Here is a 57,671-nt window from a genome sequence, read left to right as displayed (position 1 = left end):
TAATCAAAAAATGATTGAAGCGGCAAGTAAACATCATCATGTGGTTAGGCTTAAAGGAGGCGACCCTGCTATATTTGGACGTGTCCAAGAAGAAGTAGAAGCTTTAGTTGAATTAAATATCAACTTTGAAATAGTGCCGGGGATAACATCGGCAAGTGCAGCAGCACAATCCATGAACTTAGGTCTAACAATGAGAAGTATAGCTAAAAACGTTACTTTTTCAACAGGTCATTTTAAGGATTCAAAAGATAATGACATTGATATCAGTACATTAATAAATAAAGGAACGCTAGCTGTTTATATGGGGGTTAAACGACTACCTAGAATTATTTCGCAAATCAGACAGTATACATCGTATGATTACCCAATCGCAATTGTTTTCCGTGCCTCACTTTTTGATGAACAAGTATTGACTGGAAATATAAGTAATATCGAACAAAAGTTAAACCAGTATAAAGTAGAAGGATTACCAGGCATTTGTATCATTGGAGATATCATCAGCTATTCACAACCCCAAATTAAGACTAAGCATAAAGAAAAAATATATATTGTAAAAGGCGATAGAAACCAAGCATTAGAAAAATGTGAATTACTATATGAGCAAGGTTATGGATGCATGATTGAAGTAGATGAGACGTATCATTATTCTCAACAAGCATTATACAAAACAGTGTTAAAGCAGTATACACATCAGTTTATTGAATTATAAGCACAAAATGAATATTAATGATAAAGCAGTGTCTATCTAGAATAGGCACTGCTTTTTTGTAGTAGGGAATTTATAAGTGCAATTAGGACATTCCCTAATATATAAATATTGTGAAAAAATGTACAATCTAATTGAAAAGATTGGAACGCATAGATGAAGTAAAGGTCTAGGAGGATATTTATGGGCAAATTTGGATTAAATTTTTTTAAACCAACTGAAAAGTTTAATGGTAATTGGTCAGTACTTGAAAGTAAAAGCAGAGAATGGGAAAAAATGTACCGTGAACGTTGGAGTCACGATAAAGAAGTGAGAACTACCCACGGCGTGAATTGTACTGGGTCTTGTTCATGGAAAGTTTTTGTTAAAAATGGCGTCATAACATGGGAAAATCAACAAACAGATTATCCTAGTTGTGGTCCAGATATGCCAGAATATGAACCGAGAGGATGCCCAAGAGGTGCCTCATTTTCATGGTATGAATATAGTCCATTAAGAGTTAAATATCCCTATATCAGAGGGCAACTTTTAGAATTATGGCAAGAAGCACTTGAAGAAAATCATGGAAACAAAATTGCTGCATGGGCATCTATTGTAGAAGATGAAGAAAAAGCCAAACGTTATAAACAAGCGCGTGGTATGGGTGGTCATGTACGATCAAATTGGAAAGATGTAACTGATATTATCGCTGCTCAATTACTATATACCATAAAAAAAGATGGTCCAGATAGAATAGCAGGATTCACGCCTATTCCAGCGATGTCTATGGTGAGCTATGCAGCTGGTGCACGATTCATTAATTTGTTGGGTGGAGAAATGTTGAGTTTTTATGATTGGTATGCCGATTTGCCACCAGCATCACCTCAAATATGGGGAGAACAGACAGATGTCCCTGAATCAAGTGATTGGTATAACGCTGCTTACATGATTATGTGGGGTTCAAACGTACCATTAACAAGAACTCCAGATGCACATTTCATGACAGAAGTACGATATAAAGGCACTAAAGTCATTTCTATCGCACCAGATTATGCTGAAAATGTAAAGTTTGCAGATAATTGGTTGGCGCCTAACCCAGGCACTGATGCTGCAGTTGCGCAAGCAATGACACATGTTATTTTACAAGAATATTATATCAATAATCCTAATGCACGATTCATTAATTATGCTAAACAATATACAGATATGCCTTTTGTATTAATGTTAGATCAAGATGAAAATGGTTTGAAAGCAGGCCGATTTTTAAGAGCAAGTGATCTTGGACAAGATACAACAAACGGAGAATGGAAGCCTGTGTTATTTGATAACTTATCAAATCAACTAGTTGTTCCAAATGGCACGATGGGGCAACGCTGGGAAGATGGTAAACAATGGAATCTTAAATTAGAAGATGAAGCAGGCAATGATATTCAACCTAGTCTATCCATGGATGAAAGTGATTTTGAATTACAACAAATTCAATTTCCATATTTTGATAGCAATGGCGACGGTGTCTTTGAACGACCTATACCTACTAAGAAGATTAAATTAGCTAATGGTGATGAAAGATATATTACTACTGTATATGATTTGATGATAAGTCAATATGGTATCAAACGTTTTAATCATGAATTAGAAGCAACGGGATATGACGATGCACATTCTAAATATACGCCTGCCTGGCAAGAAAACATTACAGGTATAAAATCTAGCCTAGTCATTCAAGTTGCAAAAGAATTTGCTCAAAATGCTATAGACACAGAAGGACGCTCAATGATTATTATGGGAGCTGGTATCAACCATTGGTTTAATTCCGATACAATTTATCGTTCTATTTTAAATTTAGTTATGTTATGTGGCTGTCAAGGTGTCAATGGTGGTGGTTGGGCACACTATGTTGGACAAGAAAAATGTCGACCTATCGAAGGATGGAATACGATTGCATTTGCTAAAGATTGGCAAGGGCCTCCACGCTTACAAAATGGGACAAGTTGGTTCTATTTCGCAACAGATCAATGGAAGTATGAAGAATCAAATGTTGATAAATTGAAATCACCTTTAGCGAAGCATATAAAACATCAACATCCTGCTGATTACAATGTGACAGCAGCTAAATTAGGCTGGTTGCCTTCGTATCCACAGTTTAATAAGAATAGTTTGTTATTCGCTGAAGAAGCCAAAGAAAATGGTGATGATTCAAATGAAGCCATCTTACAACGTGCGATTAATGAAGTGAAAACGAAGGAAACAAAATTTGCAGTAGAAGATCCTGATTTAAGAAAAAACCATCCTAAAACATTATTCGTATGGCGTTCTAATTTAATTTCTAGTTCTGCTAAAGGACAAGAATATTTTATGAAACATTTATTAGGTACAAAATCAGGATTATTAGCATCACCAAACGAAGATGATAAACCTGATGAAATTCAGTGGAGAGAAGAAACAACAGGTAAATTAGATTTACTCGTATCGCTCGATTTTAGAATGACAGCGACGCCATTATATTCAGATATTGTTTTACCAGCAGCAACTTGGTATGAAAAGCATGACCTTTCTTCTACTGATATGCATCCTTATGTTCATCCATTTAATCCAGCCATAGATCCATTGTGGGAGTCTCGATCCGATTGGGATATTTATAAAACACTCGCTAAAGCAGTGTCAGAAATGGCGAAGGATTATCTACCAGGTACATATAAAGATGTCGTAACAACACCATTAGGTCATGATTCTAAACAAGAAATAGCCACACCATTAGGTATAGTAAAAGATTGGTCTAAAGGTGAGATAGATGCCATACCAGGTAAAACAATGCCTAACTTTACCATCGTAGAACGTGATTACACATTAATTTATGATAAGTATGTTTCTGTTGGACCGAAATTAGAGACAGATAAAGTAGGGGCGCATGGTGTTAGTTTTAGCGTGAAGGAACAATACGAAGAATTAAAAAGTATGCTAGGGACTTGGAATGATAAAGATCCTAAATCTATCAAAAATGATAAACCTAGAATTCACTCTGCTCGAAATGTAGCAGATGCAATGTTAAATCTTTCATCAGCTACTAATGGCAAATTATCACAAAAATCTTATCAAGATTTAGAAAAACAAACAGGTATGACGCTAACTGACATTTCAAGTGAACGTGCGTCTGAAAAAATAACATTTTTAAATATTGGTTCTCAACCTAGAGAAGTTATTCCGACAGCAGTGTTCCCTGGCTCAAATAAAAATGGACGACGTTATTCACCATTTACAACAAATATAGAAAGACTCGTACCATTTAGAACGTTAACTGGTCGTCAAAGTTACTATATTGATCATGAGATTTTCCAACAATTTGGAGAAAGTTTGCCTATTTATAAACCTACATTACCACCGATGGTATTTGGTACTAAGGATAAGCAAATTAAAGGCGGTACTGACACTTTAATATTGCGTTATTTAACACCACATGGCAAATGGAATATTCACTCTATGTACCAAGACAATAAGCATATGTTGACGTTATTTAGAGGTGGACCAACAGTATGGATTTCTGATGAGGATGCAGTTGAACATGACATTCAGGATAACGATTGGTTAGAAGTATATAACCGAAATGGTGTCGTTACAGCGAGAGCTGTCATTTCACACAGAATGCCTAAAGGTACAATGTTTATGTATCATGCACAAGATAAACATATTCAAACACCTGGTTCTGAAATTACTGATACTAGAGGTGGTTCACACAATGCACCAACACGAATTCATTTGAAACCAACACAACTCATAGGTGGCTATGCTCAAATTAGTTATCATTTCAATTATTATGGACCAATTGGAAATCAAAGAGATGTATATGTAGCAGTAAGAAAGATGAAGGAGGTCAATTGGCTTGAAGATTAAAGCGCAAATAGCAATGGTGTTGAATTTAGATAAATGTATAGGTTGTCACACTTGTAGCGTTACCTGCAAAAACACATGGACAAATCGACCTGGTGCAGAATATATGTGGTTTAATAATGTTGAAACAAAGCCTGGTACAGGTTATCCCAAACGTTGGGAGGATCAAGAGCACTATAAAGGCTGCTGGGTATTGAATCGGAAAGGGAAATTACAACTTAAATCTGGTAGTAAGTGGTCTAAAATAGCACTTGGAAAGATTTTCTATAACCCTGATATGCCATTGATTCAAGATTATTATGAACCCTGGAATTATAACTATGAGCATTTAACAACAGCTAAGGCAGGTCAACACTCTCCAGTAGCAAGAGCCTACTCTGTTATTTCTGGTGAAAATATGGATATTGAATGGGGACCTAACTGGGAAGACGATTTAGCTGGTGGTCATGTGACTGGGCCTAAAGACCCTAATATTCAAAAGATAGAAGAAGATATCAAGTTTCAATTTGATGAAACATTTATGATGTATCTACCAAGATTATGTGAACATTGTCTTAATCCAAGCTGTGTTGCGTCTTGTCCATCAGGTGCTATGTATAAAAGAGATGAAGATGGCATCGTTTTGGTTGATCAAGATGCATGTCGTGGATGGCGTTATTGTATGACTGGATGTCCTTATAAAAAAGTCTATTTTAACTGGAAAACGAATAAAGCTGAAAAATGTACATTTTGTTTTCCTAGAATTGAAGCAGGCATGCCTACAGTTTGCTCAGAAACTTGTACAGGTCGAATGAGATATTTAGGCGTATTATTATATGACGCTGACAGAGTAGAAGAAATGGCATCAACTGAAAATGAACAAGAATTATATGAAAAGCAATTGGAACTATTCTTGGACCCATTTGATGAAGCAATCATTGCACAAGCTGAAAAAGATGGTATTAATCATGAATGGATTGAAGCGGCACAACAGTCACCGATTTATAAATTAGCCATTGAATATAAATTAGCATTCCCATTGCATCCAGAGTATAGAACAATGCCAATGGTGTGGTATTGTCCACCATTAAGTCCAATTATGAGTTACTTTGAAGGTAAAAATTCAGAACAAAATCCGGATATGATTTTCCCTGCCATAGAAGAAATGCGCTTACCGATAGAATACTTAGCGAATATGTTTACAGCAGGTGCCACTAAGCCGGTCAAACAAGCACTACAAAAAATGGCTATGATGAGAAGTTATATGAGAGCACAGGTGACTCAAAAAGATTTTGATGTTGAACGTCTAACGCAACTAGGTCTTACTGAACGACAAACGAAAGATATGTATCGATTATTAGGTTTAGCCAAATATGAAGAACGATTTGTGATACCGACAACACATAAAGAAACTTATTTAGATACGTATCACGCTCAAGGTTCGCAAGGTTATGGTGGCGAAAACTTCGGTGTGAATTGTGAAGGATGCGGCGTCGCAGTTGCTACGGACAAGTCAGGTCAAGACATTTATAACGAGCGTTTCTATGGAGGGATTTTCCGTGATTAACTTTGACAATTTATATCGATATCAAGACAGTTTAGGATATATCGCAATGCAATTATGCTTCCCTGAGAAAAAGACATTTAATGAAAATATATTTAACGAAGTTATCGATCCTAGTCATCCGGGGTATCAAGATCTATTAGCATTTAGAGAACAGATGATGCAATATACGTTATCTGAAATTCAACAAATATATACAGATACCTTTGATTTTAGCAAAAAAGCCCCTTTATATATGACATATAATCAATTTGATACGCAAAAAGAGCGAGGGCAAATGTTAGCAAAACTTAAAGTATTGTACGAAATGTTTGGTTTGAAAATGGTAGATAATGAACTGTCAGATTATCTACCGTTGATGCTACAATTTTTACAAACTATAGAATGGCGTGGTGATGAAAGGGCAGAAGAAAATATTCAATTAGTCATTATGATTATTGAAGATGGAACATATGTCATGGCAAATGAACTTGGAAAACTTAACCATCCATATGGTTATGTCATTCAAGCATTAAGAAAGACGTTGAAATTATGTTTACAAGTGCCAGAAGGGGTGGCTCAACATGATTAATCAATTTTTATGGGTCATATATCCATACTTATGTATTGCTATATTTATCATCGGACACATTGCAAGATTTAAGTATGACCAGTTTTCTTGGACAGCAAAGTCTAGCGAATTAATTGAAAAAAAGAGATTGAAATGGGGAAGCTTACTATTTCATTTAGGCGTAATTCCCGTTTTCTTTGGACATGTCGTTGGTCTTGTCATACCGAAATATTGGATGGATTCATTAGGTGTTAGTGAACATATGTATCATTTTGGGGCAGTATATATTGGTAGTATTTTTGGTATAATGACGTTAATAGGTATGTTGTTACTTACCGCTAGAAGAATTACACTCAAAAATGTGAGACGTTTAAGTTCATTTTCAGATATTTTTGTTAATATTCTTTTATTAATCATTATCTTCATGGGATGTTACTCTACAATAGTTACTAATATGATGCATATCGAATTTAATTATCGTGAAACCATTTCAGTTTGGTTTAGACAACTCTTTATGTTTAAACCACATGCAGATTTGATGACCAATGTACCATTGCAATTTAAATTGCATATGTTATTAGGGTTTACCATTTTTGCGTGTTGGCCATTTACGCGTTTAGTTCATGTATGGAGTGTACCCTTATCGTATACAAATAGAAGGTACATTATTTACCGAAAAAATAAACTATAGTAATTCAAGGGTGGAAATAGTATGATGCCAGATTCAATGTTTGAAAGCCAAAATTTTCAAGAAAATATTGATAGAATTAGATTAGAACAAGGTTTTGATTTTGCAGCGTTAGCTTTTTATGAATCAGCGAGCACCTTTTCACCTATAAAATGGCAATATGTGTCAGGCAATAAGAATGATAGATATAAATTGATTATTTTGCGTAAAGGGCGAGGTCTAGCTGGTAATGTGATGAAAACGGGAAAGAGAATGGTAATTGCTAATGTAGACATGGCTTTAACACCTGATGAAAAGGTTAAGTTTCCTATATTACTCAGTGAAAATTTAACCGCGGTCATAGCGATTCCACTTTGGTATCAACAACAAGTGTATGGTGTCATGTTGTTTGGCCAAAGAAATCATAAACCATTACCAATAAATGTGTATGATATAGATATTTATGAACAATTAGGGATATTTAATGAAGAAATTTAGGTGATTAACTTGACGGTTAATAATGAACAACTTGAAGTGTTGTTAAGACGTTATTTTGAAAGTACAAATGAGAAGATTGTTTTTGTAAATAATAACGGAAAAGTCATAGCAATGAATGAAGCGGCTAAAGAGGTCATTTCGGAAGAAGAAAATTATAGTGCGATGACAAATGCGATATGCAGACGATGCGAGGGTTACACGAATGAGTATGACTTACAGTCATGTAAAGATTGCTTTTTAGATGTAGAACAACCTCATCACTCTCAATTCCAAGTATTTATGAAAACAAAAAACAGAAAAATCGCACCATTTACAGCTTCTTATATTACAATTGATCCGGTTAAAGGCATCAACGCATTTACTTTGCAAGATGTTGCACCTCAAATTGAACGACAAGAAAAAATGAATCAACGTCGAATGATGAGAAAAACAATTTCTGCACAAGAAAATGAACGTAAGCGTATATCTAGAGAATTACATGATAGTGTTATTCAAGAAATGTTGAATATTGATGTTCAATTACGTTTGTTAAAATATCAACAAGATAAAGAGAAGATATTAGAAGATGTTAAAAATATTGAAGGATTAATGTCACAACTCGTTGATGATGTCCGACATTTATCAGTTGAATTGCGTCCTGCATCCCTTGATGATTTAGGACTAGAGGCAGCATTTAAATCGTATTTTAAACAATTCGAAGAAAATTATGGTATGCAAATCAATTATGTTTCTAACATTGTCAATCATCGATTTGATAGTGAAGTGGAAACAGTCGTTTATCGAGTTGTTCAAGAGGCTGTATATAACGCTTTAAAATATGCTGGTGTTAGTGAAGTAGAAGTCACTATTCAGCAAAATGAATTGACTTTAATCGCTGAAATTATTGATCGAGGACAAGGATTTGATCCATCTTCCAAGCCAAGAGGATCGGGACTAGGGTTATATGGAATGAAAGAGCGATCAGAACTTGTTGAAGGGAATTTAAACATAGAAACGCATATAGGTAAAGGAACGATTATTACTTTAGAAGTACCACTGTAAATTAATTTTTGGGGGAATAATGTTGAAAATAGTTATTGCCGATGATCATGCAGTTGTTAGAACCGGTTTCTCTATGATATTGAATTATCAAGAGGATATGGAAGTAGTTGCTACCGCTGCTGATGGTGTAGAAGCCTATCAAAAAGTCATGGAGTTTAAACCTGATGTGCTATTAATGGACTTAAGTATGCCACCAGGTGAATCTGGACTTATCGCAACGAGTAAAATTCATGAAAGTTTTCCTGAAACTAAGATTTTAATCTTAACGATGTATGATGATGAAGAGTATTTATTTCATGTATTGAGGAACGGTGCGAAAGGTTATATTTTGAAAAACGCACCTGATGAACAACTATTGCTTGCTATTAGAACGGTTTATAATGGTGAGACATATGTGGATATGAAATTAACAACCTCATTAGTCAATGAATTTGTAAACAGTAGTAATCAGGAATATACAGATACATCAGATCCATTCAAAGTGTTATCCAAAAGGGAATTAGAGATATTGCCATTAATAGCAAAAGGCTACGGTAATAAAGAAATAGCAGAAAAACTATTTGTATCAGTAAAAACCGTAGAAGCACATAAAACACACATTATGAACAAACTAGAATTAAAATCAAAACCAGAACTCGTAGAATACACCATGAAAAAGAAACTATTAGAATTTTAGAGACCCTTATCGCTTTAGCGATAAGGGTCTCTTATGCCTTAGTGAAGCTAAGGCGAACCGAAAGAATGATCGCTTTAGCGATAAGGGGCTCTTATGCATTAGCGCAAGCTAAGGCGAACTGAAGAAGAAAATCGCTTTAGCGATTAGGGGCTCTAATGCATTTAAAGAAGTACTTCCATTTTAATGGTTAGTACTTCTTACGCAGTAGCGAAAGCTACTGTGATCCTTAAAAGTACTTCCATTTTAATGGTTAAGGGCAGTGGATGACTGGTAAGTTACTACGTGATACTTGTAACTCACCTAGTCATCATATGCCGGGGAAGAACGACGAAATATAAAATTTCTGTTCTTCACCCTCATACGCAGTAGTGAAAGCTACTGTGATCCTTAAAAGTACTTCCATTTTAATGGTTAGGGGCAGTGGATGACTGGTAAGTTACTACGTGATACTTGTAACTCACCTAGTCATCATGTGCCGGGGAAGAACGACGAAATATAAAATTTCTGTTCTTCACCCTCATACGCAGTAGTGAAAGCTACTGTGAACCTTTTAATAGGGGAATTACTTATATAAATAAGGGATTATCCTAATGTTCAGTTTTTCACAAAGTAGATAAAATCAAATTAAGATTAGTTCTATGTTCATTAATACTGCTATTAAAAGGCAGGCCCACATAGTACTAATAAATAAATGAATTCGACGAGGGTAAAAATATGGACAAGACAAAAGGTGGATTTCAACTCACATTACAAACACTTAGCTTAGTGGTTGGTTTTATGGCTTGGAGTATTATTTCTCCATTAATGCCGTTTATTTCTCAAGACATTAAAATATCAGCGGGACAACTATCCATTATTTTAGCAATACCCGTAATTTTAGGATCAATATTACGTGTCCCTTTTGGATATTTAACTAATATTGTTGGAGCCAAATGGGTGTTTTTCTGTAGCTTTATAGTGCTTTTATTTCCAATTTACTTTTTAGGACAAGCACAATCACCAAAAATGATGATGATATCTGGATTCTTTCTTGGTGTTGGTGGTGCCATCTTCTCAGTAGGTGTTACATCAATTCCAAAATATTTTCCAAAAGATAAAGTAGGATTAGCAAATGGTATCTATGGTATGGGAAATATAGGGACAGCCATTTCATCCTTTTTAGCACCGCCAATTGCAGGGATTATTGGTTGGCAAACAACGGTTAGAAGTTATTTGATTATTATTGCTATATTTGCAGTATTAATGTTTATATTTGGGGATAATCGTGAGCCTAAAGTAAAAGTGCCACTAATAGCTCAAATGAAAATCTTATTTAAAAATTATAAACTATACTATACAAGTCTTTGGTACTTTATTACATTTGGTGCGTTTGTAGCCTTTGGACTATTTTTGCCAAACTATCTTGTTCAACATTTTGGTATAGATAAAGTAGATGCAGGTATTCGTTCAGGTATATTTATTGCTTTAGCGACTTTCTTGAGACCAGTCGGAGGTATACTAGGTGATAAATTAAATGCAGTTAAAGTTCTGATGGTAGATTTTGTCATTATGATTATAGGTGCATTAATTTTAGGATTTTCTAATCACATCGCATTATTTACCATTGGATGTTTAATGATAAGTGTATGTGCAGGTATTGGTAATGGTCTTATTTTTAAATTAGTACCTTCATATTTTGCGAAAGAAGCTGGATCAGCAAATGGTATTGTATCAATGATGGGGGGACTAGGCGGCTTTTTCCCACCATTAGTAATCACATATGTTACAGGTATGACTGGTTCAAGTCATTTAGCATTTATCTTTTTAGCTGTTTTTGGACTTATCGCATTAATCACAATGGTTCATTTAAATAAAAAAGAAGCATAAATAAATAACACCCTCATCATGGTTATACCGTGACGAGGGTGTTATATTTTGATTTATAATATAGAAATAGTTGTTGCGTCTTCAGATTCTTGTTGTTGTTTAGGTAAGCGAATATTTAAGACGCCATCTTCAAATGTTGCTTTGATTAAATCTTTATCTACATCTTCAAATTCAAATCGACGCACAAGTTCTCCGTTAGAACGTTCATTCAATTGTGCTTGTCCATTATGAGGCTCTAAATACTTATTAGCTTTAATCGTTAATGTATGATGATCAAAAGTTAATGATATATTTTCCTTTTTAACGCCTGCAAGTTCAGCTTCTATTAAATAATGATCGCTTTCATTATATAAATTAGCTGGAAATGCTTGTGTTGAAAACTGATTAAAAACTTGTTTACCTAAGTCTCTAAACATATCAGTAGGGTCATTTTTCAAAAATGAATTATTAAAGAAGTCGTTACTAGGCATACTATTCGCTCCTTTTGATTAACTAAATTTGAATCATATTTAATTGTAAATTCATTATATGTACTGTTTAGGGTGAGGTAAAGTAAAAAGGATTCATGGAGTGATTACTCGTTCTAGAGAATATAGACAAAAGCTTACAATATGAAACATTGGTTCACATAACTTGGATTTACATGAATAAAAGAAAGATATGAATGTTGAGGGAAAGTTTACTTTTGTCTTTTTCTCTATAGAAGTATTACTTTTCCGTGGATTTATCAAAGTTTTTAGAAACAAACATTTGAAGATGGTTGATTAATTCTTTAGCTTCGTTAACGTCGATATCAAATTCGCCAAATACTTTTAATGACACTTCAGATAATGGTTTTTTAATACTTTTACCATGATCTGTCAGTGAAATTTGAAGATTTCTTTCATCTTTTTCTTCACGAGTTCGAACAACGTAATTTTTCTTTTCTAATTTTTTTAGTAATGGTGTTAAAGTGCCTGAATCTAAGAAAACTCTATCACCTAAAGTTTTGATGTTAAGTTTCTCATCTTCTTCAATCGCCATTAGCACTATATAACCAGTGTACGTGAGTTCGTATTCCTTTAAATAACTAGAATACTTTTTGATTATTTCTTTTGATGAAACATAGAATAAAAAGCATAATTGTTTGCTTAAATAACTATTTTCTACATACATTAAATCACTCCTTGTTAAGCTAACAATATTATGAAGTGTATGACTTGTCAAGTGCCGTTTGAAGTGATATAGGCAAATTGCTTTTCATTTAAAAATTACAAAATTATAATAAAAATTAATTGTTTTGAAATATCAAACGACTTATAAAGAAAGAGGAGAACTTAATGGAAAGAATCTCAAAATTTAATGATGTATTAAAAGGAAGAAAATCTGTAAAAGTATTTGATACTGAATATAAAATTAGTCACGAAGAAATGGATGAAATGATTCAAAAAGCAACTAAGGCACCATCATCCGTAAATATGCAGCCGTGGAGAATAATGGTAGTAGATTCGGATGAAGGTAAAGAAAAAATCTTACCCTCATTTGGGATGAACTCAAGACAAGTGAATACATCGTCCGCGATGATTATTGTTTTTGGTGACTTGAAAAATTATGAAAAAGCTGAACAAATTTATAGTGATGCAGTAAGTAAGAAACATATGACCGAAGAAATAAAAGATAAAATGTTAAGTTGGGTCCTTCCTCATTATAAAGGGCTATCTAGAGAGGGTATGAAAGATATCGTCAATATTGATAGTAGTTTAATGGCTATGCAATTCATGCTTGTAGCTAAATCTCATGGCTATGATACGAATCCAATCGGTGGATTTGATAAAGCTAATATTGCAGACGTGTTAGGTTTAGATAGTGAGCGTTTTGTACCTGTGGTAGCTATTGCAGTAGGTAAAGGTGCACAAGAAGCACATGACTCAGTACGTTTACCACTTGAAGATGTTAGACAATATCTATAATAAACTTGAACCAAACTTTTAAGTGCAAAATTCAGATAAGAATATTTTGTTACAAAAGTTTTATAAGACTTTAAAAATGTATGCTTTTCGTTCATACTAATTAAGATAAGGCAAAAGGAGTCTATAAAATGAGTAGGAAACAGAAATTAATTAGAATCGCTATTATATTAATCATTTCATTAGTTTTAGCATTTGCATTTTTCTTCGCACTTAAAACATATCAAGGCCATAAAAATATTGAAATGGTCGATAGTTATCTTAAAGAACATCATTTAAAAGATAAGATAAAAAAAGAAGAAACTTTGTATAGCGCTAAAAAAGGTGTCTATTATAAGGAAGTTATTTATAAAGACGAGCCTAAAGTAACTTATGTCATACAGCCGATAAGTACAAGAAAAGGTATCTTTGCAGAAGGTTTTGATACTGAAACTAAGAAAAGTTTAAAAAGTGCCAAACACAATTACTTTAATAAAAATTATAAACCTTCAAATTAACCCAAATAATTTTAGGTTATCGATTGAAAAAATCGGTAACCTTTTTTCTTATTGTGTAAGTTTGATATTAGGCTAGAATTATGATTATAACAATGAAAGTGGGAAAAATAACCGTAGTAAAATACTCTGGTTTCACAATTATTTAGAAATTTCAACACAATTATTTGTATTTGTTATTTAAAAAATTATAGCTATTTTTAAGTTATCTGATATAATTAAGTGATGTCAGATGAAGGGGAGTTTGCAATATGGCTCTATTCAAGAGAAAAATTAGCCTTCCAGTGCAAGTATTAATTGCGTTGGTTCTAGGTGTTGTCGTTGGACTTATATTATATGGAAATGAAGAAGCGGCTAACTACATAAAGCCATTTGGAGACGTCTTTTTAAATTTAATTAAAATGATCGTTATTCCAGTTGTGTTCTGTTCTTTAGCGTTATCTATTTCGAACGTAGGGGAGTCGAAAACCGTAGGTCGCTATGGATGGAAAACAATACTTTACTTTGAGATTATAACAACAATCGCTATTGGTCTTGGGATTATCTTCGGTAACTTGTTTAAACCAGGTTCTGGACTTGATCCATCAAAACTACCAAAGGGCGATATTTCTAAATATCAATCATCTGCACACGCTGCAGAACAATCTACATATGGTAACCATTTTATTGATACCATTGTAAACATTGTACCTACAAACTTTTTTGAAGCTTTAACTAAAGGAGAATTATTACCAATTATCTTCTTTGCTGTATTCTTCGGTTTAGGCTTAGCTGCCATCGGTGAAAAAGCAGAACCAGTTAAATCTTTCTTAAATGGTACATTAGAAGCAGTTTTCTGGATGATTAACAAAATTTTAAAATTAGCACCATTAGGTGTCTTTGCATTTATTTGTACAACAATTATTACATTTGGTGCATCAGCTTTACTTCCTCTACTTAAACTTGTATTAGTTGTCGTCTTCGCGATGGTATTCTTTGTAGTTGTAGTATTAGGAATTGTAGCAAGAATGTGTGGCATAAGTATTTTCTCAATTATGAAAATACTAAAAAGTGAAATTCTTTTAGCCTTCTCAACATCAAGCTCAGAAGCTGTATTACCAGTAATGATGAAAAAGATGGAAAAATTTGGTTCACCAAAAGAAATTACATCATTTGTTATACCAATTGGATATACATTTAACTTAGACGGTTCAGCATTGTATCAGTCAATCGCTGCTTTATTCGTCGCACAAATGTATGGTATGCATTTAACGTTAACAGAACAAATTGTGTTAATGTTAACATTAATGCTTACATCAAAAGGTATGGCGGCAGTTCCAGGTACTTCAATCGTTGTTTTATTAACAACATTAGGTGCAATGGGATTACCAGCTCAAGGACTTGCATTAATCATAGGAGTTGACCGTTTATTAGACATGGTACGTACAGTCGTTAACGTTATGGGTAACGCTTTATCAACTGTAGTTATCGCAAAATGGGAAAACTTATATGATAAGAAACAAGGCCAAGAGTATTTAAAATCACTATAAAATAACAAATCTGACATTTTTAGAGCCCCTTATCGCTTAGCGATTAGGGGCTCTTATGCATTAGCGCAAGCTAAGGCGAACCGAAGAAGAAAATCGCATTAGCGATTAGGGGCTCTTATGCATTTAAAGAAGTACTTCCATTTTAATGGTTAGAGGCAGTGGATGACTGGTAAGTTACTACGAGATGCTTGTAACTCACCTAGTCATCATGTGCCGGGGAAGAAAGATGAAATGTAAAATTTCTGTTCTTCACCCTCTTACGCAGTAGCGCAAGCTACTGTGATCCTTAAACGTACTTCCATTTTAATGGTTAGAGGCAGTGGATGACTGGTAAGTTACTACGAGATGCTTGTAACTCACCTAGTCATCATATGCCGGGGAAGAAAGACGAAATGTAAAATTTCTGTTCTTCACCCTCTTACGCAGTAGCGCAAGCTACTGTGATCCTTAAACGTACTTCCATTTTAATGGTTAGACTTATGAGAATACGACAAATATATATACAAAGAAAAGGAAGCAAGTCATCAGGACTTGCTTCCTTTTTAACTACATATGCATATGTCCCATATCATGGATTTGAGTCATTAATCCGTGAGGTACATCATCATGATCTACTTTTTTCACTTTTGCAATTTTGCCAGTTTTTTCATTTTTAGTAATCATAACGAAATCTTCTTTTTTAACAGATACTTTTGCATCTGAAGGAAGTTTAACATTCTTTTCAATTTTTTCGTCTTTTTCACTAATCATTTTATCAATTGTTGTTTCATTTTTCATAACACCATAGTATGTTTCTTTTTTGCCACCAGCCATCATTACGACAACTAAAACAATACATACAATTAACATAATTGCGATAAGACCAAAACCAAGTCCTTTTTTACTCTTCATTTTATATATTCTCCTTTAGTATTGTTGTTTTCTATTTCATTTATACAGAAAATTAGAGTAATTTGCAATTAAATTCAAAATATAAGTGTTTATTATTAATTGAAAAATTCATAAAATATACGTATTTGTGGTTCATTAACGTAAAAATATCGACAAATAAGTATTTGAGCTTCCATTGGTGTGCGTATTAAGTCATGTAATTCCTTTTTTACATAAGCACTTCATTAAATGAGTTTAGTGGCATGGATTAAATTACATGTGTAAACCTCATAATAAATATAAAAGAAGCACAAAAATGATTCGAAACTTTAAATCATCTTTGTGCTATTATTTTGGAATTGTGTCCCAAACTCTCATTATAATTATAATTCAATTGTGAAAGGTGTATCTAAATCTTTGTCATTCATAAGTTTGATAGACTTAGGCGTTACTTTTAATACACATAATTCAGGGTCTTTATTAGAATCAAAGAATGATTTATCTTGCGTTTCCCATAACCAATCAATGACTTTTTGATCTTTGACAACTTCAATCGTTGCATCAATTTCAACAAAACTGTGATTAGTTGTTTCATTATAACCTAATAAAATGTACGCATAAGGATTATCTTCAATTTCTTCAACTTTAATTGAGTTGACATTTGTCTTAGTATAAAGCGTTAATTCATCATTATAAAACACCATATATCTACTATTAGGTTTGTTATTATAAGCTGTAGATAGTACACCTACTTTAGAATGATCTAATACTTTTTCAATCGCTTCAGTTGCTTTTTGATTATCCAATATAATCATCTCCTTAATGATAACTATAACCATAAATCATCATTGTTAAACTTTAGCCATAGTTATATTTAAATCATTAATTAGGTTTAATACAGATATACTTCACTTCGTCGTGTTTTAAAATGATCTTGATGTCTTGATTATCAAGTTCTAGGAGTGATAATTCAGTTTTAGGATGATTAGAACGGTCTAATTGTTCAATCATCTCCTTATCAAGAAACAGTTGTTGTCTGTTTTGAGGTAATAAATTATCAATAGTACCATGTTCATTATTTAACGTTTGGACTGTAATTAATGAATTTGCTTTTAAGTTATTTTTTAATATGAATTCTAGATGTGTATCAGATAAATAGCGATCGTTGATTTTATTAAATAAAATAAAATGATAATTGCCATCTTTTCGACTCAAGATGTAATTATTAGAAATTTGAATAGGTTCATCCACAAATGCATGCGCCATTTTATAAATGTGAATGAGGGGTAGTGCATTACCGAATTCATTAAAAAGAGAAATATAAATTGAACCAGTGGCAATCAATTGGTAACTAATGCCACCACCATAGCGTAATAGTGCAATAATATGACAAACTAAGTCAGCGAGTTGTAATGGATTTGCACCATTGTTAGTATATTTAAAACATTTTAAAGATAAATAATCATACACAAAACGTGTAGATTCTATACCTGAATCTATTATAAATTGTTTATAATTATCGAAATGCGAAGTCGTTCGATTATATGTTTTACTTTTGTTAATCAACAAGGATGTCGTTTCTATATTTTCGATATCGAGTAAATAATAATCAAAATGTAGTCGTCTTAAAATATCATATGTTTTATCTAAAGTTTGATGTTGATGCAATAATCCATCTATAGTTACACCATATTTGATATCTCTATTTTTATTTTTAATCTTCAAATGACATAGATGAATATCATGTATAGTCATTGTTGCTGAATCAAAAATTAGCATTAGTTTGACTGTCTTTTTATTGAGTTGATAGTCGGTATGACCTTGTAAAAATGTTAAGATGAATTGATTAACTGCTTTAAAGTCCACTTTGGATTTAATGGTCATTGCTAAGCCAATATGTCGTTCGAATAATTTATCAAAGCATCTATATAATAAATGATAATTGATTTGATTGGTTGTTAAGTCCTTAATGTCGTTGATAAGTATGACCGGTTCAGGTAAAAATGAAAAATCTATATCGAAATAATCATTAAAGGTGAAGTGAAACAATTCATTGAAATTATCGAGTCGAATAAATGCTTTGGAAGCTTTTGAATGATCTTTAGGATCAAAATGTTCAATATCAATTTTCGTAATTTCTGTAGTTAATTGATCATTGAAAGTAAAGTTTTCTATGAGTGGTAAAAAAGCTGCATGATCATATTCACCAATGTTTAATTGTGGCATTGTATCGATTTGATTGATATATGTGCGGTATTGTTTAGGGCTAAATTGTAAATAATTTTTAAATTGATTCGTAAAATTGGTATGACTAGTAAAACCAGATATTTCGGATATAGCGTTAATTGATAAATGAGAGGTCATAAGTAGTTGAATAGAATGACATAATTTTAGACTTGTAAAGTAGTCTTTAAAATTCATATTCAAATATCGATTAAATAAATTAGAACAATAAGACTCAGAAATACTACTGTGAGTAGCGACATCTTTTAAAGAAATAGGTTGACTTAAATGTTCTTCTAAAAATTGAAGACAATTTGCAAATAAAGGATAGTTGACTGCCATATTAGGTATATAATCGTCTTCTAATTTTACTACTGCTTCTTTATATAATGTTTGGATGATTTTAGGGCACACTTGTTGGTCAATATTATTTTTCGAATCTTGTTGTAAAAGTTGAAGTAATAATGTTTTGATGTAGTCACTTGATTGCAATAAATGTCTGTCAAAGTAACATTGAAAAAAAGATGTATCTTCGATGTAGAAATAAAAAATAGGTATGCTTAATTGAACTAAATGTGTCGCATTTTCTATTTCATATATGTCTCCATGGTTAATAATTGCAATATGAGCATCTAAATCTTTACGTTCACCATTTATTTTAATGCTCAATTCATGACTTAATGAAAACAGTATGATGATTTGATTAATATTACGACATGGCTGCGTTTGATGTTGAGTGGATAGGGTTAAATGGCATGACATGTTATGTGAAGGGACTCCTCTTATTTTTTAGTATCACAATATAATAATCACTTATAAATTGTTCGATTTGAATATATATGAGAATATTCATAGTCTAAGTCATTTAATATGCGATTGAATAATAATATTTATTATAATAGATTTTCATTCAAATAGTAATAGTTAAAAATAAAAGTTATTATAGCAATTTTTGTGAAAACGTAGTCAATTTTGTGTTGTTTACAATACAAATGAGAAATTAGAAATGTAGTAGAGAGTATTTGGAAATTTTAAATAGAGTGAGAATGAAATATTTAGTAGATAATAATAATAGATTTCAATCCAACAGAATTTTAAAAAATTTAATTCCTGGATTGTTAATCTGTGATTTTAAATGTACGTTATACACATCTTAGATATAACAACAAAAGAGAGAGACAACACAGAATCACATACGCCATATTTAGTGAAATAAATAATCAACTTAAAATAAGAATAAACATCAAGATTTAACGCATACAATTCTTATTTCTTCATAACACATATAGCATATGTGTTAAGGCATTATGACATTGGTTTGAAATCGATATGATATAGCAACTAGAATGTGCAGCTGATATTAACCAATAAAGAAATAGGGTAGCATCCTGAGAAATCACATCTTCTGAAAATTAAAGTATGATGAAGCATCAATTTTTAAGTAGCGATAATTTATAATCATTAATTTGAAATACTCCCCCCGAAGTGAAAACAAATTATATGAAGCATGACAATAACTTTCACTGGATGTTATAGCATTAAGTCCTATTTATTGTTTATTATTATTTGGTGATACAACTTAGAATTAATCTTTCTTTAGAATTTAAACATAATGTACATTTAATGTGTCTTAAAGTGACGTACCTTTTCGACACAAAATTAAACAAACGTTCCTTAAAAAATGGAACGTTTGTTTTTTTATTCTTTTAATACAGTACTTTGTTGTATGTAATGTACCTCATATTTATTAGCTAATACATTTAAAAATGACATTAAATCATGAATGGACACCTCATGGTTAACAAATTGTTGTTTCAATTTTTGAGACTTTTGCTTTTCTTCGTCAGTAGCCAACTTTTTAAAGTATCCCCACATATGATCATATGCATTTATGACACTACCTTGACTGGGATCAATAGTGATAGCGTGTTCAATCATCATACGAATTTCCTCGTAAGAGGTTTGATTCTTTAGCTTTTCTCGAATAGCGTCATATTGTTTTTGACTATGTAGTAAAACACGATATTTTTCTTCTCGCCATAATTGTTCAATGCGTCCGCGTTCTTTCAATTTGTACCCTCCTATACGTTTAGTATTTCATATATACCCTTAATCATAATTAGTCAACGACATTACAGGCTGGGACATAAATATATATAGTTCAAGTTACATTTATATATAGACAGTAGTTGACTGTAAAGTCATTCTTTTTCTTTAGAAATTAGTATTTCTTATGCATGAGTTTCACTCATGTATTCCTATTTTAAAGTACGCATTAGCTGTGGCTAATGCGTAAGAACCACTACATAATCAATGATTAGTGGTTCTTTATTATTTCTGTCCCACTCCCTTTAAGCAAAAAGTGAAAAGGTAGTGTTGATTTAATAATTGGAACCGGTTACAATTAAAGTAGTTATTTTGGAACCGGTTCTAAAAATGGGAGGGATTAGACAAATGAACTATAAACAATCTGCAGAAGAGATACTAAATGCCATTGGTGGTGAAGAAAATTTAGATTCAATGGCCCACTGTGCAACCAGACTAAGATTAATTTTGAATGATGAGAGTAAAGTTGATGAAGAAGCATTATCTAAAATGGATGTTGTTAAAGGAACATTTTCAACTGGTGGACAATATCAAATTATTATAGGGTCTGGAACTGTCAACAAAGTATTTAACGAAATGGAAAATATCACAGGTAAAGAAGCATCTACAACATCTGAAGTGAAGGACAAATCGACGAAAAATATGAATCCAATACAAAGATTTGTCAAAATGCTATCAGATATTTTTGTACCGATTATTCCAGCTATCGTAGCTGGTGGCTTATTAATGGGATTAAACAATCTATTAACAGCAAAAGATTTATTTTATGCGGGTAAATCGTTAATTGAGGTACACAGCCAATTTGCAGGATTAGCAGATATGATAAATATATTTGCGAATGCGCCATTTACATTGTTACCTATATTAATTGGATTTAGTGCTGCTAAAAGGTTTGGCGGCAATCCATTTTTAGGGGCTGCACTCGGTATGATTTTAGTACACCCAAGTTTAATGAGTGCCTATGATTTTCCAAAGGCAGTAGAAGCAGGTAAGGCGATTCCACATTGGGATGTATTTGGATTACATATTAACCAAGTGGGTTATCAAGGACAAGTATTGCCTATGCTTGTGGCAGCTTATATATTAGCAACAATTGAAAAGTGGTTGCGTAAAGTAGTACCAACTGTATTGGACAATTTATTAACACCATTGTTATCTATCTTTATCACAGCGTTTTTAACATTTTTATTTGTTGGCCCAATTACAAGACAACTAGGTTATTGGTTATCTGATGGATTAACTTGGTTATATGAATTCGGTGGTGCTATTGGAGGATTAATCTTCGGTTTATTATATGCACCTATTGTTATTACAGGTATGCATCACAGCTTTATTGCAGTGGAAACAACGCTGATTGCAGATCAAGCTAAAACGGGTGGTTCATTTATTTTCCCAATTGCTACGATGTCTAATATGGCACAAGGTGGGGCAGCCTTAGCATCATTCTTTATTATAAAAAATAATAAAAAATTAAAAGGTGTTGCTTCAGCAGCAGGTATTTCAGCAGTTTTAGGTATCACAGAGCCAGCAATGTTTGGTGTTAACTTAAAATTAAGATATCCATTTATTGGTGCAATCATTGGTTCTGGACTAGGTGCGGCATATATTTCATTCTTTAAAGTTAAAGCGATTGCATTGGGGACTGCAGGTATACCAGGATTTATTTCAATCAATCCTAATCATGGTGGTTGGTTACATTATCTAATTGGCATGGTCATTGCCTTTGTAGTATCTGTAGTTGTAACGTTTGTCTTATCTAAAAGAAAAAAATATAAAGAAGTTCAATAAACATAAAAAAGATGGACAGTTAGAGTATATTGACCTCTAGTACTGTCCATCTTTTTATATTTAAAACTGGTTATAACTTCTGTTTTCGCCATAAGTATACACTGACAATCGCAACAAGTATCAGTGAGATACCAACAACGATAATCCAAGAAATATAACTATGATCATCTAATGGTAATGGAACGTTCATACCAAAGAAACTAAATACAAGTGTAGGTAGGGTTAGTAAAACCGTAAACATGGTTAAAGTTTTCATAATGGTGTTCATATCATTAGATAATAGTGACGCATAGGATGTTGTAATACTTTCTAAAATACGTTGATGTAACTCAGTAGTTTCGATGGCTTGGTTATTTTCAATGATTAAATCTTCAAGTAACTCTTCGTCATCTTCAAATCGTTTAATAGCAGGCAAACGGAATAATTTTTTAATAATGGTATCGTTTCCTTTTAATGCGGCTAAAAAGTAAACTAAACTTTTTTCGACTTCCATTAATTTGAAAAGTTGTTTATTTGTAATATTATTTTTTAATTCTCTTTCAATACGGATTCTTGATTTATTAAGCAATCTTAAGTTTCTATTATAATGGTTCGCAATAGTAGTTAATATTTCTAGAGCGAAGCGACTATGAAATTTTAGATTAATATTATCTTGTCTTGAAAAGTTCTCTAAGAATTCATTTTCAGCATCACAAATTGTCATAACGATACCATTTCCAATGACGATACCAAGCGGAATGGTAATAAATGATAAAACACTACGATTAGTAGAATTGATTAATGGTAAATCGATAATAATGAGAGAGTAACCAGTATCTTCATCATATTCGATACGTGCACTTTCTTCTGAATCTAATGGATCTCGTATAAAATCTTCAGGTAAATTGTAGTGATCCATTAAATATTCGATTTCTTCTCTATCAGGTTCAACGACATTAATCCATAATGGTTGTTGATCTATAGGTGTTTCAATAATTTCATTATTCATTTGATTTGAATGTTTATATGCAGTGATCATTTGTTAAAGTCCTTTCAAAGCTTTTTTTCAAACGCATCACTATGTTTAACGAGCAATGTGTTTAATTCAAATGGTTATATCTCTGTTCGGCCATAATCCTTAGTGGGCCATAATAAATAATTTTAAAGATGTGTGTAACTAATTCGTCAACAGAGATACGGTTTGTGTCTAATACCCAATACCTAATGATAGATATTGTAGCACCAGATACGTAACTATGAAAATACATTTCAGGAATACCTTCAATTTCATTATCAACACTAATTTGATTTTTCATATTTTCTTGAATCAAATCAATGATCTTTTCTTCTAAGCGACTTTTTCTTTCTAAACTCAAAATAGTATTGTAAAAGTCTAAATTATCATACACATGTTGAATAATGTTACGCAACACTTTATCGATAAATAATGTCGCTATCATTTCAACATTATCGCCTTGAATCTCTGAGAATTGAGTGAATTTAGAAATTTGATCAATACATTCATCTTCCATATCAGTGAGAAGTAGGTATTTATCTTCATAATGTAAATAAAAAGTACCTCGGTTGATGTCAGCTTTATCTGCAATATCTTGAACTGTAATATTTTCAAGGCCTCGTTCTTTCAATAATTGTATAAAAGCGTGCTTAATTGCAGATTTGGTTTTGCGAACGCGTCTATCTTCTTTCAAAAATGTAAAACCTCCCTTAGTTAATAGACAATATTCATCATTGTGTTCAATAACGGACGTTTTTCTATTAATTGATTGTTGTTTATTTATTTAAACTCATTATAATTGGAAAAGTGATAAATATTCAACACAATGTTGAATTGCTTCAAGGGAGGAAAAGTTATGAATATATTTAAAAGCAAATTATTATGGTTGACACCAATCGCAATTATATTACTATTAATGCTTTTTGCAATTGCATTCTATCCAGCGTTTAATCCTAAACCTAAAGATATGCCAATCGCAATTGTGAATCACGATAAAGGCACTTCTATTCAAGGTAAAAAAATGAATATTGGTGACAAACTAGAAGATAAATTATTAGATAGTGATTCTAAAGCAATTAAATGGGTCAAAGTAGATAGTGAAAAAGATGCTAAAAAAGGCATGGAAAATGAAAAATATTATGGCGCTGCTATTTTTGAAAAAGATTTTTCTAAACATGCAATGAGTAAAACTCAAAAAGTAGTCATGGACAGCAAAAAAGCTGAAATGAAAGAAAAAGTTGAATCTGGTGAAGTGCCAGCTCAACAAGCACAAATGATGGCTAAAAAAATGGGCAATCAAAGTGTTGATGTCAAACAAGCACAATTGAAAACTATTGTGAGCCAAGGATCAAGTTTACAAGGTTCTCAAATGGCTACAAATGTATTGTCAGGTATGGGTGACAATATTAATAAACAAATTACAAAACAAAGTCTTCAAACATTAGAAAAACAAAATGTTAAAGTTGATGCGAAAGATATTAATTCTGTAACTAATCCAGTTAAAGTGGATAATGAAAAAATCAATAAAGTGAAAGACCATCAAGGTGGCGGTAACGCACCATTCTTAATGTTTATGCCAATTTGGATGGGATCAATTGTTATCTCAGTACTATTATTCTTCGCATTTAGAACAAGTGGCAATATTAAAATTGCACATCGTCTAATTGCTTCTGTAGGACAAATTGTATTTACAGCTATTGCAGCGTTCGCTGGTAGCTTTGCATACGTGTATTTTATGGGAGGCGCACTTGGATTTGACTTCGATCATCCAAATCGTGTTGCGATCTTTGTAGCGTTAGCGATTATGGGATTTGTTGGTTTAATACTAGGAACAATGACTTGGTTAGGTATGAAATCAGTACCAATCTTCTTCCTTGCAATGTTCTTTAGTATGCAAATGGTAATGTTACCAAAACAAATGTTACCTAAGTTCTATCAACATTACATTGTAGATTGGAATCCATTCGTACATTATGCTACAAGCTTAAAAGAAATCATTTATATGAATCATCATATTGAATTAAACTCAACAATGTGGATGCTTATTGGATTTATGATTTTCGGTGCTGTGTCTAGTTTATTAGCAGCAGCAATTAGAAAACATAGTACAAAACGTACTGAAGTACCATCATAAAGTTAAACTTTTAAATAAACACTGTTGATAAGCTGTCTAAGCTTATCGACAGTGTTTTTATGTATATATAAAAGAGCAATCCCTTATTACTGGGATTGCTCTTTATGTTGTGTATATTAATGATTAACACGTTGCTAAACGAGTTTTTGATTTGGGTTATTTCCGTTTTCAATGCTAAGTGTATTGCCTTCAAGTTTGAATATACGTGGTTGTGTATCACCTAACCAAGTTGGATTCATACTTACATTCATCGTATGATAAACGGTTTGGTTTTCTTCATCTAATTCATATTTACCAGCATAAGCTAAATAGCCGTGTGCAGCTTCTGCCATTTCATCTTTAGTACCTGTGTGAAGGTCACCAGATGCATATGCAGGACGACCTTGTTGCATCAATTGAGCTGACATATAACCATCTGGATTATACATAATAAAACCAGTTGCATCTTTGCCTAGGGGATAGAAAATTTGACCATTTTCATCTTCATCCTGATAACTTACTAATGCCCATGTACCGATTAATTGTTCTTGTAATTGACTCATATTAAAAATCCTTCTTTCTTAATTATTAATAATGAATTATGCGTTTGAACCGCCAGATACGCTGATTGTTTCACCTGTGATAGCAGATGCGCCATCTGATGCTAAGAAAACAACAGTATCCGCAATTTCAGAAGGTTCTAATAAGCGATTCATTGGCGATTTACTAGTAATATGTTTTTCCATTGCTTCTTGTTCAGTAGTACCATCTTGTTCTGCTAATTTTGCAAGTTGATTTTCGATTAATTTTGTACGAACTGGACCAGGTAATACAGCATTTGCAGTGATACCATCATCTACTGTTTCAAGCGCAATCGTTTTTGTGAAACCAATTTGTGCGAATTTAGATGCTACATATGCTGATTTGAATGGATCAGCCATTTCACCATGTGCGGATGAAATAGTTACAATACGGCCTTTTTGTTGTTGTTTCATGCTTGGTAATACGTGTTTAGTCATTAAGAATGTACCTGTTTGAATAACGCCAATAACTTGGTTCCATTTGTCTAATGGGAAGTCTTCAATTTTAGAGATATATTGAATACCTGCATTGTTAACTAAAACATCGATAGCACCATATTGATTAGTTACGTCATTGATAGCATTTTTAACAGTCGTTTCATCCATAACATCTACTTGATAGGCAACACCTTTTTTTAATGATTGTGCTGCTGATTCAGCTGCGTCTTTGCTCATATCAAAAATGAATACACGATCACCTTGTTGATCAAATGCTTGTGCGATAGCATAACCAATACCTTGGCCAGAGCCTGTAACGATGACATTTCTATTCATACATAATTCCTCCTAAATGTGATATTTGACCTAGAATAGGTCGAATATTGTTTTAATAGTAAATAAATTGTGAAAGAAGTTATAATAAATAATACGCCAAACTGAAGTGTTGAAAATCAATTCTAAAGAAGAACTACAAGTTGGGTATATTTAGAGATAACTATTCAATTGTTTTAAGTATTAATTTATGTCGATTTGATGACAATTACTATTATCTGCCTGAAAGTGTGATTTGTAAAAGACTTATTGAGATATTAAAACCATAACCAAATGGTTATACAGAGAAAGTGGTGAGTTAAATGATGAATACAAATTCAGTTCAATATTTAGAGGCAGTTGGACGCTTTGGGAGCATCTCTCAAGCAGCCAAACATTTATATATTTCTCAGCCTTATTTGAGTAAATTTATTAAAGAAGTAGAATCAGAATTAGGGGTAACACTGATAAATAGAGATAGTAATCCAATTACATTAACGTATGCAGGAGAACGTTATTTGGATTATATGAATCAAATCAAATATACATATAAAGAAATGAAACAAGAATTACAGAATATCTCAGCATTGAAAAAGGGAAGATTAGTAATAGGTGTGAATCCTATATTAGCAGCGCACACGTTATATGATATATTGCCTGAATTTATAAAAGCGTATCCAGGTATAGAATTAAAGTTAATAGAAGAGCCGTCACATCGAATTGAACAACTTCTTATAGATAATAAAATAGATATCGCATTAACGATATTACCGTTTTATCAAGGGACTTTTAAATATGATGTTTTATATTCAGAAGCGATTTATTTAGCATTACCACCCGAATATTCATCGCGTTTAAGTCATCAAAGTGAGGATAAAAATGTGGAAGACATACATGATGTTATCAAAAGTGACCGTTTTATTTTATTGAAACCTAACATGGCGTTAAGACATCTTACAAATCAAATTCTAGAAAATGATGGTATAACACCACATATAGTGATGGAGACAATGAGTGTGGATAATGCATTAAGATTAGTTAATGAAGGATTAGGCATGACATATGTCCCCGAAAGTGTTAAAAATAGCATGCCTCAGTTTAAAGAACAATTTATCAAACTTGATACATCTAAGTATGCAAATCATGTTGTTTTAGCTTATAAATATGACAAACTCAATCATTTATCCAAAAGTGCTAATGCATTTTTAGAAATGGCAAAGTCAATTTATAGGGACTAAAATAATAGCCAGAGACATCATTTAAGTGTCTCAAGCTACTATCAAAAATATGCTGTTCTTTAATCGTGGTGTTCCGCTGTATGATTGGCTGTTAACTTTTTGATTAGGAAATCAGCGATTAACATTAAACTAAACATGATGATTAAGCTCATAGTGACATCACTTGTAAAGTGAGCGCCTATTCTGATTCTACTTAGAGCCATCAGTACACTATAGATTAATCCTATGATAAACATCCATTGTCTTGTTGATAGTTTTTTAAAGTAAAATGCAAAGAACATGAAGAAAGCACCGTTGCCAGTGTGACCTGAAGGGAAGGAACTATGTCCCGTATTACCATTAATTGTAAGCCAATTGGTAAAATGACCAGCTTTATCCTCTATTTCATATGGTCTAACACGTCCCCACAGTTCTTTCATATTATCTACAAGTTCTAGGCCAATGAGTAATACCATAAAGCTAACAATAGAGACTTTGAATAATCTTTCTAATTCTGACATATCAATACGTTTTAACCAAAATTGATAACAAATTAAGGCAATAATGATTAAGATAATGAATGAAATTAAGAAACTTAATCCAATTGATAAAGCTTCACCAGTGTTTCCTTCGTTATTTGCCATACCCATAGGTTTATGCTTTTTAATATTTTCTGATGTAGACATCATGTATTGAACTGTTTCAGATACCAATGCATTAGTCTTAATTAATGTATAACCAAAAGATACAATTAAAATGATAGCTTGTGCCAATCTATTTTTAAATGTCTTAAACACATAATAGTTAAAAATAATCATAGATATAATAAGTACAAATGTGGGTGGGAAGAGTCCATAATTTTGGAAAATAGTGCCAAATAAAGAGTTTTGATCCATTAAATGTTTAGAAATAGATTGATCTAAAAACGTTGCAGCACATAAAACAACAATAAGAATACCTAAAGTAGCTGAAGCGAGTTTTTTTGAAATAACCATATGATCCCCCTAGATGTTATGTATTTGTAAAGCAAGATTCCAAGAGACATAACTATACAAAGTTTTCTAATAGTATAGTTATGTCTTGTTAAAGGGTAGTAATCAATTTTTAAGTCATTGTGTTGTGAATATTAAGATTATGTAAATGTAAAATTTTGAATAAAATGAATAACCTCTGGAAATACTGTCGAGTAAATATGAGTGTTCATTTATGCAAAATAAATTTCAATTTTATCTCATAAGTGTAATATGAAAAATATTTATCGATTAAAGTAAGCGTTTGCACTATGAATTTAACTCGATTTATTCTAAAATGAGCATATATACAAACATAAGGAGATGGATTGAATGTCAGTATTAGATAAATTTAAATTAGAGAATAAAGTTGCGATTGTTACAGGAGGTGCGTCTGGTTTAGGTAAAGCCATGGGGAAAGCTTTAGCTGAAGCGGGTGCCAATCTTGTGATTGCTGATATGAATTTAGAAGTTGGTCAACAAACAGCTAAAGAATTCGAAGAAGAAACAGGTAACAAAGCAATCGCTTGTGAAGTAAATGTCACAAATATTGATCAAGTTAACGCTATGGTAAAAGAAACAATGGATACTTTTGGTCATATCGATATTTTATTTAACAATGCAGGTATTAATGAACATGTTGATTTTGAAGATATGCCATACGAACGTTGGAAAAAAACGATGGATGTTAACTTAAATAGTATGGTATTAGTAACGAACGCTGTAGGAGAAGTATTCCGTAAACAACAAAGCGGTGTTATCGTTAATACATCATCAATGTCAGGTGTTATTGTTAACACACCACAACCACAAGCAGCATATAATACATCTAAAGCAGCTGTTATCATGTTAACTAAAAGTTTAGCTAACGAATGGGCTAAACATAATATCCGTGTCAACACTATTGCACCAGGATACATGAAAACAGAATTAACTAAAGATTATTTCGCTAAAGGTGGCGACATGATTGATACTTGGATGAACATGACACCAATGAATCGTCCAGGTGTTCCTGAAGAATTACAAGGTGCTGCGCTTTACTTAGCTTCAGATGCGTCATCATTCGTTACAGGATCAGTCATTACTGTTGATGGTGGTTACACTGCATTATAATAATGAAGATTTATAAAGCTAGCTCATATTTGAGTTAGCTTTTTTATTATTTATAGGTCTATATACCTGTTTAATAATCAGAAAATTAGAACTTTAATATATCGGTTGTAAATTTGAAAAAGCATGTTATTATATTACTTAGATATCTAACTAAATGAGGTGAAGCGATGGAATTAACGTATCAATTTTTATTAAGAAGCTTAGCGCACCAAATGAAAAACTATGCGGATCGAAGGTTAGATGATTTTGGAATTACTCAAGAACAGAGTCATACATTAGGTTACATTTATCGACATCAAGAAAAGGGCATTTCACAAAAGGACATCATGACGACGTTCGATAGAAAAGGTTCAACAGTTAGTAGTATATTAAAAAATCTCGAAAAGAGAGATTTAGTATATCGAAAGGTAAATCCAGAAGATACACGAAGTAAAATTTTGAAACTAACTGATGAAGGTATAACATTAGTCGAGTCATTTACAAAGGTCTTTGATGAAATTGAAGAGCGTATGATTTTAAATTTTGCCGAAGAAGATAAAATAAAATTAAAAGAATATTTAGAACAGATGATGAAAAACTTAGAATAATGCGTGGTTATTGCTATTGATAATAACCACATTATTTTTCAATATATAGTTAGAAATCTAACTGTTAGTCATCTAACGAAAAAGGGAGTAAGAATAATGAAAGACGAACAATTGTATTTTTTTGAAAAAGCACCAATCTTTAAAGCAATGATGCATTTCTCATTGCCAATGATGATAGGAAGTTTATTAAGTGTAATTTATGGGATTTTAAATGTATATTTCATAGGATTTTTAGATGATAGTCATATGATTTCAGCTATCTCATTAACATTGCCAATCTTTGCAGCTTTGATGGGATTTGGTAATTTATTTGGAGTTGGTGGTGGAACGTATATTTCACGACTACTGGGTGCCAAAGATTATAGTAAAAGTAAATATGTAAGTAGTTTCTCAATATATGGTGGATTACTATTTGGTATTATCATTGCATTAATTACAATACCATTTACAGATCAAATTGCTCAAATATTAGGAGCACATGGTGAAACCATTCATTTCACAAGTGAATATTTAAGAATTATGTTCTTAAGTGCACCATTTGTTATTGTATTCTTTATTTTAGAACAATTTGCACGTGCTGTTGGCGCACCATTTGTATCAATGGCTGGTATGTTAGCAAGTGTTGTATTAAATATGATTTTAGATCCAATATTAATTTTTGGATTTGATTTAAATGTGGTTGGAGCAGCTTTAGGAACAGCAATTTCAAACTTAGTAGCTGCGGTCTTCTTTATCATTTATTTTATGAAAAAAATTGATTCTTTATCTGTAAATATTAAATTTGCCAAACCTACAAAAGAAATGATGGCAGAAATTTTCAAAATTGGTATTCCTGCTTTCTTAATGGTAGTACTTATGGGTGTAACTGGATTAGTATTGAACTTATTCTTAGCTACTTATGGTAACTATGCGATTGCTAGTTATGGTATTCAATTTAGATTAGTACAATTCCCAGAATTAATTATTATGGGGTTAAGTGAAGGGGTTGTACCATTAATTGCTTATAACTTTGTTGCTAATAAATCAAGAATGAAAGATACAGTTAAAGCAGTTATAGTATCTATTTTTGCGATCTTTGCAGTAAGTATGGTAGTTGTGTTCATCTTTGGACACCAAATTATTCAATTATTTAGTACTGATCCACACATTGTTAGTCTAGCAACATTTATGCTACAAGTTACAATGACATCATTACTATTAAATGGTATTGGATTCTTATTTACTGGTATGTTACAAGCAACTGGACAAGGACGTGGTGCAACGATAATGGCTATTTTACAAGGAACAGTCATTATTCCAGTCTTATTCGTTATGAATAGTTTGTTCGGTCTAACTGGTGTAGTATGGTCATTATTAATTGCTGAGACATTATGTGCTTTAGCAGCAATGTTAATCGTTTATTTATTAAGAAATAAACTAACTGTTGATAAAGAAGCTTTATTAGAAGAATAATCATTAGTATTCAAATGGAGGTTGAGACATAACGTTTTTGTGCTTTGGGAAACCGATTAACGGCGTCCCAAAAGCAGGATTATCGGCAGAAGGGACCCAACATAGAGAAATTGGTATTCCAATTTCTGCAAACAATGCAAGTTGGGCAAACGCTCACGATTCGACAAAATTTGGAAAACAATTCAAATGAACAAACTCAACTATTGAGTTTGTAAGAACTACTAACCTATGAATAAGGAAGTAGTTCTTTATCATCGTTCGGTTCTGCTCAAATCCTAAACGCGTTTGTCCTGACCTCTTTTTTGTCTAATTCGTGAACAATTTTTAATATTATTGTGAATGATAATGGTAATCGTTATGATGTAATGTGGAAAGAAAGTTGAAGTAATAAAGATAGGGGGATTCGATGGTACATATTAAAAGGTACCCAAAAATCGTTATTGCTTTAATAATGATTTGTTTTCTTTCGTTGATGCCATCACTGATGAATGAAGCTTCAGCTCATGCAACTTTGGAAAAGACGAATCCTAATCAAGATGGCGTTGTAAAACACATGCCTAATGAGATTGAATTAGAGTTTAATGAACCTGTTAACTCTAAGTATTCCAATATCACATTATACAATGATAAAGGAAAAGAATTAGGTAAAGTGAAACCATCGACGTCTGGATGGTCTAAAACGTTAGCATTTTCAACTGACAAAGTCGGCAAAGGTACACATACAATTAAATGGCAAGCCATTTCGGCCGATGGACATGAAGTTGGAGACCAATTTGAATTTTCAGTTGGTAAAGTTACTGCGAAAGATATAGATACATCTAATGCCTTTTATGAAGAACCAAGTTTCTGGTTTGGTGTTATGAGATATATTGCGGAAGGCGCTACGATTATATTAGTTGGTTTCTTTTGGTTGAATCATATAGCCCAACGAAAGCAATTGAAGTCGTTTGATCTATTTCCAAAACAGTTTGGTATTGCATTTATGTTGATGATGTCATATGTAATGGCATTATTGCTTTACATGATGACTTTAACTTCTGACGTAGTAGATGATATTTTGTCGCTTAATATGGAGGTTTTAATGCAATTTCCATTTATTTTAAGCTCAATTGCAATGATATTATTATATGCGTTAATCATAATTAGAAATATGGATCGCATATGGTATGTACTTGTATCATTTGTAATGATTTTAACAATAGCGATGTCAGGTCATGCGTGGTCACAAACATTTCCGATTTGGTCCATTGTGATTAGGACGATACATATAGCAGGTATGACGCTCTGGTTAGGCGCACTTGTATATCTCGTATGGTATGCAATGATTAAGAAATCGTTAAATCAAATGAAGACAGTTCGCTCAATGCTATTTAAAGTAAATGTGATTGCGGTAACGATGATTATCATTTCAGGTGTGTTAATGGCAATTGATGAAACCAATATTTTGGCGATTTGGTCAAATATGCAAACATGGACAACATTAATGTTAGTTAAAATCATCGGTACTATACTTATGATGGCATTAGGATTTTATCAAACTTCAAAAGCACTTGGAAAACGTCAACAAGTCAACCGCATGACATTGATTACAGAATTGGTAATAGGGATCATACTTATTTTTATAGGTGTTATGATGAGTCAAATTAATATTCCAGGTTAAGGAGCAAAATTATGTTTAAAAAATTAATATCAATGAGTTTTATTTTATTTTTTGCATTAGGATTATTTAAAGTAGCAGATGCACATGTCACATTAAATCCTAATGAGAGTGAACCTAAATCATATGATAAATATGACGTACGTGTTCCTGTAGAACAGAATGACAACACAGTTAAAGTAGAGTTAACAGTACCCAAAGGTGTGAATCTTGAAAATGTAGCGCCGGTTGATGGGTTTAAGCATTCTTTTGAAAAAGATAAAAAGGGAAACATCACAAAAGTAACATGGAAAGCAACTGGAAAAGGTATAGGTCCAAATGAATTTATAGAATTTCCAATTGTAGCCGCTAATCCTGACAAAGAAGGCAGTTTTAAATGGAAAGCTGTTCAAACGTATGATAACGGTGACGTCGTTAAATGGGATGGAAAAGAAGATAGTGAACATCCTGCACCAATTACAACTGTGAAAAAAGGTGCAAATCCAAGTGGTTCACATAGTGATCAATCATCAACTACAAGTGGTAGTACGATTGCATTATGGATAGTATCTATTGTCGCAATTTTACTTTCATTAATTGCGATTTTTAAAAAATCACGTAAATAATCATTTCAATTAGAGGTGGAGTTATTTACCCATTGAAGTATCGCTAAATGACATAGCGACATATTTCAACGTTAATTCTCTACCTCTTTTAATATAACTTAAATTTTAAAATAATCATGATGTTGTTGTATTGTCACTTTCATAATGATAAATATGTTCTATAATATAGATGTGAGGGAGGAAACATCATGCGCAGATTATTATACTCATTTTTAATTTATATGATTATTGGGTTATTTAGTGGTTTTTATTATAGAGAATTGACTAAAGCTCATCATTTTACGGGTGATACACAATTATCATTAGTCCATACACATACATTAATTTTAGGTATGTTCATGTTCTTATTATTACTACCTTTAGAAAAGGTCTTTAAATTAAGTAGTTATTATTTATTTAATTGGTTTTTCGTGATTTACCATATTGGTATATTAGTTACAATTGGTATGATGACGGTCAAAGGTACATATCAAGTCATTGGTAAAACTGTTCCAGCATCTTTCCCTGGTTTTGCAGGAATGGGACATACGGCAATGTTAGCCGCATTATTAATACTATTTTTCTTATTAAGACAAGCTATTATTAAAGAACCGAGAGATTAAAGCGAACTCGTGAGTATACAGACTCACGAGTTTTTTTTGGAGTGATTTGCTTCATATGTCATAGGTCGTGTAGTATAATGAAAAAGTATTAAATGATAATAATTTTCAGTTAAAGTATAAATGTATGTTATTTACAGTGTTATTTTAGGGGGAAGCAAAATGGAAGACGTTACAATTATAGGTGGCGGTCCAGCAGGGTTGTTTGCAAGCTTTTACTCTGGTCTAAGAGGGATGTCTGTGAGAATCATAGACGTGCAAGATAAATTAGGTGGAAAGATGCAAGTTTACCCAGAAAAAATCATATGGGATATAGGTGGTGTAGCGCCGAAACCATGTTATCAAGTTATAGAAGATACGATTCAACAAGGGTTACATTTTAATCCTAAAGTGAATTTAAATGAACGTGTCATAGATATTAGAAAAAAGGATGAAAGACATTTTGAAGTTGAAACTGAAAAAGGTCACATCTTCCATTCTAAATCAGTCATTTTTGCAATCGGTGGTGGTATTATAAATCCCAAACCATTAAATATCAAAGGGGCAGAAAGATATCAACTGACGAACTTACATTATGTCGTGCAATCATTTGCTAGATTCAAAGGGAAAGATGTTCTTATTTCTGGTGGTGGCAACACTGCATTAGATTGGGCACGCGATATTGCTCAAATTGCGAACAGTGTGACAGTTATTTTTAGAAAACCAGAAGTGTCTGGATATGAAGCAATGACTAAAGTCCTAGAGGATTTAAATGTAAGATTGATACCACATACACAAATTAGTGAACTAATAGGTAACGAAGAAGATAAGTATATTCACCAAGTTAAATTAGAAAATGTAGAGAATGGTGATATTTCAATAGCTTCATTTGATGACGTCATTATTAGCCATGGCTTTGATCATGAGAATCCGTTATTAAAAGATTGTACATCGCAATTTGAACTATACGATGAATATCGTGTTAAAGGTTTTGGAAATACAACTACTAATATTCCAGGTATCTTTGCGTGTGGTGACATTGTACATCACGAGGCAAAGGTTCACCTGATTGCGAGTGCTTTTAGTGATGCAGGTAACGCAGCCAATCTCGCTAAAACATATATTCAACCAGACGCTCCAACGGAAGGCTATGTTTCAAGTCATAATGATATTTTCAAAGAATCTAATAAAGACATTATCAATCAATATTTATTTTAAATGAAAAATCTGGGGGAGTCATAATGGTAGATATTAAACATTTAGCACCATCTGTAGAAGATTATTTAAAATTAAGAATAGATGCTGGATTGAGTGCCAAGTCCATCGAAGCGGCTCAAAGAGGACTACCTAATGCTTGTTTTAATGTCACTTTATATCATGATTCGTCATTAATAGGTATGGGTAGAATCGTTGGAGATGGAGGAACAGCACTTCAAATTGTGGATATTGCTGTCCATCCAGATTATCAAGGACAAGGGTATGGTCGTACAATTATGGAACACATTATGCAATACGTTCATGATAATGCAGTGAAAGGTACTTATGTAAGTTTAATGGCGGATTATCCCGCTGATAAATTGTATGAAAAATTTGGTTTTCAATCTACAGAACCACATTCAACTGGTATGTATATTTTATTTTAAACATAGTAAAAAGGCGTCCGCGACAATGTAGCGAGGACGCCTTTTCTTTGTAATACTATTATGTTATTTAACACCAAAATCGACAACAATTCGGCCCATGTGTTGGTGATTCATTACGCGTTCAATACCATTTGGTAATTCATCAAACGCAATAACTTCTTTAATATCATGTAATTGTTTTGGTTTTAAATCTTTAGCAAGACGACGCCATACGAGTTTGCGTAGTTTAATTGGAGTAAAGACAGAATCAACACCTAATATACTGATACCTCTTAAAATAAGTGGAAAGACAGAACTTTCGAATTGAGTGCCACCAGTCATTCCGATAACGGCTATACTACCATTATTATCAAGCTTATTGATGATATTAGCTAAACTTTCGCCACCAACTGGATCTATAGCAGCCTGCCAAGTTCTTGAACCTAATGCTTTACCATCATATTCAGGTAAGCGATCAATAACATCCTTAGCGCCTAATGTTTTCAATTTGTCAGTTGCATCTTTACGCCCAGTACTAGCAACAACATCATAACCTAATTTATCTAACATTAGGACTGATAACATACCAACACCACCAGAGGCACCTCTAACTAATACATTATCCTTTTCTATTGTTAATCCTTCTGTTTCTAATCGCTCAATAGCTAAACCAGCTGTGTAACCAGCAGTACCATAAATCATAGCTTCTTCTAAAGTTAAATCTTCAGGTAAATCGATAATCCATTCACTCTTTACACGAGCATATTCACTGAATCCACCGAATTGACTCACACCTAAATCATAACTTGTCACAATAACTTTATCCCCAACATAATGACCTGGAGCATTAGATTCTACAATTTCACCCGATAAATCAATACCTGGTACCATTGGATATTGTTTAACAATTGCATTTCGATCTTGGGTAGCTAATGCATCTTTATAGTTAATACTGGAGTAATGTACCTTGATAAGCACATCCCCTTCAGGTAAATCATCTATAGTGATTTGCTTAAAATCTGCAGAGACCTTTCCTTCATCATCTCTATCTACGACATAAGCCTTAAATTCTTCTGTCAAAACATGTCACTCCTTCAATATTATTGACCTTCATTATAAATTGTTATCTTACTTATTAAAATGATTACTACTTTCCTTATTTATATTTAGCAAAATATTGCCATAGTTATTTTAATATAAAACGAAGTGAAATTGCATAAAGTTTTAGAAATTAAAATGTTAAAAAAACTGTCTCATAAAAATTGAAAAGAATTGTTGTTGACACATTTAAAATAGACCCATATAATTATTTTGATAATGATTATCAATTGATATTACATAGATAAAAATATTCTGTATATATAGCGCGTCAAATCAGCGTGGTAAATGAAAAAATTGAAGAGGTGTAGGAATGAAGAAATTACCAGTAATTTTATTAACGTCGTCTTTACTTTTAGCAGCATGTGGCAATAACAGTGATAGTGGTAAAGATAATTCTAGTAAGAGTAGTAATAATAGTGAAAACAAAGCTGAATTAAAAGAAGCTACTAAAAAATATGAAAAATATACTGATAAACAATTAGATGAATTCTTAAAAGGGACTCAACAGTTTGTAGATGCGATTGACAATAATGATATGGATAAAGCGAAAGAATTATATCCTAAAGTACGTATGTATTATGAACGTTCAGAACCTGTTGCAGAAGCATTTGGTGATTTAGATCCCAAAATTGATGCACGTTTAGCAGATATGAAAGAAGAAAAGAAAGAAAAAGAATGGTCTGGTTACCATAAAATAGAGAAACAATTATATCAAGATAACACAATAGACGATACAACTAAGAAAGATGCACAACAATTATTAAAAGATGCTAAAGAGCTACACGCTAAGGCAGATACATTAGATATTACACCTAAGTTAATGTTACAGGGGTCAGTAGATTTATTAAATGAAGTATCAACGTCTAAAATTACTGGTGAAGAAGAAATTTATTCTCACACAGATTTATATGACTTCAAAGCTAATATCGAAGGTGCACAAAAGATTTATGAATTATTCAAACCAACATTAGAGAAAAAAGATAAAAAATTAAGTGCTGATATTCAAAAGAACTTTGATAAAGTGAATGAATTACTTGATAAATATAAAGACGGAGACGGATACAAATCTTATAACGATGTAACTAAGAAAGATAGAAAAGCACTTTCAGATGCAGTGAATTCTTTAGGAGAACCACTAAGTAAGATGGCTGTGGTTACAGAATGAGTAAAGTAGATAATCAATCATCGTCATCTGTTTCAAGACGCTCATTTTTAAAAATGATGGGTATTGGTGGAGCTGGCGTTGTCATTGGCGCAAGTGGAGCAGGAAGTGTATTTTCATTTAAGTCAATGTTTGATACGCCAGAAGATGAAGAAAAAGATGCATATGAATTTTATGGCAAAGTACAAGCAGGCATAACAACACCAACTCAAAAAACATGTAATTTTGTATCATTAGAACTTAAATCTAAAGATAAAAATGCCATTAAGGATATGTTTAAACAATGGACTAAAATGGCGGCAAATATGACTGACGGCGATGCAGTCGAAAAGGATAGTAAGAATCCTTTATTACCACCCGTTGATACTGGCGAAGCAATTGGTTTAGGCGCTAGTAAATTGACTTTAACATTTGGTGTGAGTAAATCATTTATGAAAAAGCTAGGTCTTTCTGACAAAATACGAAAAGACTATAAAGATTTACCACATTTTCCAAATGATCAAATAGACGAAGACTATAGTGATGGTGATATCATGATTCAAGCTTGTTCTAATGATGAGCAAGTGACATTTCATGCTGTACATAACTTAATACGTCCGTTTAGGGATTTAGTCAAAGTAAAATGGTCACAAAACGGATTTGTATCAGTCAAAGGTAAAGAAACACCAAGAAATCTAATGGCGTTTAAGGATGGTACAGTTAATCCGCGTAAAACGAATGAATACAAAGATTATGTCTTTATTAATGACGGTTGGGCTAAAAATGGCACATATTGTATCATTCGACGTATTCAAATTCACATCGAAACATGGGATCGTACTGCATTAGAAGAACAAGAAGCTACTTTCGGTAGAAAAAGAGGTTCAGGTGCACCGTTAACAGGTAAAAAAGAATTTGATGAGTTGGATTTAAAAGCTAAAGATAGTACAGGAGAATATGTCATTCCAGAAGACGCCCATGCACGATTGGCAAGAGAAGCGAAAACTTCAATTAAAAGACGTGCGTATAATTATACTGCGGGTACTAACGAAAAAACTGGCAATTTAGAAACAGGATTATTATTTATTAGTTTCCAAAAATCACCACAACAATTTATTGATATACAGAATCATCTAGGTCATAAAGACAAATTGAATGAATATATTACGCATAGAGGTACTGCTACATTTATCGTATTGCCAGGCGTACAAAAGGGAGGCTACCTAGGTGAAACACTATTTAATTAAAATAGTTGTGATATTAATGATTGGACTATCTATTTTTAGATTTACACCTGCACACGCCGAATCAGCCTCAATGAGCGAAACATATGTTGCGATTACTGATGCGAAATCGACAATTGCAGATAAAGAGAAAAGCCAATCTGATAAAGCTAAAGCATTAAAAGACGTTAAAAAAGAAATTAAAGCGTTAAAGATTAATAATGATAGCAAAGAAGGCAAACAAGTTAATAGTAAGTTGAAAGAAGTAGAACATGCTTCATCAGACGATGCTAAAGCAGACAAACTTGGTGAACTGACTAAAGCACTTATAGCTTATGAAAACCAACAATCTTCTAAAGACGCTTCAGGAAAGATTAAGGAATTACAACAAGCAGTTGATGCTAAAGACGCACCAATGAAAAAAGCCATCAAAGATAAAAATCATACAGAACTACAATCATTAAACAATGATTTAAATTCGATATGGACGAGTAATGAAACAGTCATTCGAAATTATGATGATGGTAAATATGGTCAAATTGAAGTTAATTTAATGCAACTAAGAGTTGCCATTCAAAAAGAGCCACTAGATACTGACAAAGTTAAATCTGCATGGTCAACGTTTAAGAACAGCATTGATACCGTTGATCAAAAGCAATCAGATTCAGACTCAGATAAGTATAAAGTTACTCAACTCAATGAAGAATTAGATAAAGCGATTGCTGGTATCAATGACAATGATTTAGATAAAGCAGATGCATCCTTATCGCAATTTGTTAAAATCTGGCCATATGTCGAAGGTAAAATTCAAACTAAAAATAGTAGTTTATATACTAAAATAGAAGATAAAATTCCTTACTACCAAAGTATTTTAGATCAATCTAATAAAGACCGTGTGAAAAAAGGGTTACAAGAATTAAATTCAGAAATCAAAGATACGGTCGGACAAGGTGAGTATTCATTTGTAGATGTCATGATTATTTTCCTACGTGAAGGTATCGAGGTATTATTAATTATCATGACTTTAACTACGATGACACGTAAAGTTAAGGATGTTAAAGGAACGTCAAGTGTAGTAGGCGGTGCCTTATTAGGTCTTATTTTAAGTATTGGACTAGGTATTACCTTTATCTATACGATTGGTAATAATGGCGTCGTAAGAGAAGGTATGGAAGCTATTTTAGGTATCGTAGCAGTGGTATTAATGTATGTTGTTGGTATTTGGATGCATCGAAGATCAAATGCCCAACGTTGGAATGAAATGATTCAGAGCATGTATAACAATGCGATGAGTAACGGTAATTTAATATTACTGGGTACTATTGGATTAATTTCAGTATTACGTGAAGGTGTCGAAGTCATTATCTTCTATATGGGAATGATTGGTAGTATTACTACAAAAGATTTTATTCTTGGTATAGGATTAGCAATCATAATATTAATTATCTTCGCATTTGCATTTAGATTTATCGTGAAACTTATTCCTGTACGATTCATATTTAGAGTACTGTCTATCTTAATATTTGTCATGACATTTAAAATGTTAGGTGTAAGTATTCAAAAATTACAATTATTAGGCTATATGCCTCAGCATAGTATTGAAGGATTACCAACATTAAGTTGGATTGGTTTCTACCCAAGCGTTGAAACAATTATTGCTCAAGTCATATTAATCATACTTATTCTTGGGTTTGTTTTATATAATCGTAAGAAATAAATAAACATCTCGAATGAAGATATTAGACTTCGTTCGAGATGTTTTGTTGTTTATATGTGATTTTGGCGATGAGCATACTAAATTCAAATAAAAGAATTAAAGGTAACGTTAATAATAAATTAAGTACTAAATCAGGTGGTGCAATGATACTAGCAACTACAAAACATGCAAAATAAATATATTTACGATAAGTACCTAATTGGCGCGGATCAATTAAACCAAAATGTGCTAATCCTAAAAATAGTACTGGTATTTGGAATAAAAACCCAAAGACAAGTAGCCATCTTATGAGTTCTCCTAAATACGCTTTTAAACCTATGATTGGTTCGATACTAAGGGCATCTGATAAGTTAATTGAAAAATTAATAATCAGTGGGAAACCAATAAAAAAGGCAAATATAACGCCAAGAATAAAAAGAACTGCACAAAAGATACTATATTTATAGATGAATTTGCGTTCATGTTGATGTAAGCCTGGTGCGATAAATGCCCATAGTTGATAGAAAATCAGTGGTGCAATAATGCAAAGTGCGACCGTAAATATAATCATAATATAAATTTGTATAGTTTCGGTAAACGAGAATGTGTGCAACGTCACATTAGACCGTTTTATATAATGTAAAAAGGGTTTAACCCACCAATGTGACGTCAGATAAGTTATCACTGTTGCGACAATAAAGGCAATCAGTATACGTACTAATCGTTGTCGTAGTTCAGTAAAATGGTCTAATAATGTCGAGTTATTTTGATTGTTCACGTTGTGATTTTGATGCTTTACTGGGTGTGTCTGTAGAATCGTCGTCCATTTGTTCAGCTGCGGATTTAAATTCTTTTAAAGTCGACCCAATAGCACGTCCAAATTGTGGTAATTTCGTCGGTCCAAAAATGATTAAGGCAATAATACTAATGATGACAAGACTTGTAGGTCCAGTAATTCCTAATACAAACAAATTTTCCATTTAATTCCATCCTTTATGAGTATGATTGATTAATTATAACTTTATACTTATTGATAAAGATTATCAATAAGTATTTTACTTTTTAAAAGATTTTTTATAAAACTAAATACCGTTAGAATCAAAACGAGATGCTTGAAGTCCAAAGTTATTGCTTTGATTATGAAAATAATTAATAATAGATGAATTTTTTTAAGAAATAAGATAAAGTATTGTTAATCTATACGATTAAAGGGGGATTTATGTAATCATGAAACAAATAAGGGAAGTAAGTATTGAAGAAGTTGAAGCATTACAAAAAGTAGCAATAGATACATTTTATGAAACCTTTGGACCATATTATACAGATGGTAATTTACAAAAGTACTTTGATAGTGCGTTTAATATTGAGACTTTAAAAAAGGAATTACAAGAACCACTCTCATTTTATTATTTTTTTACTGAAGATGACGACATTGTTGGGTATACAAAATTTAATGTTGATGATGCACAAACTGAACCACATGGTCCCGATTATTTAGAAGTGCAACGTATTTACTTTTATCAATCACACCAAGGTGGAGGTAGAGGTAAAAAATTAATAGAACTTGCTGTTGAGAAGGCGAAAGAGTTTGGGAAATCAAAAATTTGGTTAGGCGTATGGGAACATAATCCTCAAGCCATTAAGTTTTATGAATCAAGAGGATTTGTTGAAACAGGACACCATGAGTTTATTACAGGTGATGTTGTAGATAGAGATATTATCATGGAAAAGGAATTATAATTTAAACTTTCTATGATTTGATTTCAAATCACATATTGAATTATTCGCATATCAGTTCTAGTTTATATATTATAATAAATATTGAACAATACTATGACATCTATAAGAATTAACATTAGAAAGGATGTATTTGATGCATTCATTGACGATTATTGTCACTTACTATAATTCAGAGGAGTATATTCAAAGTTGTATAGAAAGTATTAAGCAACAACGTACTCAAGATTTTGAAGTTATCATAGTTAACGATGGTTCTACAGATCAAACAGAAGCGTTGATGAAAGAATCTCTTAAAGATTATGATAAAAAAGTTAATTACATTAAATTAGAAGAAAACCAAGGACATGCCCACGCACGTAATGTTGCAATGAAGGAAGTAGAAACCCCTTATTTCATGTTCTTAGACGCAGATGACGAATTAGCTTCTTATGCAATTACTTTTTACTTAGACAAAGTAAAAGTTAACTATTTTGATGGTAAACGTAACATTAACTCATTTTTAAGAAAGCAAACTGCTTGTAACATTATTTTTAGAACGGCCATCGTCAGAGCACTTGATTTAAAGTTTAATGAAGATTTAAATGTGTATACAGACTGGTCATTCGTTATTGAGTATTCAAAATATGTTAATAAATTTATGAGAATTACGAATTTCTCATTCTATTTTCGTGGAGAAGTGTATGATCCATTTGATGGTAAAACATTGAGTGAACAAGACTTTGACATCTTATTCGAAGATTATGTCAAAATGTTCTACGATGCAATGGCACGTGTCACTCATAAAGAGACTAAATCATTTATTATTAATAAATTAGAACAACAAATTGCGAGAGATTTTGATCCTACACATCATGATATTAAGAAACGATATGCTGCATATAAAGAAACACTTGTTGAACTTACACGTTATTTAAATGTGAACTTGATTAAACATCAACATCTAATCAATAAAATTGAAACGATTTTATTAATGAATGAAGATACTGAAAAAGCATTCCAAGTGAATCAATTCAGAAAAACATTAAGACACGTTAAAAATGTTGTTTTACGTAATAAGAACAAAGACCGTTCAATTTATGAATTAACAGATAAAGAAGACAATGTTAAGCCAGAAACGATTGTATTTGAATCTTTCGGTGGTAAAAACTATAGCGATAGTCCTAAATATATTTATGAATATATGCAAAAGTATTATCCAAATTATCGTTATGTATGGTCATTTAAAAATCCGAAAAACCATGTTGTTCCAGGTAATGCAGAAACAGTTAAACGAAATTCAGAGGCATATTATAAAGCGTATTCTGAAGCAAGTCATTGGGTTTCAAATGCGCGATTACCATTATATTTAAATAAGAAAGAGAATCAAACTTATATTCAAACTTGGCACGGCACACCTTTGAAACGCTTAGCGAACGATATGAAAGTAGTGCGTATGCCAGGTACGACGACACCTAAATATAAACGTAACTTTAATCGTGAAACATCAAGATGGGATTATTTAATTTCACCAAACAGATACTCTACTGAAATTTTCAAAAGTGCATTTTGGATGGATGAACCTAGAATGTTAGAAATTGGTTATCCTAGAAATGATATTTTAGTGAATAGAGCAGACGATGAAGAGTTTAAAAATGAAATTAAAAAGAACTTAAATATCCCTGAAGATAAAAAAGTCATTATGTATGCACCAACTTGGAGAGATGACGAGTTCGTAAGTAAAGGTAAGTATTTATTTGAACTAAAAATCGACCTAGATAATTTATATCAAGAATTAGGCGATGACAATGTCATTCTTTTACGTATGCATTATTTAATTTCAAATGCGATTGATTTAACAGGATTTGAAAACTTTGCTGTGGATGTTTCTAATTATAACGATGTATCAGAGTTATTCTTAGTGAGTGATTGTCTCATTACAGATTACTCTTCAGTTATGTTTGATTACGGTATTTTAAAACGCCCTCAATTCTTCTTTGCATATGATATTGATAAATATGACAAAGGCTTACGAGGCTTCTATATGGATTATAAAAAAGATTTACCAGGTCCTATTTTCACAGAACCTTATGAATTAGCAAAACAACTTAAAGATTTAGATAAGGTGCAACATGACTATCAAGATAAAATTGATGCATTTTATAATCGATTCTGTTCAATTGATAAAGGTACAGCATCTCAATATATTGGAGATTTAATTCATAAAGATATAGAAGGTTAATCTTTATTAAAATAATACGAAAAATTAATAAAATTAGGGTATAATATTTATAAGTAATTAAATATTATGCCCTTTTTTATGTTTTTAATTATCAATGTAAATGCATTGATAATGGGCTGAAGATGTTTGAATGGTTTATTAATATACTATAGGAGGTTTTATTAATGAAGAAATTGTATACGAGTTTGTTAGCTTTATCCTTAGTTTTAGGCGCAGCGGCTTGTTCGAATGATGATAGTAGTAAGGACAAAGATAGTTCTAAAGATGATCAGTCGAAAACAGAACAGAAAGATAAAGCGTCTAATGATCATTCAAAGGATAAATCGTCTGATAAAGAAAAAGATAAAGGCGATAAAAACAAAGACAAAGATAAAAATGATAACGTAGCTTCAAACAATAGCAATTCAACAAGTAATAACCAAGATAGTGATCATAACCAACAAGCAACATCCAATGATAATGGAAGCAGTTCAGATCAACAAGCACAAAATGCGAATGGAAATAATAATAGTGCTACAAACAATAATCAGCAACCAAGTAATAATAATGATCAAGGCTCATCAAACCAAAGTACACAATCTACACAAGGTACTAACGGTTATGTAGCACCTTATCATGGTACCAATGCAGCAAATGTTGCAAGAAGCTTAACAAGAGACAATGTGAACCAATCAGAAGCACTTAAACAATTACCAAACTTCCAAACTGCCTTAGATATTGCTAAACAAGAAGCTAATTTATATGGTAATCATAATAAAACGTATAATGACTATGGTATTGAAGGTAACAATGGTAATTACAGATACGTATTTAGTTTCAAAGATCCACAACAAAATGGTGTTTATTCTGTTGTTACAGTAAATAGTCAAGGTCAACCTGTTGTTGTTGATCCAGCTTATGGAAAATAGATTAAAAATCTGAATAGATATATTACGAAAAAGGCGTACCACAAACTCTCATTATTTGTGGTACGCTTTTTATCAAAACCAATTTTATTTTAGTTCATCTTGAATTAATTGAGTTAAGTATTGTAATGATTGGTTATCCTTATTGATGTATGGATTGTGATTTTTAGGAACCATATCATTTAATAAATCGCGTGTTAACAAATCAGCATCGGTATACCAAACATTAGATAAGCTTTTAATAACGTCTTTATAAACACCACGTTCTTCGACATATTCAGTATGATGCGGTGTGTATAGACACACATGTTTATCTATTGTTAAAGCATCAAAGATAATTGAAGAATAATCTGTTAAAACAACATCAGAAATAAGTAATAGGTCCTGTGTTTCAATACCTTTTTGGGGTAAAATCACGCCATCAGGTAAATGAGCTATATGCTCGCTTTCAACGTGTCCTTTAAATATGACATTATATTTAGCTAATAATTGTTCTGAAATCGGTAATAATGCATCATCATGATGGTCTGAAACCCATGTCGGTGCATATAATAGCACAGGTTTATTTAAATCACATTCCAATTCACGTTTAAGTTGTTCATGAAATGAAGACTCATCCAGTTTATTTAATAAATATTGTACTCTTGGATAACCAATTGGTAACACGTCAGTATGATGTGTTGGAAAAGCTGAATGGAACTTATCCATAGCTAGTTTAGAGTCACAAACTAAATAATCTTGTTTAGCTAATTTATTATATTTACGAGCTCTGTAATTATAAATATTTAAGTTTTGATTAGGTTCTCGACTATCTAAAAATAACTTTTTAATTGGTGTACCATGCCAAAGTTGAATAATAGTACCATTAGGTTTGATGTTATCTGGTATATAGCTTTCAGTAACTACAACTCGAGCTGTTTCAATCATCGCTTGGGTCTCTGAATCATCAGGCGATATAAAATGTGGTCCTTGTCTATCATTTGTCACAAAATAAGTTTCGATAGTTGGATTACGCTTAACAAAATAACTAAATAAATATTTAGAATTGCCACGATATCCATAATCAAAGCCAATAAAGACAACATGATCTTTCAATACCGTTGAATCTTTATCGTAGATATAACTTATTTCTCTATGCTTTTTTAATGAATGGTTTTTAAATGGTTTGAACATCCATTTTGGCAATTTGAATTTTGTACTTAATAACACTGAATCTGAATATCTTAAGTCACTATGGTCATCAAAAGTGAATTTAGGAAAAGGTACTTTTTGACGATGTTCATAAGCTATCGTATTTAAATAGAATTGATTGATTTTACTTATATTATCTTTATCAATAGATGACCAAAGTTCTGTGCTTGTTTGCATTGGTGCTTTGAAATCATAGACGACATGTCCATCGACAGCAAGTTGGCCTTTTAAAATAGTAACTAAAGCTAAATCGAATATAGTTTCAATATTGAATTTTTCTAAATGCGACAAGGCTGATTTAATTTCAAAAATCACATTTGGATAATGATTAATATTTTTCACCCAGTCTATAAAATCGATGGTTTCAAGCCCAAAATAACGGCAATCATTTAGATATGATTTGTCGATTGTATAATCAACAATGATTGAAGTACTTTTTAACTCTACAGCCTCGAGCATTTTTTGATGAATCATCATGTCATTCGAATAAGGGGCAAAATGAGTGTAGCCTTCATCTAAAGCTTTCGTGAGTTGAATATCTATATTTTCTAAATTAGTAATATTAATTTGCTTTATCATATTGTTGACCTCTTTAGACTAAATTTATTCTTCCTATTTTATCACGTGAGTCGAATGAATACATCATGCGGCACTTATCTTTAATGAAAAAATCGTTTTCACATTCGAATACAATTTAAAAGAATGAGTGATTGAGAATATTATTAAATAATTGAGAAAAACTATAAAAACAATGTTGTAATTTTAACTAGAAGATGATATATTTTAATTGTGAAAAAGTTCACAAGTAATAAATGAATATAATTTAATGAAAAGTCACAATCATAGATATTAATAATTTAATTTTTGATATAAATCTAGCTAGAGACAACAAAATTTATAGTAAAGGAAGAGTCAAGCTATGTTAGTAAATTCATTCAATCCATTTGATAACTTAGTGTTATCTAGCATTATTGCTGCAATCCCTATTATTCTGTTTTTATTATGCTTAACTGTTTTTAAAATGAAAGGGATTTATGCGGCAGTGACAACATTAGTTGTAACACTGTTAATCGCAATTCCGTTCTTCAAACTTCCAGTAGGTATTGCTTCAGGCGCAGTTGTGGAAGGTTTCTTCCAAGGTATTATTCCTATTGGTTATATTGTTATGATGGCAGTATTACTTTATAAAATCACACTAGAATCTGGTCAGTTTTCAACGATTCAAGATAGTATCACGAGTATTTCGCAAGACCAACGTATTCAATTGTTATTAATTGGATTTTCATTTAATGCCTTTTTAGAAGGGGCTGCTGGATTTGGGGTGCCTATTGCGATTTGTGCATTATTATTAGCACAATTAGGCTTCAGACCATTACAAGCTGCTATGTTATGCTTAGTTGCAAACGCGGCTTCAGGTGCATTTGGAGCTATTGGTATACCAGTTGGTGTTATAGATACTTTACATTTACCTGGTGATGTATCAGCTATGGGCGTTTCTCAAACATCTGTATTTACTTTAGTTATTATCAACTTCTTCATTCCGTTCTTATTAATCTTTATCATTGATGGATTCAAAGGAATTATAGAAACGTTACCTTCAATCTTAGTTGTATCAATTACTTATACTGTATTACAAGCTTTATTAACCGTATTTAATGGACCGGAATTAGCAGATATCATTCCACCATTAGCATCAATGTTAGCTTTAGCATTATTCTCTAGAAAATTCCAACCTAAACATACGTTTAGAGTTCAAAAAGATGTAGAACCTGAACCAGTTAAACATCACAGTGCTAAATCAATATTATATGCGTGGAGTCCATTTGTCATTTTAACGATTATAGTTATGATTTGGAGCTCACCATCATTCAAAAATTTATTCTTGCCTAAAGGTAAATTATCAAGCTTAGTATTGAACTTTAATTTGCCAGGAACATTTAGTGAAGTCGCACATAAACCAATCACATTATCATTGAACCTGATTGGACAAACGGGTACAGCGATTTTAATTACGATTATTATTACTGTATTAATGTCTAAAAAAGTTGGATTTGGTGACGCAGGGCGTTTATTTGGCGTAACATTTAAAGAGTTATGGTTACCGATTTTAACAATTTGCTTTATTTTAGCTATCTCTAAAATTACAACATATGGTGGTTTAAGTAGTGCTATGGGTCAAGGAATTGCAAAAACAGGCGATGTATTCCCATTATTATCTCCAATACTAGGTTGGATTGGTGTATTCATGACCGGTTCAGTTGTGAATAACAACTCACTATTTGCACCTATTCAAGCATCTGTAGCACAACAAATTGGTACAAGTGGTTCATTATTGGTCGCTTCTAATACAGTCGGTGGCGTAGCAGCGAAATTGATTTCTCCTCAATCCATTGCTATTGCAACTGCAGCCGTTAAAGAAGTAGGTAAAGAATCAGAACTATTAAAAATGACTTTAAGATACAGTGTTGGATTACTTATCTTCATTTGTATTTGGACATTTATATTATCAGTGATATTGTAAGAACAAATTAAATAAGCATTTAAAAACTGATTTCTCGATGATCGAGAAATCAGTTTTTTTAGTACAAGATATTTAATGAATGAAAGCTAATTGAACATATTCATGAAGTCGTGATATACGGCTTCTGCAGAATATGATTGAAGTGTCTCATGTCCTTCTTGAAGAATGCGTTGTAGTTCATCATCATTATGCATCGTTAAATCGATACGTTTCGCAAGTTGTGATGTATCATCATGAGCAACTAAGTAACCATTCTTACCGTTTTTAATGATTGAATCAGGGCCAGTATTCCCATCGAAACTTATAACTACGTTATCTTGTGCCATAGCTTCTAATATCACCATACCAAACCCTTCGTTTCTAGATGGTATGACAGTGATTTTACTTTGAGCTAACTTTTGATTAAGGGATAGTGTGGCAGGATAAAGTTGTACGATATCTTTTAATTGATATTGGTCGATAAATTGTTTTAAATGGTCTTTCTCTTGTCCATCACCATATAAATGTAACTCATAATTTAAATGTCTTAAATCATCTTGAATTAATCTGATACTTTCTAATAAGAGATCAAATCCTTTTTCGTATTCTAATCTGCCTGCTGCAAGAATAATATTTTTCTTTTGAGCAGCGATGCGTTTATTATTAGCAATATTTGGTACGACATAAACAGGCGTTTTTAGTTTAGATTGATATATAGCTTGATCAGCTGTAGTCAACGTTGTCACTTTATTAACATCGCGGTAGGCATTAATGATTTGATTTTGGAATTTTTGATCATGTGCATTGAAATTCATATGTTCCATAGCAATGGTAGTAACATTTTTATTCTGATATTTAGCAATTAAGATATTGAAACTTGCCCTTGTACCAATTAGGACATCTGTTGATACACGTTTGATCGCTTTAATCATCTTTTTCTCAACGTAACTCGAAAATTGATTTAATCCAGGTTCATATTGAGATATGCGTTTAGGCTTTAACAGGGGTGTATATTTTTTGATACGATTTGCTAAAATAGCATTGAAATGAGTTGGTTTTAAACGATAATCAACTAAAACTTGTACTTTGATATCTTTGTGTAATTTGAAATAGGGATGATCCTTGCCTCTAAAGACTGAAATAATCGTAACAGGATGACCCTTTTCAGCTAATGTGTTAGCTAGCTGCGAAATCGATTTAGCTGTACCGCCCATGGCATAGATATTATGCATGAAAAATGTGAACGACTTCATTTGAACACCTCGTATGTTTTGTGAATTTTTAATTATTATATCATGACATAGTTTACAAAATAGATAAACGAATATGTTAAAATAGATATATTACCAATATTTAGAAAACATCTATTTGGTTGAAATATAGATAAATATTAATTTCAATTGAATTAACCTAAGATGATTAATTGTAATTATATTGTACAATAGGTGATTGTATTCATTAAAATAGTCATGATATGGTACAATATAAAATGTTTTAAGTGTCATGTTTTAGGTAATGGATTGAGTGATTATGACTAGATTTCATGAATAATAAAACTAAGACAAAATGATGTTTAGAAAAGAATAACATTATTGATTTTATTTTTTTATCTAATTAGAAAGCGCTTTAATATAAGTCTAGATCATTTGATGTTTCATTAATCAACTAAAAAGGGGGACTGTATTTGTTATGAGTACACAACATAGCAAAACAGACGTCATCTTAATTGGTGGCGGTATTATGAGTGCAACACTAGGAACATTATTAAAAGAATTAACGCCTGACAAAGAAATTAAAGTATTTGAAAAGTTAAATCAACCTGGCGAAGAAAGTTCAAACGTATGGAACAATGCTGGTACAGGGCATTCAGCATTATGTGAATTGAACTATACTAAAGAAGGTAAAGATGGATCTGTAGATATTAGTAAAGCGATTAAAATCAATGAACAATTCCAGATTTCTAAACAATTTTGGGCATATTTAGTTAGAACAGGTCAGTTAGAAAATCCTGAAAACTTCATCCAATCAGTACCACATATGAGCTTCGTAAAAGGTACTAACAATGTTGAATTCTTAAAACGACGCGTAGAAAGTCTTCAAAAAAATGTATTATTCGGTAAAATGGAAATTTCAGAAGATAGAAACAAAATTGCTGAATGGGTACCATTGATGATGGAAGGTAGAACAGATGATGAACCAGTTGCAATTACTTATGATGAAACTGGTACAGATGTTAACTTCGGTGCCTTAACTAAAAAATTATTTAGTAATTTACAACAAAAGAATGTTGAAATTCAATATAAACATGAAGTATTAGATATTAAAAAACAAAGTAATGGGACTTGGTTAGTTGAAGTGAAAAATTTAACGAATAATCAAGTAACAACTTATGAAACTGACTTTGTATTTATCGGTGCAGGCGGTGCAAGCTTGCCATTACTACAAAAAACAGGTATTAAAGAATCTAAACATATTGGAGGATTCCCAGTTAGTGGCTTATTCTTAAGATGTAAAAACCCTGATGTGATTAATCGTCACCATGCGAAAGTGTATGGTAAAGCTGAAGTGGGCGCACCACCTATGTCTGTACCTCACTTAGATACGAGATTTGTGAATGGTGAACGTTCACTATTATTTGGACCTTTCGCAGGATTTTCACCTAAATTCTTAAAAACAGGTTCATACTTAGACTTAATTAAATCAGTAAAACCAAACAATATCATAACAATGTTATCAGCAGGTGTTAAAGAGTTTGATTTAACTAAATACTTAGTATCACAATTAATGCTTTCAAATGAAGAAAGAGTTGACGATTTACGTGTCTTCTTACCAAATGCTAAAGATGAAGATTGGGAAGTCATTACGGCAGGACAACGTGTACAAGTGATTAAAGATACTAAAGATGCCAAAGGAAACCTACAATTTGGTACAGAAGTAATTACATCAGAAGATGGTACATTAGCAGCATTACTAGGTGCATCACCAGGAGCATCAACAGCTGTAGATATCATGTTTGACGTACTTCAAAGATGTTATAAAGATGACTTTAAATCATGGGAACCAGCAATTAAAGAAATGGTACCTTCATTCGGTTTAAACTTATCAGAACATGAAGATGTATATCACGCAGTAAATAAAGAAATTGTTAAACATTTAAAAGTTAAATAATATAGCGAAAGCGCCTCACTTATAAGTAGTTTACTACTAGTAAGTGAGGCGCTATTATTAATGATTAGAATTCATTTGGTAAATTTTTTCATTAATATTTTTGATTTCTCTTTTAGTTTTAAAGTAACTTATAAACCATATCAAGATGTAGATGCCTATAAAAATAACGGTGTATGAAACTAAACTCATCATTTCTAAGGGGAACCAACCTGCTATGATTGCAAGGATAGTAAATGGAAAATAACTACAAATAAAATGAATAAATGTAGATTTTGTAATACTCCAATCGGTAGCATTAAATATTAGACTATTAAATGAAAATAAAAGACCTATAAGCATCCAAATAGACATTGATATCAACATAATGATAGGTTCTGAAAGATGATGGTAATAAATGGTTCCCATAGTTGAAGACGGTGACAATGGATGATAGTGTCCATTAGCATGGAGATAACTGAAAAAATTAGATATTAATAACCCAATTATTAAACTAATGAAAAGTGACTTATAAATGTTTTTCATAATGATAATCTCTCCTTTATTGATTTTAAATATCTTCTAGAGGAATAAGTGTAATCATCGTCTAAGTTCTTTAAATACATACGTATTAATCCGTTTGCTTCTAATTGTAGTTTAATAATGGCATTTTGATTAACAATTTCTGACTTAGATATACGAATAAAAGTGTTTGGGAGTTGTTCTTCTAACTCATATAGTCGGTATTTAGTATTGAAAACTTTGCCATTTGATATTGCTACAACATGTTTTTGTTGAGTACGGAAGCTAGTGATGTGTTCGATTTTTAGTTGGAATATATCTTCATTTAATTTGCCATTTATTTCAGTTAAACGATCAATGTCTTCAACAGTTTGAATTATTTTTTGTACATTTTTATCCATTTGTGGTGAATGGATTTCTACAAATTGTTTCTGTTCAGTGGGGCTAATAAATAATTTTAATTGCACAGTTGTAACCTCCTCTATATTAATCATTAAAACATAATAATTATTTGGAAAAGGATAAATAAAGATAAGCGGTTAATATATAAAGCTATGTGGTTATTATCTTTGCTGATTGACCACATAGCTTTAATTCTTGATTTTGAAATTATTATATATTTTTAGGCAAAATAATTGTGAAGGTTGTACCATCTTGATGGCTACTTGTAACATGTATCTTTCCGTGATGGAGTTGAATAATAGATTGTGTAATAGCTAGACCCAATCCGTTACTATTGTCATCTGTACTACGTTTGTAAAAGCGTTCAAACAAATGAGATTGCTCTGACGTGTCGATGACATCACCTTGATTTGTAACTTTTAATTGAATGCCTTGAGCTATTTGTTTCAATTCGATATTAATCAGTGATGCTTCATGTGAATATTTAATGGCATTGATAATTAAATTACTAATGGCCTGATGTAACAATCTTTCATTTCCTAGGAAATAAGTGGATTCTAAATCTGACATCAACATTAGTGATTTTTGGTCGATAGCGTAATGTTCATGTCGCACAATACGATTGATTAATTGATCGAGTTGAATTTGATCCGAGAAAGTTAAATGCTGAGCATTATCGAGTTCTGATAGTAATAATAATTCTTTTGTAAGTTCACTCAACTGGTTTGTAATTTGATAGATATCATTTATGCTTTGTTGACGTTCGTTTTGATTCTTAGCATGTTCTAAATCTACTAATGATTGTCTAATGTGTGTGAGCGGTGTTTTAATTTCATGTGATACATTCTGAACAAAATGTTGTCGCATTTCATCAACTTGCTTTAAAGATTGACGCATCGTATCAAAGCGATATTGTAGTGTACCTATTTCATCTTGACGGGTCTGCTTGATAGGGGTGATAAAGTCTCCATTCATTAATCTTTCTGTGCCTTGTTTTAATTGTTTAACAGGCCTAACAATGGCATAGGTTGAAGCGATGACAAGTGAAATAGAGATTAATAATAATAAAGTTAAGAGCACTGCTAAAAATAGTCTGAACTCACTAAATGTTTCTCCAATATCAGGGCGCATAAAGACAGCGACATTCTCGTGATGATTTTTAAATTGTAATCCTACAGTATTATCTGTTTCATTATCGAAAAAGCCAGTTACAAAAAGTTCGAAAGGCTTATTTTTAATACCATGATACTCATTGCCCTTTAACACACTTTTAATATGATATTGCGATAAGTTATCTTTTCTAAATTTTGCACCATAGAATGTCTTCTTACCATCCTGATCAACTGTCATAATTTGATAATTCATCTGACCAAGATGTTTAAAGTAATGATTAAGATGATTATTATGATTGTCACCCTCAAAATCTCTTGCTTTTTTTAACGTTGTCATGATTTTCGTATCATTAGACGCCTTTAAATTAAAATGGTAATAGATATTTGTGAAAATAAAACTAATAAAGGCACTGAATAATATGACGGTAATGGTATAAACAGCGATTCTGATATATAACGTTTTAAACATGGTGTTCCACCTTATAACCTTGACCACGCACTGTCTTAATTGTCACGTTTGAATCTAATTGCTGTAATCGTTGTCGTAATCGTTTTATATGTACGTCAATAGTTCTTTCATCACCTTCGTAATCATAACCCCATATTTTTTCGATAAGATGTGTCCTAGAAAATATTTGCTTTTCATTTGAAGCTAATAGAAATAAAAGTTGAAATTCTTTGTTAGGTAATGTCATCGTTTTACCATTTACAACAACTTCCATATAAGCTTGATGTAAGGTTAAATTCCCGATCGTTAATGTTTCATCCGCATGGATATGGTACCGACGTAAGACAGCCTTAATACGAAATATCAGCTCTTTTACTTCAAAAGGCTTAGTTAAATAATCATCCGTTCCACTTATAAATGCACGTTCTTTATCACTTAGTGCATCTCTCGCCGTTAACATAATAACTGGTAAATCGTAATCTTCTTTAATCACATGACATAATTCAAATCCATCCATTCCGTGCATCATAATATCCACGATTGCAATATCAACTTGATGATTATCAAGAAAATGAAGTGCTTCTTCACCATTGGTATGAGTATATGTATGAAAATGTTCTCTTTCCAAATGTGTTGAGACGTAATTTAATATTTTAGGGTCATCATCTACAATTAGGCAACGATTCATATCCACACTCCTTTTTACTTTATTATACAATGAATAAATTTTATAAAACAATGTATGCTTGAGTTCATATTCAGTTCACAAATGTTCCTTATGATACAACTATCAACAAACACAGTATAGGAGCGAGTATGAATGAAATTAGCATGGAATGAAATTAAATTTTATAAGTTTAGATATGTATTAATCATGTTAATCATAATCTTATTAAGCTTAATGGTGCTATTTATTAGTGGTTTAGCACAAGGACTAGCTAGAGAAAATGTTTCTATGTTCGATCAATTTAAATCAACACATTATATTACTCAAGATATGAAAGAACCTCAGATTGAAAAATCTCAACTATCTCCAAAACAGCAAATGAAAATTAATAAGGAGACTAACATAAAGCCTACTCAAATGAATTTACAAAGTTTAGAAGTGGCGGGTAATAATGATGAAGATGTACTCACAATGTATTCTCCACAAGAACAACAATTTGATTTGAAAGAAGGGCAACTACCTACAAAGCACAATCAAATTGCAGTGAATCAAAAACTGACAGGTGAAGGTATTAAAATAGGGGATGTTATTCAGTTCAAGCACCATCAACAAACATATAAAGTCACAGGTATTCTTGATGATGCAATGTATGCACATAGCTCTATCGTATTGATGGATCAAAAGGGATTCCAGGATATTAATAAACAATATGCATCATTTTATCCAATTAAAACTTTATCTCAACAGAAAGAAAAACAATTAAACGATATTCCAGGCATCAAAGTGACGAATACCGACGAATTGAAAACAAACATTGCAAGTTATCAAGCCGAACAAGCACCGTTAAATATGATGGTGATTAGCCTTTTCGTTATTACAGCAATCGTTCTGAGTGCTTTCTTCTATGTCATGACCATTCAAAAAATATCAGAAATTGGCATTTTAAAAGCAATTGGAATCAAAACTAGACATTTACTGACGTCTTTATTACTTCAAATTTTAATCGTGACATTAT

Annotated in this window: 52 protein-coding genes (2 of these 52 running past the window's edge); 32 read left to right on the top strand and 20 right to left on the bottom strand. The window is 32.1% G+C overall.

Annotation, left to right across the window (positions count from 1 at the left end; genetic code table 11):
* From cobA to ACZ267_RS01185, 9 genes are all read left to right on the top strand, one after another.
* On the top strand, nucleotides 1–709 hold the 3' portion of the coding sequence (cobA, locus tag ACZ267_RS01225; protein ID WP_047211035.1) for a uroporphyrinogen-III C-methyltransferase. 218 nt of this gene lie to the left of the window's left edge; only the last 709 of its 927 coding nucleotides appear in the window; the start codon falls outside the window, past its left edge; the stop codon is at nucleotides 707–709.
* A gap of 180 nt (nucleotides 710–889) precedes the next feature.
* The gene (locus tag ACZ267_RS01220) at nucleotides 890–4,573 is read left to right on the top strand and encodes a nitrate reductase subunit alpha (protein ID WP_124747922.1); all 3,684 of its coding nucleotides are present in this window, start codon (nucleotides 890–892) and stop codon (nucleotides 4,571–4,573) included.
* A complete protein-coding gene (gene narH, locus ACZ267_RS01215) occupies nucleotides 4,563–6,116 on the top strand; it encodes a nitrate reductase subunit beta (protein WP_047211033.1) in 1,554 nt (517 codons plus the stop codon). Before ACZ267_RS01220 ends, narH begins: the two co-directional genes overlap by 11 nt.
* The gene (gene narJ, locus ACZ267_RS01210) at nucleotides 6,109–6,684 is read left to right on the top strand and encodes a nitrate reductase molybdenum cofactor assembly chaperone (RefSeq protein ID WP_047211032.1); all 576 of its coding nucleotides are present in this window, start codon (nucleotides 6,109–6,111) and stop codon (nucleotides 6,682–6,684) included. The genes narH and narJ overlap by 8 nt, the downstream gene beginning before the upstream one ends.
* The gene (gene narI, locus ACZ267_RS01205; protein WP_047211031.1) at nucleotides 6,677–7,354 is read left to right on the top strand and encodes a respiratory nitrate reductase subunit gamma; all 678 of its coding nucleotides are present in this window, start codon (nucleotides 6,677–6,679) and stop codon (nucleotides 7,352–7,354) included. The genes narJ and narI overlap by 8 nt, the downstream gene beginning before the upstream one ends.
* Before the next feature lie 21 nt (nucleotides 7,355–7,375).
* A complete protein-coding gene (gene nreA, locus ACZ267_RS01200; protein WP_002465468.1) occupies nucleotides 7,376–7,828 on the top strand; it encodes a nitrate respiration regulation accessory nitrate sensor NreA in 453 nt (150 codons plus the stop codon).
* 9 nt (nucleotides 7,829–7,837) lie between these two features.
* Nucleotides 7,838–8,869 (top strand): nitrate respiration regulation sensor histidine kinase NreB, encoded by a 1,032-nt coding sequence (nreB, locus tag ACZ267_RS01195; protein ID WP_058714575.1) that lies wholly within the window; start codon nucleotides 7,838–7,840, stop codon nucleotides 8,867–8,869.
* A 22-nt stretch (nucleotides 8,870–8,891) separates the two neighbouring features.
* Nucleotides 8,892–9,545, top strand: a complete 654-nt coding sequence (gene nreC, locus ACZ267_RS01190) for a nitrate respiration regulation response regulator NreC (protein WP_047211302.1) — start codon at nucleotides 8,892–8,894, stop codon at nucleotides 9,543–9,545.
* Nucleotides 9,546–10,259: 714 nt separating this feature from the next.
* A complete protein-coding gene (locus ACZ267_RS01185) occupies nucleotides 10,260–11,411 on the top strand; it encodes a nitrate/nitrite transporter (protein ID WP_047211030.1) in 1,152 nt (383 codons plus the stop codon).
* A gap of 53 nt (nucleotides 11,412–11,464) precedes the next feature.
* Here ACZ267_RS01185 and ACZ267_RS01180 read toward each other — a convergent pair whose 3' ends face one another.
* Together ACZ267_RS01180 and ACZ267_RS01175 are read right to left on the bottom strand one after the other, a co-directional pair.
* Nucleotides 11,465–11,881, bottom strand: a complete 417-nt coding sequence (locus ACZ267_RS01180) for an Hsp20/alpha crystallin family protein (RefSeq protein WP_002467271.1) — start codon at nucleotides 11,879–11,881, stop codon at nucleotides 11,465–11,467.
* A gap of 238 nt (nucleotides 11,882–12,119) precedes the next feature.
* Nucleotides 12,120–12,566, bottom strand: coding sequence for a MarR family winged helix-turn-helix transcriptional regulator (locus tag ACZ267_RS01175; RefSeq protein ID WP_002450328.1), 447 nt, complete (start codon nucleotides 12,564–12,566; stop codon nucleotides 12,120–12,122).
* A gap of 164 nt (nucleotides 12,567–12,730) precedes the next feature.
* Between ACZ267_RS01175 and ACZ267_RS01170 the strand changes: the two genes are divergently transcribed.
* From ACZ267_RS01170 to ACZ267_RS01160, 3 genes are all read left to right on the top strand, one after another.
* A complete protein-coding gene (locus ACZ267_RS01170) occupies nucleotides 12,731–13,360 on the top strand; it encodes a nitroreductase family protein (RefSeq protein WP_047211029.1) in 630 nt (209 codons plus the stop codon).
* Between the two features lie 128 nt (nucleotides 13,361–13,488).
* Nucleotides 13,489–13,854, top strand: a complete 366-nt coding sequence (locus ACZ267_RS01165) for a DUF3139 domain-containing protein (protein WP_002467273.1) — start codon at nucleotides 13,489–13,491, stop codon at nucleotides 13,852–13,854.
* A 248-nt stretch (nucleotides 13,855–14,102) separates the two neighbouring features.
* Nucleotides 14,103–15,380, top strand: a complete 1,278-nt coding sequence (locus ACZ267_RS01160) for a cation:dicarboxylate symporter family transporter (RefSeq protein ID WP_002467272.1) — start codon at nucleotides 14,103–14,105, stop codon at nucleotides 15,378–15,380.
* 546 nt (nucleotides 15,381–15,926) lie between these two features.
* Here ACZ267_RS01160 and ACZ267_RS01155 read toward each other — a convergent pair.
* From ACZ267_RS01155 to ACZ267_RS01140, 4 genes are all read right to left on the bottom strand, one after another.
* Complete coding sequence (locus ACZ267_RS01155) at nucleotides 15,927–16,271, bottom strand: DUF4889 domain-containing protein (RefSeq protein WP_047211028.1); 345 nt, start codon at nucleotides 16,269–16,271, stop codon at nucleotides 15,927–15,929.
* A gap of 362 nt (nucleotides 16,272–16,633) precedes the next feature.
* Complete coding sequence (locus tag ACZ267_RS01150; protein ID WP_370657653.1) at nucleotides 16,634–17,065, bottom strand: pyridoxamine 5'-phosphate oxidase family protein; 432 nt, start codon at nucleotides 17,063–17,065, stop codon at nucleotides 16,634–16,636.
* Between the two features lie 67 nt (nucleotides 17,066–17,132).
* Entirely contained in the window at nucleotides 17,133–19,235 is a 2,103-nt protein-coding gene (rsp, locus tag ACZ267_RS01145; protein WP_047211027.1) for an AraC family transcriptional regulator Rsp, read from the bottom strand.
* Nucleotides 19,236–20,171: 936 nt separating this feature from the next.
* Complete coding sequence (locus tag ACZ267_RS01140; protein WP_047211026.1) at nucleotides 20,172–20,543, bottom strand: DUF1722 domain-containing protein; 372 nt, start codon at nucleotides 20,541–20,543, stop codon at nucleotides 20,172–20,174.
* A 384-nt stretch (nucleotides 20,544–20,927) separates the two neighbouring features.
* On the opposite strand from ACZ267_RS01140, the gene ACZ267_RS01135 reads away from it, so the two are divergent.
* Entirely contained in the window at nucleotides 20,928–22,367 is a 1,440-nt protein-coding gene (locus tag ACZ267_RS01135) for a sucrose-specific PTS transporter subunit IIBC (RefSeq protein WP_002466028.1), read from the top strand.
* Nucleotides 22,368–22,437: 70 nt separating this feature from the next.
* Here ACZ267_RS01135 and ACZ267_RS01130 read toward each other — a convergent pair whose 3' ends face one another.
* Complete coding sequence (locus tag ACZ267_RS01130) at nucleotides 22,438–23,385, bottom strand: magnesium transporter CorA family protein (RefSeq protein WP_015364735.1); 948 nt, start codon at nucleotides 23,383–23,385, stop codon at nucleotides 22,438–22,440.
* 61 nt (nucleotides 23,386–23,446) lie between these two features.
* Nucleotides 23,447–24,055: a TetR/AcrR family transcriptional regulator gene (locus ACZ267_RS01125; RefSeq protein ID WP_023373866.1), complete on the bottom strand. Its 609-nt coding sequence runs from the start codon at nucleotides 24,053–24,055 to the stop codon at nucleotides 23,447–23,449.
* Nucleotides 24,056–24,217: 162 nt separating this feature from the next.
* On the opposite strand from ACZ267_RS01125, the gene ACZ267_RS01120 reads away from it, so the two are divergent.
* Nucleotides 24,218–25,495 carry a YhgE/Pip domain-containing protein gene (locus tag ACZ267_RS01120; RefSeq protein ID WP_047211025.1) on the top strand — a complete coding sequence of 426 codons (1,278 nt, stop codon included), beginning with the start codon at nucleotides 24,218–24,220 and terminating at the stop codon, nucleotides 25,493–25,495.
* A 134-nt stretch (nucleotides 25,496–25,629) separates the two neighbouring features.
* Here ACZ267_RS01120 and ACZ267_RS01115 read toward each other — a convergent pair whose 3' ends face one another.
* Complete coding sequence (locus ACZ267_RS01115) at nucleotides 25,630–26,037, bottom strand: lipocalin-like domain-containing protein (protein WP_079448969.1); 408 nt, start codon at nucleotides 26,035–26,037, stop codon at nucleotides 25,630–25,632.
* Nucleotides 26,038–26,073: 36 nt separating this feature from the next.
* A complete protein-coding gene (locus ACZ267_RS01110) occupies nucleotides 26,074–26,829 on the bottom strand; it encodes an SDR family NAD(P)-dependent oxidoreductase (protein ID WP_047211023.1) in 756 nt (251 codons plus the stop codon).
* A gap of 299 nt (nucleotides 26,830–27,128) precedes the next feature.
* Between ACZ267_RS01110 and ACZ267_RS01105 the strand changes: the two genes are divergently transcribed.
* Nucleotides 27,129–28,043: a LysR family transcriptional regulator gene (locus ACZ267_RS01105; protein WP_047211022.1), complete on the top strand. Its 915-nt coding sequence runs from the start codon at nucleotides 27,129–27,131 to the stop codon at nucleotides 28,041–28,043.
* A gap of 59 nt (nucleotides 28,044–28,102) precedes the next feature.
* On the opposite strand, the gene ACZ267_RS01100 is transcribed toward ACZ267_RS01105, so the two are convergent.
* Nucleotides 28,103–29,017 (bottom strand): phosphatase PAP2 family protein, encoded by a 915-nt coding sequence (locus tag ACZ267_RS01100; protein ID WP_047211021.1) that lies wholly within the window; start codon nucleotides 29,015–29,017, stop codon nucleotides 28,103–28,105.
* A gap of 348 nt (nucleotides 29,018–29,365) precedes the next feature.
* On the opposite strand from ACZ267_RS01100, the gene ACZ267_RS01095 reads away from it, so the two are divergent.
* The 8 genes from ACZ267_RS01095 (at nucleotide 29,366) to ACZ267_RS01060 (ending at nucleotide 36,667) form a co-directional block, all read left to right on the top strand.
* The gene (locus ACZ267_RS01095; RefSeq protein ID WP_079448968.1) at nucleotides 29,366–30,145 is read left to right on the top strand and encodes an SDR family NAD(P)-dependent oxidoreductase; all 780 of its coding nucleotides are present in this window, start codon (nucleotides 29,366–29,368) and stop codon (nucleotides 30,143–30,145) included.
* 167 nt (nucleotides 30,146–30,312) lie between these two features.
* Complete coding sequence (locus ACZ267_RS01090) at nucleotides 30,313–30,732, top strand: MarR family winged helix-turn-helix transcriptional regulator (RefSeq protein ID WP_047211020.1); 420 nt, start codon at nucleotides 30,313–30,315, stop codon at nucleotides 30,730–30,732.
* A gap of 96 nt (nucleotides 30,733–30,828) precedes the next feature.
* Nucleotides 30,829–32,184: an MATE family efflux transporter gene (locus ACZ267_RS01085; RefSeq protein WP_002467488.1), complete on the top strand. Its 1,356-nt coding sequence runs from the start codon at nucleotides 30,829–30,831 to the stop codon at nucleotides 32,182–32,184.
* Nucleotides 32,185–32,590: 406 nt separating this feature from the next.
* On the top strand, nucleotides 32,591–33,844 hold the full coding sequence (locus ACZ267_RS01080; RefSeq protein ID WP_058714540.1) for a copper resistance CopC/CopD family protein: 1,254 nt from the start codon (nucleotides 32,591–32,593) through the stop codon (nucleotides 33,842–33,844).
* Between the two features lie 11 nt (nucleotides 33,845–33,855).
* Nucleotides 33,856–34,446: a YcnI family protein gene (locus tag ACZ267_RS01075; protein WP_002467380.1), complete on the top strand. Its 591-nt coding sequence runs from the start codon at nucleotides 33,856–33,858 to the stop codon at nucleotides 34,444–34,446.
* A gap of 188 nt (nucleotides 34,447–34,634) precedes the next feature.
* On the top strand, nucleotides 34,635–35,048 hold the full coding sequence (locus ACZ267_RS01070) for a DUF2871 domain-containing protein (RefSeq protein WP_047211018.1): 414 nt from the start codon (nucleotides 34,635–34,637) through the stop codon (nucleotides 35,046–35,048).
* A gap of 159 nt (nucleotides 35,049–35,207) precedes the next feature.
* Complete coding sequence (locus ACZ267_RS01065) at nucleotides 35,208–36,242, top strand: NAD(P)/FAD-dependent oxidoreductase (RefSeq protein ID WP_047211017.1); 1,035 nt, start codon at nucleotides 35,208–35,210, stop codon at nucleotides 36,240–36,242.
* A 23-nt stretch (nucleotides 36,243–36,265) separates the two neighbouring features.
* Nucleotides 36,266–36,667 carry a GNAT family N-acetyltransferase gene (locus tag ACZ267_RS01060; protein WP_002467386.1) on the top strand — a complete coding sequence of 134 codons (402 nt, stop codon included), beginning with the start codon at nucleotides 36,266–36,268 and terminating at the stop codon, nucleotides 36,665–36,667.
* A 63-nt stretch (nucleotides 36,668–36,730) separates the two neighbouring features.
* Here ACZ267_RS01060 and ACZ267_RS01055 read toward each other — a convergent pair whose 3' ends face one another.
* Complete coding sequence (locus ACZ267_RS01055) at nucleotides 36,731–37,726, bottom strand: acrylyl-CoA reductase family protein (RefSeq protein WP_047211016.1); 996 nt, start codon at nucleotides 37,724–37,726, stop codon at nucleotides 36,731–36,733.
* A 331-nt stretch (nucleotides 37,727–38,057) separates the two neighbouring features.
* Here ACZ267_RS01055 and efeO point away from each other — a divergent pair, with 331 nt between their 5' ends.
* From efeO to ACZ267_RS01040, 3 genes are read left to right on the top strand one after another with little or no spacing between them, the layout of a single operon-like run.
* Complete coding sequence (gene efeO, locus ACZ267_RS01050) at nucleotides 38,058–38,912, top strand: iron uptake system protein EfeO (protein ID WP_002467382.1); 855 nt, start codon at nucleotides 38,058–38,060, stop codon at nucleotides 38,910–38,912.
* Nucleotides 38,909–40,135: an iron uptake transporter deferrochelatase/peroxidase subunit gene (efeB, locus tag ACZ267_RS01045; protein WP_047211015.1), complete on the top strand. Its 1,227-nt coding sequence runs from the start codon at nucleotides 38,909–38,911 to the stop codon at nucleotides 40,133–40,135. Before efeO ends, efeB begins: the two co-directional genes overlap by 4 nt.
* The gene (locus tag ACZ267_RS01040; RefSeq protein WP_047211014.1) at nucleotides 40,116–41,828 is read left to right on the top strand and encodes an FTR1 family protein; all 1,713 of its coding nucleotides are present in this window, start codon (nucleotides 40,116–40,118) and stop codon (nucleotides 41,826–41,828) included. Before efeB ends, ACZ267_RS01040 begins: the two co-directional genes overlap by 20 nt.
* A 22-nt stretch (nucleotides 41,829–41,850) precedes the next feature.
* Here the strand turns inward: ACZ267_RS01040 and tatC are convergent, their stop codons facing one another.
* Nucleotides 41,851–42,585: a twin-arginine translocase subunit TatC gene (gene tatC / locus ACZ267_RS01035; protein ID WP_047211013.1), complete on the bottom strand. Its 735-nt coding sequence runs from the start codon at nucleotides 42,583–42,585 to the stop codon at nucleotides 41,851–41,853.
* A complete protein-coding gene (tatA, locus tag ACZ267_RS01030) occupies nucleotides 42,569–42,787 on the bottom strand; it encodes a twin-arginine translocase TatA/TatE family subunit (RefSeq protein ID WP_047211012.1) in 219 nt (72 codons plus the stop codon). Before tatA ends, tatC begins: the two co-directional genes overlap by 17 nt.
* A gap of 244 nt (nucleotides 42,788–43,031) precedes the next feature.
* Here tatA and ACZ267_RS01025 point away from each other — a divergent pair, with 244 nt between their 5' ends.
* The 3 genes from ACZ267_RS01025 to ACZ267_RS01015 all read left to right on the top strand — a co-directional run bounded on the left by ACZ267_RS01025 (nucleotide 43,032) and on the right by ACZ267_RS01015 (nucleotide 46,673).
* Nucleotides 43,032–43,547: a GNAT family N-acetyltransferase gene (locus ACZ267_RS01025; RefSeq protein ID WP_171991395.1), complete on the top strand. Its 516-nt coding sequence runs from the start codon at nucleotides 43,032–43,034 to the stop codon at nucleotides 43,545–43,547.
* Nucleotides 43,548–43,680: 133 nt separating this feature from the next.
* Nucleotides 43,681–45,765 (top strand): bifunctional glycosyltransferase/CDP-glycerol:glycerophosphate glycerophosphotransferase, encoded by a 2,085-nt coding sequence (locus tag ACZ267_RS01020; RefSeq protein ID WP_463680276.1) that lies wholly within the window; start codon nucleotides 43,681–43,683, stop codon nucleotides 45,763–45,765.
* 164 nt (nucleotides 45,766–45,929) lie between these two features.
* On the top strand, nucleotides 45,930–46,673 hold the full coding sequence (locus ACZ267_RS01015) for a hypothetical protein (protein WP_002467376.1): 744 nt from the start codon (nucleotides 45,930–45,932) through the stop codon (nucleotides 46,671–46,673).
* An 84-nt stretch (nucleotides 46,674–46,757) separates the two neighbouring features.
* Here ACZ267_RS01015 and ACZ267_RS01010 read toward each other — a convergent pair whose 3' ends face one another.
* Nucleotides 46,758–48,440, bottom strand: a complete 1,683-nt coding sequence (locus ACZ267_RS01010) for a CDP-glycerol glycerophosphotransferase family protein (protein WP_079448967.1) — start codon at nucleotides 48,438–48,440, stop codon at nucleotides 46,758–46,760.
* 340 nt (nucleotides 48,441–48,780) lie between these two features.
* Between ACZ267_RS01010 and ACZ267_RS01005 the strand changes: the two genes are divergently transcribed.
* Nucleotides 48,781–50,382 (top strand): L-lactate permease, encoded by a 1,602-nt coding sequence (locus ACZ267_RS01005; protein ID WP_047211009.1) that lies wholly within the window; start codon nucleotides 48,781–48,783, stop codon nucleotides 50,380–50,382.
* An 86-nt stretch (nucleotides 50,383–50,468) separates the two neighbouring features.
* Here ACZ267_RS01005 and ACZ267_RS01000 read toward each other — a convergent pair whose 3' ends face one another.
* Nucleotides 50,469–51,614 (bottom strand): glycosyltransferase family 4 protein, encoded by a 1,146-nt coding sequence (locus ACZ267_RS01000; protein ID WP_047211008.1) that lies wholly within the window; start codon nucleotides 51,612–51,614, stop codon nucleotides 50,469–50,471.
* A 436-nt stretch (nucleotides 51,615–52,050) separates the two neighbouring features.
* Here ACZ267_RS01000 and mqo point away from each other — a divergent pair, with 436 nt between their 5' ends.
* Nucleotides 52,051–53,529, top strand: a complete 1,479-nt coding sequence (mqo, locus tag ACZ267_RS00995) for a malate dehydrogenase (quinone) (protein ID WP_002467378.1) — start codon at nucleotides 52,051–52,053, stop codon at nucleotides 53,527–53,529.
* 57 nt (nucleotides 53,530–53,586) lie between these two features.
* On the opposite strand, the gene ACZ267_RS00990 is transcribed toward mqo, so the two are convergent.
* The 4 genes from ACZ267_RS00990 to ACZ267_RS00975 form a co-directional block, all read right to left on the bottom strand.
* Nucleotides 53,587–54,051 (bottom strand): DUF3021 domain-containing protein, encoded by a 465-nt coding sequence (locus tag ACZ267_RS00990; protein WP_047211007.1) that lies wholly within the window; start codon nucleotides 54,049–54,051, stop codon nucleotides 53,587–53,589.
* Nucleotides 54,048–54,521, bottom strand: a complete 474-nt coding sequence (locus ACZ267_RS00985) for a LytTR family DNA-binding domain-containing protein (RefSeq protein ID WP_031464052.1) — start codon at nucleotides 54,519–54,521, stop codon at nucleotides 54,048–54,050. Before ACZ267_RS00985 ends, ACZ267_RS00990 begins: the two co-directional genes overlap by 4 nt.
* Before the next feature lie 118 nt (nucleotides 54,522–54,639).
* Complete coding sequence (locus ACZ267_RS00980; RefSeq protein ID WP_047211006.1) at nucleotides 54,640–56,010, bottom strand: HAMP domain-containing sensor histidine kinase; 1,371 nt, start codon at nucleotides 56,008–56,010, stop codon at nucleotides 54,640–54,642.
* Nucleotides 56,003–56,677 carry a response regulator transcription factor gene (locus ACZ267_RS00975; RefSeq protein WP_047211005.1) on the bottom strand — a complete coding sequence of 225 codons (675 nt, stop codon included), beginning with the start codon at nucleotides 56,675–56,677 and terminating at the stop codon, nucleotides 56,003–56,005. Before ACZ267_RS00975 ends, ACZ267_RS00980 begins: the two co-directional genes overlap by 8 nt.
* A gap of 132 nt (nucleotides 56,678–56,809) precedes the next feature.
* Between ACZ267_RS00975 and ACZ267_RS00970 the strand changes: the two genes are divergently transcribed.
* A protein-coding gene (locus tag ACZ267_RS00970) for an ABC transporter permease (RefSeq protein ID WP_047211003.1) crosses the window boundary here: on the top strand, nucleotides 56,810–57,671 show its 5' portion. The gene runs 197 nt beyond the window's last position; the window shows 862 of its 1,059 coding nt (coding positions 1–862); it begins with the start codon at nucleotides 56,810–56,812; the stop codon falls past the right edge of the window.

It is taken from the genome of Staphylococcus sp. AC872 (genome assembly GCF_979255425.1).
The sequence above is the reverse complement of the archived record's forward strand: the minus strand, read 5'-3'. Positions and strand labels throughout refer to the sequence as shown.

Bases quoted from the DNA above. Each gene is read 5' to 3' on its own strand.
- ACZ267_RS01220 (WP_124747922.1), top strand. From the start codon at position 890: ATGGGCAAATTTGGATTAAATTTTTTTAAACCAACTGAAAAGTTTAAT.
- narI (WP_047211031.1), top strand. From the start codon at position 6,677: ATGATTAATCAATTTTTATGGGTCATATATCCATACTTATGTATTGCT.
- nreA (WP_002465468.1), top strand. From the start codon at position 7,376: ATGATGCCAGATTCAATGTTTGAAAGCCAAAATTTTCAAGAAAATATT.
- ACZ267_RS01185 (WP_047211030.1), top strand. From the start codon at position 10,260: ATGGACAAGACAAAAGGTGGATTTCAACTCACATTACAAACACTTAGC.
- ACZ267_RS01180 (WP_002467271.1), bottom strand. From the start codon at position 11,881: ATGCCTAGTAACGACTTCTTTAATAATTCATTTTTGAAAAATGACCCT.
- ACZ267_RS01175 (WP_002450328.1), bottom strand. From the start codon at position 12,566: ATGTATGTAGAAAATAGTTATTTAAGCAAACAATTATGCTTTTTATTC.
- ACZ267_RS01170 (WP_047211029.1), top strand. From the start codon at position 12,731: ATGGAAAGAATCTCAAAATTTAATGATGTATTAAAAGGAAGAAAATCT.
- ACZ267_RS01165 (WP_002467273.1), top strand. From the start codon at position 13,489: ATGAGTAGGAAACAGAAATTAATTAGAATCGCTATTATATTAATCATT.
- ACZ267_RS01160 (WP_002467272.1), top strand. From the start codon at position 14,103: ATGGCTCTATTCAAGAGAAAAATTAGCCTTCCAGTGCAAGTATTAATT.
- ACZ267_RS01155 (WP_047211028.1), bottom strand. From the start codon at position 16,271: ATGAAGAGTAAAAAAGGACTTGGTTTTGGTCTTATCGCAATTATGTTA.
- ACZ267_RS01150 (WP_370657653.1), bottom strand. From the start codon at position 17,065: ATGATTATATTGGATAATCAAAAAGCAACTGAAGCGATTGAAAAAGTA.
- rsp (WP_047211027.1), bottom strand. From the start codon at position 19,235: ATGTCATGCCATTTAACCCTATCCACTCAACATCAAACGCAGCCATGT.
- ACZ267_RS01135 (WP_002466028.1), top strand. From the start codon at position 20,928: ATGAACTATAAACAATCTGCAGAAGAGATACTAAATGCCATTGGTGGT.
- ACZ267_RS01130 (WP_015364735.1), bottom strand. From the start codon at position 23,385: ATGATCACTGCATATAAACATTCAAATCAAATGAATAATGAAATTATT.
- ACZ267_RS01120 (WP_047211025.1), top strand. From the start codon at position 24,218: ATGAATATATTTAAAAGCAAATTATTATGGTTGACACCAATCGCAATT.
- ACZ267_RS01115 (WP_079448969.1), bottom strand. From the start codon at position 26,037: ATGAGTCAATTACAAGAACAATTAATCGGTACATGGGCATTAGTAAGT.
- ACZ267_RS01110 (WP_047211023.1), bottom strand. From the start codon at position 26,829: ATGAATAGAAATGTCATCGTTACAGGCTCTGGCCAAGGTATTGGTTAT.
- ACZ267_RS01105 (WP_047211022.1), top strand. From the start codon at position 27,129: ATGATGAATACAAATTCAGTTCAATATTTAGAGGCAGTTGGACGCTTT.
- ACZ267_RS01100 (WP_047211021.1), bottom strand. From the start codon at position 29,017: ATGGTTATTTCAAAAAAACTCGCTTCAGCTACTTTAGGTATTCTTATT.
- ACZ267_RS01095 (WP_079448968.1), top strand. From the start codon at position 29,366: ATGTCAGTATTAGATAAATTTAAATTAGAGAATAAAGTTGCGATTGTT.
- ACZ267_RS01090 (WP_047211020.1), top strand. From the start codon at position 30,313: ATGGAATTAACGTATCAATTTTTATTAAGAAGCTTAGCGCACCAAATG.
- ACZ267_RS01085 (WP_002467488.1), top strand. From the start codon at position 30,829: ATGAAAGACGAACAATTGTATTTTTTTGAAAAAGCACCAATCTTTAAA.
- ACZ267_RS01080 (WP_058714540.1), top strand. From the start codon at position 32,591: ATGGTACATATTAAAAGGTACCCAAAAATCGTTATTGCTTTAATAATG.
- ACZ267_RS01075 (WP_002467380.1), top strand. From the start codon at position 33,856: ATGTTTAAAAAATTAATATCAATGAGTTTTATTTTATTTTTTGCATTA.
- ACZ267_RS01070 (WP_047211018.1), top strand. From the start codon at position 34,635: ATGCGCAGATTATTATACTCATTTTTAATTTATATGATTATTGGGTTA.
- ACZ267_RS01065 (WP_047211017.1), top strand. From the start codon at position 35,208: ATGGAAGACGTTACAATTATAGGTGGCGGTCCAGCAGGGTTGTTTGCA.
- ACZ267_RS01060 (WP_002467386.1), top strand. From the start codon at position 36,266: ATGGTAGATATTAAACATTTAGCACCATCTGTAGAAGATTATTTAAAA.
- efeO (WP_002467382.1), top strand. From the start codon at position 38,058: ATGAAGAAATTACCAGTAATTTTATTAACGTCGTCTTTACTTTTAGCA.
- efeB (WP_047211015.1), top strand. From the start codon at position 38,909: ATGAGTAAAGTAGATAATCAATCATCGTCATCTGTTTCAAGACGCTCA.
- tatA (WP_047211012.1), bottom strand. From the start codon at position 42,787: ATGGAAAATTTGTTTGTATTAGGAATTACTGGACCTACAAGTCTTGTC.
- ACZ267_RS01020 (WP_463680276.1), top strand. From the start codon at position 43,681: ATGCATTCATTGACGATTATTGTCACTTACTATAATTCAGAGGAGTAT.
- ACZ267_RS01015 (WP_002467376.1), top strand. From the start codon at position 45,930: ATGAAGAAATTGTATACGAGTTTGTTAGCTTTATCCTTAGTTTTAGGC.
- ACZ267_RS01010 (WP_079448967.1), bottom strand. From the start codon at position 48,440: ATGATAAAGCAAATTAATATTACTAATTTAGAAAATATAGATATTCAA.
- ACZ267_RS01005 (WP_047211009.1), top strand. From the start codon at position 48,781: ATGTTAGTAAATTCATTCAATCCATTTGATAACTTAGTGTTATCTAGC.
- ACZ267_RS01000 (WP_047211008.1), bottom strand. From the start codon at position 51,614: ATGAAGTCGTTCACATTTTTCATGCATAATATCTATGCCATGGGCGGT.
- mqo (WP_002467378.1), top strand. From the start codon at position 52,051: ATGAGTACACAACATAGCAAAACAGACGTCATCTTAATTGGTGGCGGT.
- ACZ267_RS00990 (WP_047211007.1), bottom strand. From the start codon at position 54,051: ATGAAAAACATTTATAAGTCACTTTTCATTAGTTTAATAATTGGGTTA.
- ACZ267_RS00985 (WP_031464052.1), bottom strand. From the start codon at position 54,521: ATGATTAATATAGAGGAGGTTACAACTGTGCAATTAAAATTATTTATT.
- ACZ267_RS00980 (WP_047211006.1), bottom strand. From the start codon at position 56,010: ATGTTTAAAACGTTATATATCAGAATCGCTGTTTATACCATTACCGTC.
- ACZ267_RS00975 (WP_047211005.1), bottom strand. From the start codon at position 56,677: ATGAATCGTTGCCTAATTGTAGATGATGACCCTAAAATATTAAATTAC.